The following is a 56,481-nucleotide window of genomic DNA, read 5'->3' as shown; positions in this document are numbered from 1 at the left end:
CATCCCGCTTCCGCTCGCGGCGTAGGGTGTGTCCATCACGCCACCACCGGGGCCAACCTGGTAGACGGCTGGCTCGGGGAACGTGCCGCCGAGGACGAGTTCGAGGTGCTGGTACGGCCCGCTTCGTAGGAGGTCGCCGGCGACCGTGGCCGTCGTCTCGACGGAGGGCGAGCGGTCGGTCGCGTGCTCGTAGCGCGAGCGTTCGGCGCGTAACTGGCGGACGAACGACTGGGCCTCGCCGACACTTCCGGCGAAGGTGAGCGCGGTGTGGTCGCCGACCGGGACGACCTTTCGTGCGGTACGATTCGTGACGAAGCGGCCGCCCAGGCTGGCGCGCCTGTCGGCGGCGAGGACGACGCCGTCCGCGCCGGCGAGTCCAACCGTCGTCGTGCCGGTTTCGATGTATTCGCTGGAGTCTATCTGATGCATTGGTGCTCGTCCGAATCGACGGGCCACGGCGGGTTGTATGTTAGCTAAAATATATTTTAGCGCAGTGGGCGTACGAACTCGTTTCGTGGTCGTTTCGCGACGGGGTCCTGATAGGGAGGAACGACTGCGATGTGGCTAGCCAGCGCGACCGCCAGCAGAGACCGTATGTCACGTCATATAAGTAGTTGCTCGCGGAACGACCTCACATGACTCTGTTCGGGACCGCAGGAATCCGCGGGCCGGTCGAGGAGATCACGCCCGCGCTCGCGCTCTCGGTGGGCCAGGCCGCCGGCGAACCCGGCGAGACGTTCGTCGTGGGCCGCGACGGCCGCGAAACCGGACCGGCGCTGGCTGCCGCGATGGAGGCCGGCCTCGAGAGCGCCGGCGCGGACGTTGCCCGCATCGGACAGGTACCAACGCCAGCGCTCGCGTTCGCCTCGCAGGGCCGCAAGGGCGTCATGCTCACTGCGAGCCACAACCCGCCGACGGACAACGGCATCAAGCTCTTCGTCGATGGCGTCGAGTTCGACCGCGAGGCCGAGGAGGCCGTCGAGGACTACGTGAGCAGCGGGTCGTCGCTCCCCGCATGGGACCAGTGGGGCAGCGCCACCGACCTCGACGTGCTCGATCCCTACCGTGACGCCGTCGCGGACTACGTCCGCACGCAGTTCCCCGACCTCGGCGCAGGACAGACGCCGTTTGCCGGCCTCTCCGTCGCCGTCGACTGCGGCAACGGCGTCGGCGCGGTCGCGACCCCGCAGGTACTCGAGTCCCTCGGTGCTGACGTGGTCGCGGTGAACGCGAACGTCGACGGCCACTTCTCGGCACGAGAGAGCAAACCGACCCCGGAGACGCTGTCGGCCTTCACCGAGTTCCTCGCGGCCGGCGAGTTCGACCTCGGACTGGCCCACGACGGCGACGCGGACCGACTGGTTGCGCTCGATCCCGACGGCGAGGTAATCCACGAGGATACGGTGCTCGCCGTCGTCGCGGCCCACTACACGGCTGCGAGCGACGCAGCGGACCCCGTGGTCGTCACGACGCCGAACGCCTCGGCGCGGATCGACGAGCAGGTTCGGGACGCCGGCGGTCGGGTCGAACGCGTCCGACTCGGTGCACTCCACGAGGGAATCGCCCGCGAACGCGCCGCTGGCGAGGAGGACACCGCTGTCGTCTTCGCCGCGGAGCCCTGGAAACACATCCACACCGCCTTCGGCGGCTGGATCGACGGCGTCGCGAGCGCCGCCATCGTCAGCGCGCTCGTCGCCGACGCCGGCGATACTGACGCCCTCCGGGAGCCGGTCACCGAGCGGCCGTACCGGAAGGTCAGCGTCGACTGCCCGGACCAGCACAAGACGGCCGTGATGGGTGCACTTGAGTCCAACCTGCCGGCAGCCTTTCCCGATACGACAGTCGACACGGATTACGGCGTGCGACTCGAGTTCGAAGACGCCTCGTGGACGCTGGTCCGTCCGAGTGGGACGGAGCCCTACGTTCGGATCTACGCGGAGAGCGACGAGGTCGACGAGTTGATCGCGAGCGCTCGCGATGTCGTCGAGTCGGCGGTTGCGGACGTGGAGTAATAGTTTGTTTCACGGAGTGTCGACTCCACCCCTAGGGTCAAGCCCGGGGAATTCGCCTGGAGAGCCTGTAAAACCGATAAAGGCGGATGAGAGCTATGTTCACAACTCACATCGACGAGTTGGGCCACTATGCTGCTCAGGTATGCCCAATCCAAACACTAGGTCCGTAGCCGACCGACTTACTCGTCGGTCGGGAGCGGGCCGAGGAATGCAAAGCCGTGTTCCGCACCGGTCGCGAAGATACCTTCGAGATCAGCGTCGGTTACTTCGCGGGGTTCGGGCAGGTCACGACTGGTGGCTGGGTCCCCGACGGCGCGGAAAAAGTCCTCGGCTCCCGCAGGTGACATGACGATGAGCACGCGCAGTACTTCGTCTCCTTCGACACGCATACCGTGCGGTTCACTCGCGGGAACGTACCCGGTCATTCCCGGTTTGAGGTACTGCGTCTCGCCATCGACGTAGAGCATCATTTCACCGTCGAGGACGTGGAATATTTCGGCCGGTTCGTGGGTGTGTAACCCGTTCTCGAAGCCCGGCGGTGCGAGCATATCCTTGACAGAAAACTCCCCGTCCGTGTCGTCGCTGTCGGCCGTAATGGTAATCGTCGCGCCGAGCACGTGTACGTGCTCCCTGGTGGCTGCCGTTTTAATTACGTCACTTGACATTTCAATCTCCAGAGAACGGTACGCCACAGGCCGTCTTAAGGCTGCCTCAGGACCGTTTACGTTGTCGATACGTTATTTGTGACACATTCGTACCACGAGTCAGATCTGGAAGTATACCACTTCTGGGACCACGTCGTTCTCCCGTGCTGAGAGGAACGTGCGTAAACGGGAGTTGTCGCTGGTCGGTGCTTTCTTGCGCGCACCCGAGTAGAGTCATCTATGAACGACGACGCTGCCGACCTGATCGACGCCGCACGGAAGATCCAATCGCAGGCTCACGTCCCCTACTCCGAGTACCGCGTCGGGGCCGCACTCGAGACGGCCGACGGCGAGGTCTTCGTCGGCTGCAACCTGGAGAACGCGAACTTCAGCAACAGCCTCCACGCCGAGGAGGTCGCCATCGCCGAGGCAGTCAAGAACGGCCACCGGGAGTTTACGCGGCTCGCCGTGAGTTCGGACCGCCGCGACGGCGTCACCCCCTGCGGGATGTGCCGGCAGACGCTGGCGGAGTTTTGTGACGACGACCTCGTCGTGTTCTGTGACGAGGGTGCGGGAGAGGACGAGAAGGAGGACGCAGACGGCAGCACGACCGTTTACACCCTCGGTGAACTCCTGCCGAACACGATTTCTGAGGAGACACTCGAGTAGCGCGCTGTACCGGGCGCTTCTCGCCGTTGTTGTCCCAGCATCGATTGAAAAGTGCGACGAGAGGTGTACCTCTTGTGAGTTAGTATCATACCATCCGAACATATATGCCGATCGTTACATATCTGACAGCGTGTGGAGCACCCTGGAGACGAGTCGATCAGATTGGCGCTCGACGATGCCGTTCCCGAGCGGACCATCGATGACATACGGTCCGCTGGCCCCTCCTGGAACGACCAAAATCGAACGGTTCGCGTCGATTTTACCGACGGCGAACCCGTCTTTCTGAAGGTGGCGACCGACGGTGACGGCTCGCGGATCGATCGGGAGTGTGCTGTCATCGACTACGTGGCCACACACTGCGATGTCCCCGTCCCACAGGTGGTTGCGAGCGAGACTGGCGGAGCGGTTCCCTACCTTATCACCGCCCCAATTCGGGGCGAGAACCTCGCGTCCCAGTGGTCGAACTGGAGCAGTGCGGAGCGCACGAGTGTAGTCCGGCGAGTCGGAAGCGCGCTGGCGGCGATCCACACCTGCTCGTTCCGACGACACGGGCACGTGGTGGGCAGCGACGGAGCCAAACTCGATCTCGAGACCGATTCCTGGACAGAGATCCTCGTCGATAGGATCGAACTGATGCGGGAACTGGCGTCGACTGACCGCTTCGCTCACCATTTCGACGACGTCATCGCCGCCGTCGAAGCGAATCGGGACCGATTGAACGACGCGCCGGCAACCCTGGTGCACGGTGACCCAGCACGGCCGAACTGCTTCCAGAGCGAGTCCTCGGCGGGCTTCGTCGACTGGGAACTCTCTCACGTCGGCGACCCGGCCCGTGAACTCCACCGAGCACGAGACCAACTGCTGCCGGACGACGACGGTGCACACCGATTGGCGACCGTACTCGAGAACGGGTACGAACGGCGCGCCGGCTCGCTTCCGTCAGGGTTGGAAGAACGAACACCTGTGTACGACGCGGTCCGGCTTCTCGGCACGTCAGGATTCTTCGATAAGTGGGTCGAATTCGCCGATGTCTCCCCGGCGGACGCCGAAACGCGGCTCGAAGCGAAACTGAACCGGCAACTCGACGAGATTCGGTAGTGAGTAGTTGGTAGCCGGTAGCCGGTAGCCGGTAGTCGGCTTCCCGTACGCCAGCCTGGCGAAGTCCGTAGCGAGAAGTCGCTCGCGTGAGCACGCCCGGTCGGTTACAGCGCCGTGAAGCCGCCGTCGACGGGATACGCGTTCCCGGTAACGAACGAGGCCTCGTCCGAGCAGAGCCAGACGACAGCGTTGGCGATCTCCTCGGGCGACCCCATCCGGTTGAGCGGTTGCATACCGACGAACTGCTCGATTTCCTCGGGGTTCTCCGCCGCGGACTGTTCGACCATCGGCGTCTCGATCACGCCGGGACAGACCGCGTTGACCCGAACGTCGGCAGCCGCGTACTCCGTGGCGGCTACTCGAGTAAGTCCGATGACGCCGTGTTTGCTCGCGGCGTAGGCGGACGATCCGGCAGCAGAGAGGCCGGCGATGGAGGACGTGTTGACGATTGCGCCGTCGTCGCCGTCGCCCTCGCGGTTCGCCGTCATCACCTGCAGTTCGTACTTCAAACAGAGCCAGACGCCAGTCAGGTTGATATCCATGACCTGCTTCCAGTTGGCTTCGGTCTGCTCGGCGAGCGGGTCGTTCTCGCCCTCGATGCCCGCGTTGTTGTGCGCGATGTCGAGTCCGCCGTAGGTGTCGACTGCTGTCTGCACCATCGCCTCGACGGCGTCCGGGTCCGTAACGTCAGTTTCGACGAACGTCGCAGACCCGCCCGCTGACTCGATTAATTCGACCGTCTCCTCGCCGCCCTCCGTGACTACGTCTGCGACGACGACGTTCGCGCCCTCGGCTGCGAACCGCTCTGCTGTTTTCCTGCCAATTCCCGACGCGCCGCCCGTGACGATCGCCGTCTTCCCGTCCAAGTTGTACGTCATGTGTATCAACCGGCGACTCAACTCGAGTCGACGTAAGTGTCAGGGCACTTTTCACTCACCGGAGTGCACCCCAGCGTCAGCGGCGGCTCTCGAGTACCTCGCGCAGAATCGTCCGGTGGCACCGCTTCTTCTCGGTGTTCTCGTAGCAGACGAGCGCCAGACTCTCGCCGGCAGCGAGTCGATCGGCGAGGGACTCGATTGCACGCTCTGCGTCGTCGGCTGTCTGGAGGTGTTCCCGGTAGGCGTCCGCGAAGCCGACCTGGTCCCACGCCGCGTTGTGGGCTTCCTCGTCACAGATGCCACGCATTTTCAGATCTTCTTCGGAGGTCCGCACGTCGTCGAGCAGTTCAGCAGGCGGGCCGAGTTCGGGGACGTTCTCGTCGACTGCAGCGTGGAACCACGAAGTGGGGGAGCGGACGACACCGACGAGAGTCGTTTCGGGCGGGATGTCAGCCAAGTCGTGCTGGAGTGCGGCAACGTAGGTGTCGGTGAGGATGCTTTCCGATCGGGTATCGTCGGTGGCACCATCGCGGCCGTCGCGCCGATCACGAGCCATACCCGCCGGTAGGGCCGCCCTGCATTTATATACGGTGTCGGTGCGAATCGCCGCTACTCGATGACCGGCGATAGTGAAGATCCGAACGCGGACGTACAGTATCACCTCGAAGTGAGCGCCGACGACGTGGCAAACACCGTCCTCCTGCCCGGCAATCCGGAGCGACTCGAGAAGATTGTCGATCACTGGGACGACCACGAGATTCGCGCCCACCATCGCGAGTACCGAACCGCGACGGGGAGCTACGAGGGGACACCGATCTCGGTCACCTCGACGGGAATCGGCAGTCCGTCTGCCGCGATCGCCGTCGAAGAACTGGCTCGCGTCGGCTCTGAGACGTTCATCCGGGTCGGCTCCTGTGGTGCGCTGCAGGAAGACATGGACGTTGGCGACCTCGTGATCAGCACCGGCGGGGTTCGCCAGGAGGGGACGAGCGATGAGTACGTACGGGAGGATTACCCTGCGACGGCGGACTACGAGGTCGTCGCCGCGCTCGTCGCCGCCGCAGAGCGACTGGACTACGACTACCACACCGGAATCACGATGAGCGCGGACTCGTTCTACGCGGGCCAGGGTCGCCCCGGCTACGACGAGTTCGAGGCCGCCGGCGCGGACGAGCTGGTCGATCAACTCGTCGAGGCCAACGTGAAGAACATCGAGATGGAGGCGAGCGCAATCTTCACGCTCGCGAACATCTACGGGCTGCGCGCCGGCGCGGTCTGCTCGGTGTACGCGAACCGCCAGACCGGCGAGTTCAGAACGGAGGGCGAGTCCCGAGCGGCCGAGACGGCGACGCTCGCAACCCACCTGCTCGCGAAGATGGACGAGAAAAAGCGCGAGGCGGGTGCCGAGCGGTGGCATCCGGGGCTCTCGCTCACGGAGTAGACGCAAATCGAGGGAGCGAAAAAACAACTACCGACTGCTGAGTACGGCCACCCACTCAATCTGCGGCTCGCTGCTCGTTCTCGTGCAGACGGCGCATCCGTGCTTTGAGATCCACACCGCGCTTGTTGAACCACCAGAGGCGCGCCCGGTAGAAGCCGTAGCCGAGCACCATCCAGCCGGCGAGCACGGCGACCATCGCCGGAAGCTGGGTCGAAACCAGGATCCAGAGGAACCCGGCGGAGATGACTGCGCCCGCGGCGACGAACCGGAGTATCCACAGCGGCAGCTTGTACAGTGAGTACTCGTAGCGCTGCGGGAACGCCGACGGCAGGTTCCAGAGCGCGACGCCCGCGACGGCGAGGCCGAACAGAATCGTCAGCGAGAGCGCGACCGAGAGCGTAACCGTCCCGGGCGAAACCGGCGCGATGAGCAGCGGCGGAATCCCGAGGACGAGCACCGCGACGTGTGGCGACTCGAACCGGTCGTGAATCCGTGCGAGCGCGCCTGGGATGATGTTGTCACGCCCGGCGCGCATCAGCAGCCGCGAGTAGGCCGTGTAGGTCATGTTGATCGACGTGAGCGCACCCATCGCCGCCGCGACGAAGACCAGTCCCGTCAGCGGTGCCGGGAAGTTGTCGAGCGAAACCTGTGCCACCGCAGCATCCATCTGGCCCAGCGCCTGCCAGTTCGTCGTTCCGACGAGGACGACCACGAGACCAATCAGCAGCGTGAGCGAAATCGCAGCCGAGAGTCCGAGCACCCGTGGAATGTTCTTGGCGGGATCTTTCATCTCCTCGCCCAACTCGAGTACCAGTCGGAAGCCACGAAGCGGGAAGTACAGCGAGACGATGGCGACGATGACCGCGCCAGCGCCTTCGGGGAAGGCGGGCGTGTAGTTCGCCGTGTCGATGACGAACGCGCCGGGGATGATGAACGCGAGCATGCCGACCACGATGAGCGAGACCATCGTGAACTGGATGATCGCGACCATCTTGATCCCGAGGACGTTGAGGATGATGAAGGGGATGAGCAGGCCGTAGACGAGCGCAAGTTCGGGGACCTCGGGGACGGCACCAACTGTCCCGGAGACGAACTCGGCGTACTCGGCAAAGCCAAAGCCGATGAACAGCATACCCGCCCAGACGCCGGGAATCGTGATCCAGGGGAGCAAGAAGCCCCAGAAAGGGCCGACGAGCCGCGATGCGTAGACGTAGCTGCCGCCGGCAGCGGGAATGGCACTCCCCAACTGAAGCGACATGAGTATCCCGAACAGGAGCGGGATCAGTGCGAGCAAGAGCGCGAAGATGACGCCGGGGCCGACGTCACCCGCGAGCGGGCCCGGGAGGACGAACGCACTCACACCGATTACGTTGCCGATGATGAGGACTGTTGCACCGAGAACGCCGACCTCGGTGTTGATAAGACGATGTTCTGTCATTAGTTCACAACCACGATGGGTGTTCGGACCATGCGGGGTGTCTGATAACAATGTTTCGGAGTTGTCTGATTCGACTTACAAAGTTGCCTGAATGGGTGTTTTAGTTAACGACGGGAGAGTCTCTGGAGCGCTCCCAGTTACAACAGTCAAAGAAAGTCTATCGGCCGGTGTTGCAGTGTCCGGCGACGAAAGGCGGTGTGTCGCCCTAGTCGCGAAGGCGGACCAGTTCGTCTTCGAAGACCTTCCGATTCGGGATGATATACTCCTCCGAGTCGTCCTCGATCTTCGTCACGAAGAGGTCGACCTCCTGGACGATGCCGGACTGTTCGCCGATTCGAATCTGGTCACCGATTCCGTAGGGCTGGTTGAGCAGCAGGTAAATCCCCGCCGCACTCGAGATGAGGAAGTCTTTGAAGACGACCGCGCCGACGATGACGATGCCGACGGCGTACACCGCGAGCAGGATCAACAGCGGCGCGACGTAGACGCCGATCTGTCCCAGCGCGATGAGGAAGGCCACGTAGAGGACGGAGTACTTGACGACCTTCGGGATGATCGAGACCTCTGGCAGTTTGACGCCGCGGAGATATTCGCTGACGGCCAGTTCGGCCTTGTCGGCGATGATAAATCCGAAAATGAGCACGAGGACTGCGATGAACACCTGCGGGATGAACTCGACGACCCGGATCCAGAACGCCTCCGTGTCGAGCAACTGGGCGATGTGAATCGCCGTCAGGACGGCGATGCCGTAGATGAACCACGAACTCAGCCGGGCGACGATTTCGACGGACGAGGTCCCGATTGACTGGGCGGTCCGCTCGAACGGCGTCCCCTCGACCGCGTCCGGCACGCCCGAGGCTGAGAGTAGCTCCTTATTGAGTCGCCCGACCAGATAGCCGACGACAATCCCGAGCGCGAGCACCGCCGCAGCTATGACGGCCGGCTCGTCGATGAGGGTCTGCCAGTTCATCTCAGTACGCCTCCGGATCGACCTCCATGATGAGCTCGCCACCCTTGAAAGCCCGCACGAGCCCATCACTCTCCGACAACACGATCGTGATCGCGTTCGTATCGCGTGTGATCGCACCGCCGGCCATATGTCGCGCCCCCAGCCCTTTCGGAATGTCCACCCCCTCTGCGGACGGCTCGAGGTAGCGGTAGGCCGACACGATCTTGCCCGCATCCGAGATGACGAACGCGCCGTCGAGCCGCGAGAACTCCTTCAGCATCACGTTCACGATCGGATCGCCAACGTGAACGTGGGACTTCTCGAACGGGTTGTACGACAGCGGCCGGGACTTGTTCATCACCTTGCCTGCATCGCCGACGACGAACAGTGCGCCCACTGGCTTGCCCTTCTGCCCTTTCTTCCCGAGTTCGATCGCCAGTTCGAGCACCGACTTGATCACTGACGGCTCCGCGCGCGATTTCGTGAAGAGATCGTAAATTCCCGTTCGTTCGTCCGCGATCGCTCGCACGCGCGACACCGTGTCCATCTCGTCGCTGAACACGCTCGTCGCACAGACGAGTTCGTCACCGTCCTCGAGTACACCCTGTTCGAGCGCCCCCTCGAGACCGAAGTCGATCCGCTCCGAGACGTCCTCGAACTCGAGTGGCAACTCGACGAAGGTGTCGGCGCCGATGTCGTTGTCCGTTCCGACGACGACTGTGTCGAGATCCTCGAGTTCTCGACAGCGCTCGTAGACGGAGCTACTCGGTGAAAAGAGAACGACTGCATCGGCGTTCGAGAAGAGTTGCCCGAACACATCGTCTAACCCGGCCATTGCTCATACAAGCCGTTTGCGCGCGAATAAGCGTTATGGAGCGTCAGACGTGTGTCTGCCACGACATGCTGTGGGTTGAAGGAGGGCAGGTGCTGAATAGGTGGGGAGACAGGGACGGGGTAGTGAGCGATAGCGGTACGCTCCGGATGGGATACAGGTGGAGTGGGACTCAAATACCGGGAGGCACTCGAGTACCGAGGAGCACCGCACTCGAGTGGCGAGGCGAGAGCGAGAATGGACTCGGATAGTGAGGTGGACTCGAGTAGAATGGGTCATCTTACGAGTGCGGGTCCGAACTCTCTCGCGCTGCTCGAGCGCTGCGACTTGCAGGGTTCGAACTGGCCATCCGATTGCTGTTGCTCGCGGGTTGTTCGTGACAGGAATGCCGGGACCGGATTCGAACAACGCGAAGACGTGCTCGCGGTGCTGCGCGCGTCTTCTCTCGTTCGAACCCGCTAACCGCAGTCTCCGCTCACGATATTGTTCGCGGAGAATGCGCGGGACCGGATTCGAACCGCGAGGACATCGCTTCGCTCGTCCTCTGGGCCGCGAATCCGACCTGCTCCTTCACTCACTCCGTTCGTTCAGTGCGCGGGACCGGATTCGAACCGGAGCAAGACGGTCACTCTCGCCCTACTCGAGTACTGCGACTTGCAGGGTTCGAACCGCCCCGATGCAGAACCTGCGGCTCGCGGCTTGCTCGCCGCAGAACCATGCGCGGGACCGGATTCGAACCGGCGGACTCCTACGAGACAGCGTCCTAAGCGCTGCGCCGTTGGCCTAGCTTGGCTACCCGCGCGCACCCATCGCTTTTCACGAGTCCAGTAAGTAGTTGTCGGTCCGCAGTACGGCTCCCGGTCCCGGTTACTGATGTTTGACCGGCTCCTCGGGCGACCAGTCCGGCGGGACGATAAAGGTCACGTGCTCCGAATCGCGAAGTTGGTGTAGCTCTGCCGCCTGTTCGGCCAGCGACCGGTCTCGGTACGGCATCTCGAGACCGCAGCCAGTACAGACGAGCTTGCAGGTTGGTTCCTTCATGACGTGACGCAGGCCTCCAGCCGTGCCGAGACCGGAACCCGACGTTGCTCAGTGCTTGGCGATTCCCGGGCTTTAGTAGTTATCTCCTAGTGAAATCCAAGGAGAACGGCTGATTCGCCGAGATATTCGTAGCTGAACGTTGGCCCAAGTAGCGCACTATTGGGACCGGCAACGATATGAAACGGATTGCATCCACGACCAACTGGTACCGCTTACACAGCGTCCAGACGCCAGCTACTGGTCACTCACACACGACAGTCAGTCGGTCGAATCACTCGTCGATACACAGCAGAATCAGCAATCGACAGCAGCCCTCTCATCCACACCGCACGTCCGCAGGTTTATCCCTGATCACGCGATACACCGGTGTATGCACAGCGCCCGCGACCGACTCGAGTACGAACCGTGGCTGGCCGAACTCGAACAGGTCGCAGATCGACTCGAACTGACGCAGGAGGCCCGTTCCTGCGCTGTAGAGCTCTTTCTCATGGACGTGCCGGACGCGGATCGATCGAAACGGGCGGTCCTCGCCGCCAGTATCTACGCCGGTGCGCTCGTCGCTGGCGAGGGGTGTACGCAGGGGACCGTTGCCGACGCCGCGGACGTCTCCAGACTCTCGATTCAGACGCGCTGGAAGGACCGACTCGAGGCGGCCGGACTCGAGCCGCCACGCTGGTAGGGTGCGCAGTATCTCGGATCCAGTGACTGTTGTGCGTCGTAAGTGTATGATACGCGGCGGAAAGACAGTATTAGTAGCCGACTGTAGTTGCCATTGGCAACAGTTTGGGCGGTTTTGGATGATTTTCGAACAGAAGCCGCTCTCGGGTTGGAGCAGAGCCGGGAGTCACGAACGAGCAGTCAGTGTCAGGCGTTACGATGCGCCGTCGGTGGTGTCAGTTCTCCCATCGTCGTCCTCGAGTACGGCCCCGTGCTCGTCGATCTCGCCGCGAACGATACGGGTGCTCGAGATGATGTCGCCGTCGTCGGCGCGCAGGTGTGGGACGACGACGACCTCGAGCGGATCGTAGCCGCGTTCGCGACGAATGTCGTTGATGCGCTCGCCGCCGGCTTTGGTCTCGGGGGAGACGACCAGGTAGTCGAACGGCTCCTCGGTCGCGATTCCGGTCGGTTCTTCGAGCGTTCGGATCTCGAAACTGCGGTCGTACTCGGCAGCAATAGACTCGAGTTCGGCCGCGAGGTCGTCTCGTCGCTCGTCGAACGGGCGGACCCGTCGTTCTACGTGTCGTGTTTGCGGGGCGAGTTCGTCGCTGGTCAAGCCGACCGTGACGTCTCCGAGTTCGAACGCCCGTTCGAACAGCCGACGGTGGCCGTCGTGAACGGGGTCGAACGTCCCACCAAGCGCGACGTCCATACCCCACCTGACTGGCGCGGTCCGTATAAAACGGTCGAAACGGGGGACACGGAAGTGGGCCGGTCGGCGACGGCAATATTCGACACTTGTCGATATCCGCCTTCGCATTGTTTTTAGTGGTCGCCCGCACTGTGGCTGATATGGGACTCGACGAGGATGCCTTAGACTATCACTTGACAGATCCGCCGGGTAAAATCGAAATTTCGACGACGAAACCGACGAACACGCAGCGGGATCTCTCGCTCGCGTACTCGCCCGGCGTGGCTGCCCCCTGTATGGAAATTGCGGAGGACGAAACCGACGCCTACACCTACACTGCGAAGGGGAACCTCGTCGGCGTCGTCTCGAACGGGTCCGCCGTCCTCGGACTCGGCGACATCGGCGCACAGGCCTCGAAGCCGGTCATGGAGGGGAAGGGCGTGCTGTTCAAGCGCTTTGCCGACATCGACGTGTTCGACATCGAACTCGACGAGGAGGATCCACACAAGTTCGTCGAGGCGGTCAAGATGATGGAGCCGACCTTCGGCGGCATCAATCTCGAGGACATCACGGCACCGGCCTGTTTTACGATCGAGGAGCGCCTGCGCGAGGAGATCGACATTCCGGTGTTCCACGACGACCAGCACGGGACCGCGATCATCTCCGGTGCGGCGCTGCTCAACGCGGCTGACATCGCGGACAAGGAGCTCGAAGACCTCGAGATCGTCTTCTCGGGTGCAGGTGCGAGCGCGATCGCGACGGCGCGTTTCTACGTCTCGCTCGGCTGCCGAGCCGAGAACATCACGATGTGTGACTCCTCGGGGATCATCACCGAGGCTCGCGCAGAAGACGACGGTGTCAACGAGTACAAACGGCAGTTCGCTCGCGACGTGCCCGAGGGCGACCTCGCGGACGCGATGGAGGGTTCGGATGTCTTCGTCGGCCTCTCGATCGGCGGCCTCGTCTCCCGGGAGATGGTCCAGTCGATGGCCAGCGATCCGATCATTTTCGCGATGGCTAACCCGGATCCGGAAATCGGCTACGAGGAGGCCAAGGCGGCCCGCGACGACGACGTGATCATGGCGACCGGCCGCTCCGACTACCCGAATCAGGTCAACAACGTCCTCGGCTTCCCGTTCATCTTCCGCGGCGCGCTCGACGTGCGCGCGACGGAGATCAACGAGGAGATGAAAGTCGCCTGCGCCGAAGCGCTCGCAGACCTCGCGCGCCAGGATGTCCCCGACGCTGTCGTCAAGGCCTACGGCGACGATCCGATCCAGTACGGCCCGGATTACATTATTCCGAAGCCGGTCGACCCGCGCGTCCTCTTCCAGGTCGCACCCGCGGTCGCCAGAGCCGCCATCGAGTCGGGTGCGGCTCGAACGGACCTCGACCTCGACGAGTACGAGGAGGAACTCGAGGCCCGCCTCGGCAAGTCCCGCGAGATGATGCGCGTCGTCCTCAACAAGGCAAAGAGCGATCCGAAGACGGTCGCGCTCGCGGAGGGCGAGAACGAGAAGATGATTCGGGCGGCCTACCAGATCCAGGAACAAGGCATCGCGGTTCCGATCCTCATCGGCGACGAGTCCGAGATTCGACAGACCGCCGCGAGCCTCGGCCTGGACTTCGAGCCGCAGGTCGCAGATCCCGCCGTCGGCGACTACGACGACTACGCCGACCGATTGCACGAACTGCGCTGCCGGAAGGGAATTACGCGAACCGAGGCCGGCGAACTCATCGAGGGTGATTCGAACTACTTCGGGAGCGTCATGGTCGAACAGGGCGACGCCGACGCGCTCTTGACCGGACTCTCCCACCACTACCCGTCCGCACTCCGGCCGCCGCTGCAGGTGATCGGCACCGCTGACGACGTCGACTACGCCGCCGGCGTCTACATGCTCACGTTCAAGAACCGCGTCGTCTTCGTCGCCGACGCGACGGTGAATCAGGCCCCCGACGAGGAGGTGCTGGCCGAGGTGACGAAACAGACCGGCATGCTCGCCCGTCGGTTCAACGTCGAGCCCCGCGCCGCCTTGCTCTCGTACTCGAACTTCGGCAGCGTCGACAACGAGGGCACTCGCAAACCGCGAAACGCGGCGCGGATGCTGCAAGACGACCCCGAGGTCGATTTCCCCGTCGACGGCGAGATGCAGGCCGATACCGCGGTCGTCGACGACATTCTGGAGGGAACCTACGGCTTCTCGGAGCTCGACCAGCCCGCGAACGTGCTCGTCTTCCCGAACCTCGAGTCGGGTAACATCGGCTACAAGCTGCTCCAGCGCCTCGGCGGCGCGGACGCCATCGGCCCGATGCTCGTCGGAATGGACCGCCCGGTCCACGTCCTCCAGCGGGGCGACGAGGTCAAGGACATCGTGAATCTCGCGAGCGTCGCGGTCGTGGACGCCCAGGAGGAGTAACAACGGGACCCCTTTTTCTGCGTCGTTCACCGCGTGCAGCGAATCGTCGGTCTTTAGCACCCGTCCGCCGTGCTTTCACAGAAGTACCACATGCGACCTACGAATCGACCGACGGAAGCAGCTGCCGACCGAAGCCGTGACGCCGCTGCTGTCGGGCGACGGCAACTTCTCGGCGCAGTCGGCGCGACGGCCCTCGGCGGAGTCGCGGGCTGTGTAAGCCTGCCGACCGCACTTGGCGACCGACTCGACGGCACCGAGGACGTCTCGCACTTCCAGAACGGCCTCCGTCGACTCGGCTACTATCCTGAAGAAACCGTCCCCAACTCGGTTAGCGTCAACTGGTCGTTCCCGATCAACTACGTCACCCACACCGCCGCCAAGTCGAGCCCCGTGCCGACACCCGACGGCGAGACGATCGTCATCGCCGGCGACAGCGGCTGGGTCCACGCCTACACGCCGAGCGGCGAACTGCAGTGGTCCACGCTCACTGGCGCAACGGAGCTCGGTTTTCACGGCTCGCCGGCCATCGTCGGTGACACCGCCTACATCGGCGGCTACGACGGCGACCTCTACGCCTTCGACACCGACAGCGGCGACATCGTCTGGCGAACCCGTGCCGACGATTTACACGGCGCGCTCGCCATCGGCTCGAGCCCAGCCTTCCACGACGGCACCCTCTACGTCGTCTCCGAGTACGGCTCGCCCTCCACCGGCACCATCTGGGCCATCGACCCCGACACCGGCGAGCCGCTCTGGTACGACGACCGTATGTGGGGCCAACCCCACCCCTCGCCGACGATCGACCTCGAAACCGGCCGGATGGTCGGCGGCTCGAACGACGGCGTCGTCTACGGCTGGGAGTTTCCGGCACTCGAGTACACCTGGGAGTTCCAGGCCGACGCCGACGGCCAGGAGCGCGAGGGTGGTGCGTTCCGCGAGGGGGCAGAGATCAAGGGAACGGTCGCGGCCCACGACGGCTACGGCTACGTCGGAACGTGGGACAACCACTTCTACTGTCTGGATCTCGAGGACGGATCGGAGGTGTGGTCGTTCGAGACGGGTGCCTCGATTATGTCGAATCCGGCGGTGGATGTCGAGGAGGATATCGTCTACATGGGGAGCGACGACAACTACGTCTACGCGCTCGACGCCGAGTCGGGCGAGGAGATCTGGTCAGCAGATGTCAACGGTCGCGTGATCGGTGCGCTAACGGTGACAGCGGAGACGGTGCTCGCCGGCTCCTACGATACGCATCTGTACGCACTGGACAAGGAGACGGGCGACCGGCGCTGGCGCGTCGAGAACCGCGGTCGCGTCACCAGTGCGCCAGTTCCCGTCGACGGCCGGATCTACTACGCCGAACGGGCTGCGTTTTCGAACTATTACGACGACGATGCCGAGACGGTGATGGAGGAACCGGGGCACGCGTACTGTCTCGTTTCGGACGAGTGAGTGCGTCTCAAGCCGATATGAACCGACGGGACGCAGCCAGACCCGGCCGACACGAAAGCGTGCATTCAAGTATTTGCCGGGACTGTCCTCGCGTATGCAAGATCAGGGACGCTCTACGCGAAAGCGCACCGGCGGTCGACTGAAGAACGTTCGCAATCGCCGAAAGGACGAACTCGGTCGACAGCCGACCGAGACGCAGGTCGGCGAACCACGCTTCCGTACCGTCGACGTTCGCGGAAACGACACAAAGACGCGCGCACTTGCAACGAACGTCGCGAGCGTCAACGCCGGCGACGAGACGCTCTCGGCCGATATCGAAGACGTCGTCGAGAACGACGCCAACCCGAACTACGTCCGCCGAAACATCATCACGAAGGGCGCCGTCATCGCGACCTCCGAAGGTGAGGCTCGCGTCACGTCCCGTCCCGGTCAGACCGGACAGGTCAACGCCGTGCTGCTCGACAACTAACGTCGCTACTCGAGTCCGGGTCCGAATTTCGGTTTTCGGTGTCCGGTTTCGGCTTTCTCACAGCTACTCCGCTTTTCGACACAGAGCGACTGTACTCGCCGCGCCCAGAGACCAGATAACGACACCGTGACCGCTTCAGGCGTGACAGCCTACTTTTATATCGAGCGAGAACGAATACCAGCCTACACCATGATCACCCCGTTTGCCGGTGTCCTTTCGGCCCTCCTCGTGCTCGCAGGCGTGCTTTGTCTGTACGAGTACACGCTTTACGACGCCACCGACCGGGCTGCTGCCCCGGTACGGTCGCGTCTGTATCTGGCCAGCGTGCTGCTGATCACGCTGCTCGGTATCGGCGGAGTAGTTGCACTCGCCACCGCTACTGTCCCCCCGATGACCGTCCTCGGTATCATCGGCATCACCGCCGCGCTGCCGGCGTTCGCACAGTACCTGTTTCACCAGGAACTCGAGTTGGATTCCGGCCCACTGGCCAGTCGCGTTGCTGATCGGTGGTTCTGAACTGACCGCTGTCCGGAGAGTGAGACCAGGTTCCACACCGCATTTCAATTGAATTGCGACGTGGTCGAACGCTGCCGGGATGGGTTAGCGGACTGTGACAAATCGAATACGATCACAGCACGGACCCACAATCACAATCACGACCACAACCACAATCACACCACGATCACGGCCGCGGTGCTGCCTTCTGCAACGCCGTCTCCGCAATATTCCCACCGTAGTCCGCACTCCGCGACAGCGAGTCCACGATCAACCCGAGCGACTGCGCTTGGACCGGCTCGAGATCCCGCAACATATCGTCGATCGTCCGCGTATGCTCGTCGATATCGAGCACCGCCTCGCGAGCCGCATGGCCCAACTCGTTCGCCTCCGCAGACTCCTCCGCAACCAGCGCATCCATCGACTTCTCGAGGACGTCCGAGGCATCCTCCTGCAGCGCTACCAGCCCCTCCGCGACCGGCTCCGGAATCTCGTCGAGTTTGAGCGCGAGATTGCTGATTTTCGCCGCGTGATCAGCAACCCGTTCGAGCTGGCGTGCACTCGAGTGATAATCGAAGCAGTCCTCGCGGGGGACACCGAGTTCTTCGGCGGCGCGAGGTGAGCGAAGCGTGGCGCGGAAGATGCGTGAGACGACGAGCCAGAGGCGGTCGACGTCGTCGTCGCGCTGGATGACGTCGTGGGCGATGTCGTCGTCGTTCTCGATGAGGGCCGTGACGGCGTCTGACAGCATGGAGTTCGCGATGAGTCGCATGCGCGAGACGGCGTTGACGATCGAGAGTTCGGAGGAGTCGAGTAAGTCCTGGATGACGACGCTGTCGGTGGTTTCTTCCAGCACTTCGACGCCGACGAGACTCTGGGTGGCGTTGCGAATCGCGCGGCGCTGGTGGGTCGTGATTCGGTTGGCCTCGAGGCGGATGATATCGAAGCCGCTGACGTACATCGTCATGACGGCCCGAGTCAGGCGTTCGCCTTCGAGATCCGAGACGTCGAGTGTCCCTTCCTGGCGATTCGTTTCGCTCTGGGGGGTGAGCAACAGTGCGTCGTCCTCTGGGTAGAACTCGACGGTCGTCCCGGCGCTCACATCGTTGTCGGTCGCCCACGTTTTGGGTAACGAAACCGTATACGTTGACCCGCCGGTTACCTGGACCTTGCGCGTCTCCATGGGCACAGTTTCGTGAGCCTATGCATAAATCCACGTGGATCTATAGGAAGCCGGATTGCGCTGTTCTCCTGCAGAGAGGCGGTTCTAAGACGGGAAGAAATATTGTGCCGAACGATCCCACACTGGTATCGATTGGCCCATATAGGGATATATAGATAACATAGTAGGGTATTTAGATGTCATCTCCGCACTAGTCAAACGATGGGAAATGAGCCGATAACAGGTCACTCCGACGGGGGGTCGCGGTCTCGATCTGGATCCGTATCGACAACCCGTCGGCGCGTTTTACTCGGCGTTTCCGGCTCGACGCTCGCTGGCCTTGCAGGCTGTCTCACACGTGGGGAAGACAGCGGGCTCGAGGGGGAAATTCGAATCGACGGCTCGAACACGCTCAGACCGAACAGTGCGCTCGTCGCCGAGCAGTTCATGTGGGAGAACAACCAGGTGCAGGCGTCGGTCAGCGCCTCGGGAACCGGTGCCGGTTTCCAGCAGTTCGCCCGGCGCGAAATCTCGCTGCAGAACGCGAGTCGGCCGATCACGGACGAGGAAGCCGAACACTGTCGCGAGAACGGCGTCGAGTGGCTCGAACTCGAGGTCGTCCTCGATGGCATCGCACTCCTGAAACACCCCGACAACACCTGGTGTCAGTGTCTCACCGTCGACGAACTCGGCGACCTCTGGGAGCGCGGTTCGGACATCGAGACCTGGGCTGATCTCGAGCCCGAGCGGTCCGACGAGGACTGGCCTGACGAGGAAATTTCGTTCTACGGTCGTGACTCCGCGTCGGGGACGTTCGACTACTTTACCGAACACATCACTGGCGCTGTCGGAAACATCCGCAACGACTACAGCGGTACTCCAGACACCAACAACATTATTCGCGGCGTCAGAGGCAACGAGAATACGATCGGATTCGGTGGGGTTGGGTACTACTACGAGAACGAGGACGACGTCGACCTCATCGCCGTCAATGACGAAGACGGCGAGGACCCTGGCGAGGAGTGGGACGATTGTATCGTTCCGACTCGAGAGTCCATCGAAGCCGAGGCCTACCAGCCGCTCTCTCGGCCGATGTACATCTACGTTCGGCGTGACGAACTCGCTCGCCCGGAATACCGTGAGTTCGTCCGGTTTTATCTCGAGAACACACAGGAGACTGCGCGCGAGGTCAAGTTCTACGCGATTCCCGACGAGACCATCGCGGAGCAACGCGAGAAACTGGAGGCCGCAATCGAGGACTACACATGAGTACGGAACCCATAGATCTCAGCCGAAACGGAAACGACGTGGGGACGATCGGGGATCGGCTCGCTCGCTACATCTTCTTTGGATGTGCCACCGTCACCATCGCGACGACACTCGCGATCGTGCTCGTCCTGGTCAACGGCGCGACTGATTTCTTCTCGACCGTCTCGCTCACCGAGTTCTTCACGGGCACCGACTGGTCGCCACGGGCGGCTGACAACCCGAGCTTCGGCGTGCTCCCACTCGTCTGGGGGACGCTGATGATCACCGTCGGGTCGGCGCTGATCGCGATCCCGATCGGCACGCTGACCGCGATCTACCTCTCCGAATACGCAAGCTCGCGTGTCCGCCGCGTCGTGAAGCCGACACTCGAGATCCTCGCGGGGATTCCGACCATCGTCTACGGGTTCTTCGCGCTCTCGTTTATCACCCCGATCCTCCAGCAAATCTACCCTGGTACGGGGACGTTCAACGCTGCTGCGGGGGCGATTGTCGTCGGCGTTATGATCATCCCGATGGTCTCGTCGATCTCGGAGGACGCGATGTCGTCCGTTCCCGACTCACTTCGAAACGCCGCCTACGGACTGGGCGCGACGAAGCTCGAAGTCTCGACGCAGGTCGTGTTGCCGGCATCGTTGTCGGGCATTCTCGCCGCGTACGTGCTCGCGATTTCGCGGGCCATCGGCGAGACGATGGCTGTCACACTCGCAGCGGGCGCACTCGCACAGGTGACGATGAACCCGTTCGCCGAGATTCAGACGATGACGGCGTACATGGTCGAAATTGGAACTGGTGACGCCTCGGTCGGCTCCATCGGCTACCAGAGCCTGTTCGCGATCGGCCTGACGCTATTCGCGATGACGTTCCTGATGAACGTGCTCAGTATGTGGATTCGGTCGCGCTACCGGGAGGAGTACCAATGAGTACCAGTACGGATACGAGCACCACGACGACCACGAGGAGTGGCGATCCCGACGGCTTCGACCCCGACGGTGACGACCTCGACTTCGACTTCGACGGCTCGTCGATCAAACGCAAACACCAGCTCGGGACGATCTTCCTCGGGCTGTGTTTCGCCGCGACGATGGTCGGCATCGTCGCGCTCATCGCCCTCCTCGCAGATGTCCTCCTCGAGGCCCGTGGCTGGCTCACCTGGGAGTTCCTGACGTATCCGCCGTCCCAGATCGCCGAGAACTACGTTCCAAACAACTACGGCGAGCTGGCGACCGGCCCTGGTGGCATGTACCCGATGATCATCGGCTCGATCTACCTGATCATCATGACGGCGATCTTCACCCTCTTCCTGGGGGTCGGCGCGGCGATCTATCTCGAGGAGTACGCGCCTGACTCGGGCCTGACGCGGTTCATCGAGGCGAACATCTCGAACCTCGCCGGCGTCCCCTCGATCGTCTACGGACTGCTCGGGCTCGCCGTGTTCGTCCGTGCGATGCAGACCGGCGCGAGCCTCATCGCCGGTGCGCTGACGCTGACGCTGCTCATCCTCCCGATCGTCATCGTCCAGTCCCAGGAATCGCTGCGTGCCGTCCCGGACTCGATGCGCCAGGCCTCCTACGGGACCGGTGCAACGAAATGGCAGACCATCCGCAACGTCGTCCTACCGGAAGCTGTGCCAGGAATCATGACCGGGATCATCCTCTCGCTCTCCCGGGCAATCGGTGAAACCGCACCGATTCTAATGGTCGGTGCTGCGACGACGATGTTCACCCCGCCGGATCTGACGGATCCAACGGGCTCGTTCGGTGCAATGCCCATGCAGATCTACGAGTGGGCGAAGATGCCCGAAGCCGAGTTCCAGCACGTCGCCGCAGCCGGAATCGTCGTCCTGCTGACGATCCTGCTGCTCATGAACGCCGTTGCGATCTTCATCCGGAACAAGTACGACAAGCGTTCGTAGCTGCTCCGGTCCGAACACCGTCAGGAGTTTGGTAGTCGGTTTCAGTAGTTTTTACTCGAGTACCCCACTCGCCCAGTTCCTGCTGTCCCGGCCACTGTGTCCGACTATAGCACTATATAGATGACATAGTATGGTATTTAGGGATTCGCCCGCTGGAATGGTGTAATGAGCGACCAGACGGACGGTCGACTAGCTGGACTTCGATCGGCGCTGTCGTCGATCCGCCCGAACGCAAACGCGAACGCGAACGATGGCGCTCTCACAGGCACGCGTGGGAGTTCGAACACGAAGCCGCCCGAAATCGCAGCGGCCAGCAGTGACTCGGAATCGGTGAGCCGACAGGAGTCGGGATCTGATTCCAGTGTCAGTGCGGCCGCATCGACGCAGACGGATTCAGAGACGACCGCAGCCGATGAGTCGGGGGCCGGTCTCTCCATGCCGGCCAGCGACAAACCGCTTGGCTCGCCCCGCGTCGACAACGCCGTCATCGAAGCCCGCGATCTTGACGTCTTCTACGGCGACACGCAGGCTCTCCACGGGATCAACATGGACATTCCCGAAAAGGAGGTCACGGCCCTCATCGGTCCCTCCGGCTGTGGGAAGTCGACGTTCCTGCGCTCGATCAACCGCATGAACGACCTCATCGACGTCGCTCGCGTCGAGGGCGACCTCCACTTCCACGGGAAGAACGTCTATGAAGACGATGTCGACCCCGTCGCTCTCCGGCGAAAGATCGGCATGGTTTTCCAGAAGCCGAACCCGTTCCCGAAGAGCATCTTCGACAACGTCGCCTACGGCCTCCGCGTGCAGGGTAAGGACGACGATATCGAGGAGAAAGTACTGACCGCACTCGAGCGCGCGGCGTTGTTGGACGAGGTCGAAGACCAGTTAGACGAGAGCGGACTGGATCTCTCCGGTGGGCAACAACAGCGCCTCTGTATCGCCCGTGCGATTGCGACGGATCCGGAAGTGATCCTGATGGACGAACCGGCCTCTGCGCTCGACCCGGTTGCGACCTCGAAGATCGAGGATCTGGTCGAGGAACTCGCCCAGGAGTACACGGTCGCGATCGTCACGCACAACATGCAGCAGGCGGCCCGCATCTCGGATAAGACGGCGGTCTTCCTCACGGGGGGCCACCTCGTCGAGTTCGACAACACGAACAAGATCTTCGAGAACCCCGAGAGCGACCGGGTCGAGGATTACATTACGGGCAAGTTCGGATAGGCGGTAGGCGGTTCTCTGGCGCTGTAGTGCGGTCCGTGGTCTGTGGTCTACGGTCTACGGTCTGTTTTGTCGGTCCATCCCGCCCTATCTCGCGTTCACCGCACACGACGGCCGATCGCACGCTCTCACAGGTCGGCTACAGCGCCAGTACCACGAAGAGTGCGACGTAGCCGACGGCGACGAGCAACGCCAGACGGATACCGCGATGGTTTAGCAGAAATCGGAGTGGCGTGTCGTCGACGACGCGTTCGCGGAGCGTGCGTGGCTCACGCCGGATTCCAACCTGTGAGAGCGCAAAGACGCTGGGTCGGACGGGCGCGTCGGTTCGGCGGGCCGCGAGTTCGTGCACTGAAATGGTGTGGTTTGCAGTGAGAGCCTCGTTGCCGACTGCTGGATCGCGTTCGAGTAACAGTCCGGTACAGGGTTTGCAGAGAGTGACATGCGACGGGGCAGGACGGCCGTCGTCGCTGGCAGGCACGTCCGTCCAGGCGACGAGTTCGGTTGGATCGCTGCGTTCGGCCCCACAGCGTGTACAGCACTGGTCCGCTGGCGTCCGTAATCGGGCGACGGGTTTTGGTGCGGTTCGCTCAGGAAAGAGCGGCGCGTCGTCGCGAACGTCGTCAAAGGCGCTGTTGTGCTGGTGGATGACGCCGTGGCAGGGCCGACAGAGTGTGAGGAGGTTCTCGAGTTCGTCGGGGCCGCCGGCGGAACGCGGAACGATGTGGTGGGCCTGCAGGGTTCGGTCGTCGGCTCCGCAGCGGGTGCAGGCGTAGTTGTCTCGGCGTAGCGTTTGCTGGCGGAGTTCCTCCCAGCCGTCGCCGTAGCCGCGGTTGTCGTAGTCGTGTCCGGCGTCGTTGTCGCTGCTGTCGCTGTCGCTCTTGTCGTTCGCGTGGTCGCTGTCGCTGCGGTCACTGTAGCCGTTGTCGCTATCGCTGTCGTCGCTGCGGTCGTCAGCGCTACCGATGTCGTCGCTACGGCTGCCATTGCTGTGGTCACTGGATCCCCTGCGACCGGACTCGTCTCGATCCGCGCCGGACACGCTCCCATCAGCCATCGCTTTCAAGACCTACGTGGCGGAGTTGCAAAGACGCATCGGCAGTGAGCGGCCGTGCTGGCACACTGTCTGTCTCGACCCACGATACCCGTTGCACCTGCACCGCAAATCTTTAGGGACAGGTTCGGCGTCGCCACCTGCAGGTGTTACAGATGTCCATCAAAGGCGTTGTCTACCACGACTCCCACGACGTATCAATTGAAGACATAGACGAACCCGAAATCGAGCACCCGAACGACGCAATCCTCGACGTGACGACGACGGCAATCTGTGGCTCGGATCTGCACATGTACGAAGGCCGCGCGGGTGCAGACCAGGGGATGGTCTTCGGCCACGAGATTATGGGCCGAATCGCCGAGACCGGCGAGGGCGTCGACACGCTCGAGGAGGGCGACCGCGTCGTCCTCCCGTTCAACGTCGCCTGCGGATTCTGTGAAAACTGCGAGGAAGGCCACTACGGCTACTGCGAAACCGTTGCGGAAACGCCGGGCGGTGCCTACGGCTACGTCAAGATGGGGCCGTACCAGGGCGGCCAGGCCGAGAAGGTCCGCGTCCCCTACGCCGACTTCAACGCGCTCACACTGCCCGACGAGGGCAACGAGGAGGACTTCATCATGCTCGCGGACGTGTTCCCGACCGGCTGGCACGGCACCGAACTCGCCGACCTGCAATCCGGCGAGTCCGTCGCCATCTACGGCGCGGGACCGGTCGGCCTCATGGCAGCCTACAGCGCGAAACTCAAGGGGGCCTCGGAGATCTACGTCGTCGACCGCGTGGAGAGTCGACTCGAGTTGGCCGAAGAATACTGCGAGGCGACGACGATCAACTTCGAAGAGGTGAACGCGGCGGAGGCGATCGTCGACGCCCACGGCGGCCCGGTCGATAAGGGCGTCGACGCGGTTGGCTACCAGGCGATCGACGGAGCGCGCGACGGTGACCACCCCTATGATCACGAGCGAGAGAACCCCTCGCTGGTGGTCAACCAGCTGATTCGGGCCGTCGAGGCGAGCGGCAAGATCGGTATCGTCGGGCTCTACATCTCCGAGGAGCCTGATCCGCCGGAACAGATCGACGAGCAGGGGTCGCTCGACATCAATCTGGGCCTCGCGTTCGAGAAGGGACTTCGATTTGGAACGGGACAGTGTCCGGTCAAGCGCTACAACCGGAAGCTCCGGGAGATGATCGTTTCAGGGCGGGCAGAGCCGGGCTTCCTCGTCTCGCATACGGTTTCGCTCGACGACGCACCCGAGATGTACGAGCGGTTCGACGAGCGCGAGGAGGGGGTGACGAAGGTGTTGCTCACTCCCTGAATGTGTCGCCCGCTCCTGGCTGGGCCGATGGGGGTAGTCGTCGATCGCCTCCGACAATCGAAATCGGTGCACGACGTGCAGATCGCTACCAATATTTATCAATGACCGGCGTGCTGTCTGCAGTATGGCCAGACAATCGTACCAGGAGAAACTCGCGGAACTCCGCGAGGACATCCTCTACATGAGTGAGGTCGTGATGGAACGACTTCGCATGGGCCTCGATGCCTTAGAACAGAAAGACGAGGACCTCGCGAACGAAGTGATCACCGGCGACAACGAGGTCAATCAGATGTACCTCGACCTCGAACAGCAGTGTATCGAACTGCTCGCGCTCCAACAACCCGTCGCGAGCGACCTGCGCTTTATCGCCGCCTCGTTCAAGATCATTACCGACCTAGAGCGGATCGGCGACCTCGCGGTCAACCTCGGCGAGTACACGCTCGAGGCCGAACACGATCTCTTCCCCGACGTCGACGTCCAGGAGATGGGCGAGATGACTCTCGAGATGATCGAAGAGGCCATGGTCGCCTACGACACCGAAGACACCGACGGCTGCCGCCAGCTCGCCGAGCGCGACGACGACCTCGATCACTTCGCCGAGCGGGCGAGCGAGATCGTCGTCCGCGACCTCATCGAACGGGAACTCGAGTCCCCCAACGAAGTCGAGCAGTTGCTCCAGGATGTTTCGCGGCTGTTGCTCACGATTCGTGACCTAGAACGAGTGGGCGACCACGCGGTCAACATCGCCGCGCGGACGCTGTACATGGTTGAAAACGACGACGAACTGATTTACTAATTTCAGCGGGTCGCGTCTTGCGTCGCCCGAGACCGCTCCAATCGCGTCCTGCTTACTGGAGTTCTTCGAGCACAACACGGCCAGTCGTATCGACAGTCACCGTTCGGCCAGCGTAGGCGAACGTCACACTGCCGCCGGCCCGGTCGAGTTCGGGAGCGTCACTCGAGTCGTCAAAGAGCGCGTCCAGTGCCGTCGGGTCAACGGCGTTGTAGAGCGGCTCGAGTTCGTCCGCAACGGCGAGTACGTCGAGGTCGTCCTGTGCGGCGATGGCAGAGATGACCGCGACGCTCGGTGGCTGCTCAGTGTCGGCCTGGAAGGTGAACTGGTTGTCGTCAGCGGTCGGCCGATCGGCCGTGTCAGCTGTCTCGGAGGCGGAGTCGGTCGTTGCTGGTGACGTCGACGTAGACGAGTGAGCACGCTGTTTCATATCTGAAGAACGGCAGGGAACCGGGAAAGCCCGTTCATTGGGTGGCCAACCCTTTAAGTGGGTTCGTCAGCGATCGTGTGCCAGAGCAGGTTCGCCTGCCCCCGCCGGAGCCGAGCCGAGAGCGCCTGATCCGAGATTCCGAGTTCGTCCGCAACGTCCGACAGCGTCGCCGCACGAGGCACGTCGAAGTAGCCCCGGTCGAGTGCTACGTGAAGCGCCTCGCGCTGGTGCTCGGTGAGCCCGTACTGTTTCGTCTCAGCCTCGTGCTCGTGGTACATCCGCCGCACCTGAAAGCCGACTCCCTTTTCGAGACACCGCTCTCGGTACTCGAGTAGGGTCTCTCGAGATGGTACACGAGCGCTCACGACCGTCTCGTTGTTGACGACGATGTCGATGAGTGCGATGTTGTACTCGGCTGCCAGTGGATAGGTCAGTTTCGTCGCTGCCGCCTCGGTGAGCGTGACGCTGTACAGGCTTCGATCGCTGAACGATTCGAGCGTCGTGTAGGTGTCAATCGTCTCGTCGGACTCGAGTGCGTCCTCGAACGCGGCGAAGTCGTCGCCGAACGCCCAGAAGAGGAGTTTCGCGGTGCCGGCCTGTGAGCCGTAGAGTTCCTCGATCTGGAGTTTTTGTACGGCCTGGGCTGCCGATTCGAGGATGGGCGTTCGGAGTTCGTACTCGACGATGAGGGACACGGCTACGTGTCCGTGCGCGATGGCGATGACTGTTCGGACGAGACAGTAGTGGTGAGTGTCGCCATGGTGTGACTGTCTGGCGACACAGTTGCGTGCTGTCTGGCCGTGGCTCTGTGGAACACTTGCTCCCTCGACCCTCCTACCTAACCCTGGTCCCGGTCCCGGCACCGACCCCGACCCCAATCCGCCTCACGGTTCGGGCTCGGGCTCAGACCGTCCGCCTGCTCCGCACTCGTCTGCCTGGCTCTCATCTGCACCGTCACGACGCGCCGGCACACCCGTCAGCAACTGTCCAGCATCGTCGATGTTCCGCGTCTCGAGTAATACTTCCGCGGCCGTCCGGATACTGACATCCGGCTCGAGTGCCACCCCGTGACAGCGCGCGTAGCACTCGAGCCAGCGATGCATCGCGTACTCGAGTGACTCGAGTTCGGCTGGCGAGAGCGGTGCGGGGCGGCCGCCGGTGCGGGTGTCGATGTAGACCGCGATGGCCTGGCCGACGCCGTCGCGGAGGTACTGGGGTGCAAACGTCGGTCCGAGCGGTGCGTTTCCGCGGTGGAGTGCAGCGTGCTCGCGCTCGGCGTGGCGGGCGAGCGCGGCGATCTGGGGGCCGAATTCACTCATAGTGCGACCCTCCGCCTGACCGCGAACGATGCCGGACTCGCTGTCTGCTCACGCTCATCCCTCGCGGAACTCGACGCCCTTACCGCCGCGGGGGTGTTCCCACTCGGTGTCGGCGACGACGGCGCAGGTGCCACACTCGATGCAGGGCTGGGTGTCGAGGCTAACGACGGTTGCTGCGGTGCCGTTGCGTTTGACTTCCTCGGAGCGATAGCAGCCGCCGCCGAAGTCCTCGGCACTGACCGGACAGGCGTAGACTGCCGCGCCACTGGCCTCGTAGGACGTGTCTCGAACCTCGATGTGCGGATTTCCGACGTCCGTATCGTAGGTGAGGTCGCCGATCCGCTCGTCGAGCGTCGGCGGTTCAACCGAACTCTCCCAGTGGAGCGTTCGCCCGTGCTCCTCGCCGATGATCGACGGGAGGGTGACGTAGCCCGTTCGCGTGTCGGGCAGCATCGAGACGAGGAACGGCGAGTTGTACGCCCGCTGCAGCACGCGATCCGCGATTGGGTTACCGATCGCGAGCGAGCCGACGCGGGAGTCGAGCACCCGTTCGACGGCGTCTGTCACCCGGTCGCGCTCGCCGACGGTGCGCGCGAGGTCGTACCGGCGCGGCCGGAGCTTGTCCATCGTGCCCGAGTTCTCGAGCATCTGGGTGTAGCGCCGGCCCGCAGCGGCCGGGTCGGCGTTGCCGCGCGTGACCGCGAAGGCGTCGGCCGCGAGCGCGCCCGCCGTGACGGCGTGGTTCATCCCCTTGATGATCGGCCCCTGGGCCTGCATCTGGCCTGCGGCGTCGCCGACCAGAACGAGCCGGTCCTGGTAGGGTTCGCGGTGGGCGACCTTCTTCGAGTCGGGGACGAGCTTCGCCGAATACTCGCGCTCGTCGTACTCGTCGCCGAGCCACCGCGCGAGCAGCGGGTGGGTGAGCAAGGCGTCGAGCAGTTCGTGCGGTTCGGCCTGCTCCTCGACGAGGCTGTCGAGGTGGAAGACGGTCCCGATAGATAGCGAGTCCTCGTTCGTATAGAGGAAGCCGCCGCCGCGGACGTCTTCGAAGAGGTCGCCCGAGAACAGGTGCGCGACACCTTCGTCTTCGTCGATATCGAACCGGTCGTCGATCACGTCTGGCTCCATCTCGACGACAGCCTTGACGCCCTGGAACCACTCGTTCGGGTCTTCCCAGTCCATCAGGCCCGCCTCGCGGGCGAGTTCGGAGTTGACGCCGTCGGCGGCGATGACGATGTCAGCCTCGATCGGATCGAGTTCGTCGCAGGTGACGCCGACGATACGGCCGCGCTCGCGCAGGAGGCCGTTCACCCGAACGTTTGTCAGAACCCCGCCGCCAGTCTCACTGGTCTTCTCGTGGACGCGCTCTGCGAGCCAGGAGTCCATCGGCCGGCGGAGGACGGCGTCACACCAGTCGGTGTCGTCCTGGTGGAGAGCAGTCAGATCGTAGCTCTTGACCTTGTTCCCGGCCACGTTGTGGATGTAGTAGTCCGTGACGGGCCGTTCGGAGGCCTCCTCCCGGAAGCCCTCGAACAGGTCGTCGACCGTGTAGGGAGCGGACTCCTCGGCGTAGATCAGGCCGCCGGAGACGTTCTTCGAGCCCGCATCCATTCCTCGTTCGAGGACGAGCGTTTCGATACCGTGGTCTGCGAGTCGTGACGCTGCCGCAGCACCACCGGGACCGCAGCCGACGACGACGGCCTCGTAATGTTCTCGGTCTGTCTCGCTTGCGTCAGTCATCAGTGTCACCTCCAGTTGCAGCGTCAGCACTGGCATCTGGCTCGCTGTCATCCGAGCTGCCACCGCTGCTGTCCGCAGCCGTATCACCGCTCCCGTCCGCGACCGCTTCGGGTGCCAGCTCACCCGACTCGGCCGCGTCGGTGAGTTCTGGCAGGACCTCAAAGAGGTCGCCCTCAACGAAGTAGTCGCTAAAGTCCCGGATGCGCGCGTCGGAGTCCGTGTTGATCGAGACGATAGTGTCCGATTCGTCCATTCCGACCTTGTGCTGGACGGCACCCGACACGCCGGCCGCGATGTAGAGGTCGGGTGCAACAACTTGCCCCGTCTCGCCGATCTGGCGCTCCTCCTTCGCGTACTGCTCGACGTGACCGTCGAACTGGTAGGAGGAGGTGACGATTCCCCGCGTAATGCCGAGTTCGGCGTCCTCAAACGCGTCGACCAGATCGAGGCCGAGTTCCATCCCTTCGGTGGGGTCGTCTGCAATGCCGCGACCGAGGCAGACGACCACGTCGTGGCCCGTCAGATCGACGCCGGCCTCGAGTTGGTCGTACTCCGTGATCTCGACGCGGAACCAGTCCTCGTCCAGTTCCATGTCGTGTTCGACCACGAGCCCGTCGCGGTCGTAATCGGGCTCGATGGGGTCGAAGCTGCCGGGGATGATCGATGCGCCCTGTGGGTGGAACTCCCGCCCCGGATTGTCGAGACACAGGATCGTCGAGTACTCGAAGCCCGAGAAGTCGGGTCGCTTCATGTGCAAGACCTTCTCGAAGGTCTTCTTCACGCCGGGTTCGCCGGTCTTGACGGGGTTCGAGACCTCGTTTTCTTCGATGAAGAGGTCCGAACAGTCCGAAGCGAGTCCGGAGTCGAGTTCGGCCTGCACCTTCGCCGAGAGATCCCGGCCGTTGTTCGTCGCCGGGAACAGAATGTAGCGCGGCTTGTCGTACTCGCGCCAGTCCGTGCTCTCAACAGTTCCCTCGCCACGGGCCATGTGGGCCGAGATTTCGGTGTAGGGCTTGTGCAGGAACCGTTCGAGTCGATCATCGTCGTGGTAGACCGCGACATCAGCGCCGTAGGCAATGCACTCCTCGGCGAGTTCCTCGCAGTCGTTGCCCATCAGGAACGCGACGACACGCTCTTCGTCTCCGTAATCCTCGGCGAACTGATCCATCAACTCGCGGGCCTTGCCGAGCATCTCCCGCGAGACCTCGAGGAGGTCGCCCTGCTGGGTCTCACAGAAGACCCACACGTCCTCGTAGTGGCCGTCGGCGAGCGCCCGGACGTGTTTCTTGTCGCGGGTCTGTGGTTCGTCGGCTTCGCCCGCGGTGTCCTCGTCGTCAGCGGCCGGTTCGTCCTCGTCTTCGACCTCGTCGATTTCTTCACCCTCCGCCTCGTCGCCAACCGTTTCCTTCGTCTCCTCGTACTCACCTTCGGTTTCCGTCCCCTCCTCGACGCCGTCGCTGCTTTCAGCACTGCCAGCAACATCCGCACCGACGGCTTCGAGCCGCCGGTGTACCGCTTCCCGGGCCGTCTTCCGGTCTCGCCCCGCCTGTTCGGCCTCGAGAATCGCCTGCAGTTCGTCGGTCTCGTCGATCGTGTCCAGTTCCTCGCGCAGTTCGTCGACAGAGTAGTCGTCCGGATCGAGTGCCACGATCAGTCACCTCCCTCCGCTGTGTTCGCACCGCTTGCGTACGGCGCCAGTTCGCCGAGTACCTCGTTCATACCGTCCGAGTCAGCGGGATCGACCATCGTCGCCTCCCGCTCTGAGGGTGCCTTCGGGATCGGGTCGACCGAGGAGACGATCGTCGGCGAGCCGTCGAGGCCGATGTAGTCCGGGTCCAGATTCAGGTCCTCGTGATCCCACGTCGTCAGGTGTCGATCGTGGGCGGCCGCACGGTTCTGGGTCTCCTCGCGAAGCCGTTTGTGGGTCAGTCGGTGAGAGGCCTTCCGGTAGGTCGGCTCGAACTCGGGATCCGTGACGACCATGCAGGGCAGCGGTGCCTCAACCGTCTCGATTTCGTCCACGTCGCCTTCGACCAGTCGCTTCGCGCGGAGCAGACGCTCGTCCGGATCGATATCGAGCGCGATGACGTGCGTGACGATCGGCCAGTCGAGCGCCCACGCCGTCTGCGGCCCAGTCTGGCCCGTTTCGCCGTCCGCCGTTTTGAATCCCGCAAAGAGCAGGTCGACATTGCCGATCTCCTCCTGGTAGGTCTCGATACCCGCACTGAGCGTAATCGCCGTCGCCCACGTGTCCGAGGCGGCGAGTTCCCGGTCCGAAAGGAGATAGCTGTCGTCGGTGTACACCGCTTCCATCGCCTCCTCGAGTACTGCCGCATAGCCCGGCGGGCCCATGCTCATCCCCGAGACGTGGCCGCCGTGGCGGACCCGCGTCTGCAGGGCCGCCTCGAGTGCGAACGCGTCGTTCGGGTTCATCACCGTCGGTGTCTTCCCGCGCTCCAGATGACCCTCCTCGTTGAAGGAGACGGCGCCATCTGAGAAGTCCGGGACGCCCTTGGTCAGGACGATGGACCGCATACGCGCCTCCGTCTCTGTTGTATGATTGTCATTCGCATGCTCATCTCGCGTATCCACAGTGCTGCTATTAAGACTGGGGGTGAGAATCCGTCTGCGAGACAGTCCGTCGACCGCGGGCTGGAGAATCCAGGCTGGCTGGACGGACCTTACTCGAGTTCGCGTTCGCCAGTGTCCATCGTGATCTCGCCGTCGGCGCGAATCGTGCCGTCGATTTCGGCACCGGGGCCGAGTTCGAGGTTGGCACAGGAGACATCGCCGAGCACCCGCGCGTCGTTGGTGAGTACCACGTCGCCGTCGCGGGTCGTCAGGTCGCCGTGGATGCGTGTTTCTTCGCCGACGGTGACGTCGCCGCGGGCGCGCAGGCTGCCGAACACGTTGCAGTTGCTGCCAACGTCGATCGTTTCGGCGCGGACGTTGCCGTGGAGTCGACAGTCGTCACCGAGCGTTGCGGGCGTCGAGACGCGCCAGGCGTCGTCGCCGACGGTCGCGTTGCGCGGGATGACGAGCGGGTCGGTCTCGGGGTCGTCCTCGTCGTCGTCTCCGTCGACGAGTTCCGAGATGAGTCGCTGGGCGGTATCCTCTTCGCCGATCAAAAGCAGGTGTTTGAGGTAGACGAACATGAGGACGATCGTCGGCATCGGATTTCGGATGACGATCCAGCCGTTGGCTTCGAAGCCCTCCTCGATGTCGACGTCGTCGCCGATGTCCAGGTCGCCTGCAACCTTCAGTTCGCCGGCGATGTGGACCCGCTCGCCGATGTAGGCGTCCTGTCCGACGAGGACGTTCTCCGCAACGTCACACCACATGTCGAGTCGGCAGTCGCCTTCGGCTTCGATCTCGCCTTCGACGGTGACGTTTTCGCCGGCGAGCACGTTGCGTCCGCGCACGCCGAACTCGATCGTCGAGCGACTCCCGATAAGCACGTCTCCGTCGGTCTCGAGGGCGACTTCCTTGGCTTCGGTCCCGTCAGGGACGACGAGTTCGTCGAGCGGATCCCTATGTCCGGCCACACTCACATCCAATATGGGTGGCCGGTAATAAACCTCGCGCGTCGTCTGCCGCCCGTCTGACTCCTGTCTGTGTGCCATCACTCCGAGGCGGACTGGCAGTACGAACCGGAGGCCGTCGGTCCGGTTCCTTTTACACCCCCCACGGCATAGGGCAGATCATGACAACGCTCGCGTTCGACGACGACGGCGTCGAGGTCGTCTACGAAGGCACCGAATTTCGCCTCGAACGAGAACTCATCGAGGAAGCGACGGAGAAATCCTACTACGACGTCACAGACCACGAGGTCCTCAAAATCGTCGCCGACCAGCCGAACCTGCAGGGCGAACCGCGTCGCGTCGGCGATATTCTCGACTAACCGCCCTCGCCTCGATCGTTTCGTTCGTCTCGGTCGTATCGCTCCGCTGCTGACTCGAAGCTCAACTCCTCGAGTTCCTGGCTGCGTCGACCTTCGAGTTCGGCCAGCGCCTCGGGGTCCGGCGCGGCGTCGTCGGTGATCCGCGCCCAGGAGTTGTGGACTTTCGCGTGACACCACCGACAGAGGTAGATCGTAATCTCGTGGGAGAGCGTCTCGCCGTCGCGGGCGTAGGACAGGTGGTGTTCCTCGAGTAGTGGTCGCTCGTCGTCGTGAGCGAGGCGCTTTTCGGCGAGGCCACAGCGGACGCACTCGCGCTCTTTGTTTCGCGCACGAAAGTGCGGACAGTCCGCCCAGGTATCGTCCGTCTCAGGGTCGACGATCGGGCACTCGTAGTCCTCCTGTGCGCGCTCGCGGGCGAACTCGGGATCGTGCTCGTAGTGATTAAAAGCGTACCGACACGTCCCCTCACCGGTAAGGTAGTCACAGACACCCACGAACTCGTAGGGGTCGTCGACACCGACGGGAGTGCCGTTTGGTGTTCGCTCCATTCTCACTGCATTAGAGGGTTGCAATCGGTTTGAAGCCACCGGAGGCCACGTGGGGACGTGTCGAACGGTGAGTGCGAACACATATCATATCTACAGACAGTAGCTTCGTCAGACATAAGAATTGTTAGAAGAAGGGGTGCACAATGAGTAGATTACGGCGACTCGTCCCGTCATTTATCAGGCGACGATACGCGCTCAAGTTTGGCATTGTACTGCTCGTCATCGGACTCTCAGTCGGTGCCATCGGCATCGTCGAGACGTCGATGATCACCGACACCGTCGAGCAGACGGTCCTCAACGAACAACAGGACCAGGCCGTCCAGGAGGCCACCGAAATCGAGAACTGGAACGACCGAAACGACCAACTCTTGCTCTCGACCGCACAGGCACCCATCTTCTCGGCCGTTCAAGACGAGGGACAGGGCGGTGATGGCGAGGATCTTGCGGCGATAGACGGCTATCTCGAGGATGTCTACAGCGAACTCCCCGAAAACACCCGAGTAAATGCACTGTACGTCGACACCAGCACCGACTCTGGTGACATTCTCGCGGGTACCGGTGGTGCGGAGTCCCTCGAGGAACTCGCGTTCCCAGAAACGGACGAACTCGAGTCGGCCTCGGCCTACGCGGTCCAGCGGACTGATCCGTACCTGATCGAGGACGATGTTTCGCTCGTGTTCGATGAGCGGCCCGTTCGCTCGTACTATGTCGGCATTCCCGGGACTGATCGGGCGGTCGTGCTGACGTTCGATCTGGCCGACCGCTCGTCGAACTCGCCGACCGTCTGGCAGTCTGAAACCGTCGTCACAATCGTCGACGACGAGGGACAGATCATCGCGGACGACGCCTACCTCGGCTACGGCAGCGATCCGGACAACGTCTCGTTCGGCGAGACATACGGCAACGCGGAACTCCTCGACACGGCCGAGGAGAACTCACTCGGTGCCCTCCGCTTCGATGAGGCACCGACCGACGCACTCCAGCAGGAGCCGTACGACTTCTCACCGGGCGGCTACGTCGTCGGCTACTACACGACCGGTGAGGACTGGACCGTTCTCGTCCACACCACTGAGGACCAGGCCCTCGGCGTCGTCGACTCGATCGGCCAGTTCGGCGCGCTGATCACGCTCGCCAGCGTGCTCATCATCGCCGTCCTCGGGGCTATCATCGGGCGCAACACCGCCGCCTCGATCGATCGCCTGACAGAGAAGGCACGGCAGATGGAAGCCGGTGATCTCGACGTCGAACTCGAGAGCAACCGGATCGACAACATCGGCCAGCTCTACGACGGGTTCGACTCCATGCGCGTTGAACTCAAGAACACGATTCAGGAGGCCGAAGACGCGCGTGACGAGGCCGAAGCCGAGCGCGAGCGGGTCAACCGCATCAACACCCATCTCGAGCAGAAAGCAGACGAGTACAGCACGGTGATGCAGGCCGCAGCCGACGGCGACCTCACTACTCGCATGGACCCCGAAAGCGAGAACGAGGCGATGGCCGACATCGCCACCGAGTTCAACGAGATGCTCGGGGAACTCGAGACGACCGTCGACCAACTCTCGCAGTTCGCGACCGACGTGGCTACGGCGTCCGAGCAAGTGACCGCCTCCAGCGAGGAGGTCCAGACTGCGAGCGCGGAGGTCAGCACTTCGGTGCAGGAGATCTCCGACGGTGCGGACCGCCAGCATCAGTCGCTGCAGTCGATCGACAGCGAACTCAACACGCTCTCGACGACGACCGAGGAAATCGCGGCCTCCTCGAGTCAGGTCGCGACGCTCGCCGAGCGGACGGCCACCACGAGCCGCGACGGCAGCGACACCGCACAGGAAGCGATCGACGCCTGTGAGGATCTCGAAGACGAACACCAGGCGGTCGTCGAGGAGTTCGAGGAACTCGAGACGCAGGTCGACCAGATTGCAGAACTCACGGAGACGATTACCGAGATTGCGGCGCAGACGAATATGCTCGCGCTGAACGCCTCCATCGAGGCCTCGCGCTCGGCAAGCGACGGCGATACGGGCGGCTTCAGCACGGTTGCCGAGGAGGTCAAGGAACTCTCCCAGGACGTCAAGGAGGCCGCAGAGCAGATCGACGAGCGACTCGAGGCGGTCGAGTCCCAGACGGCGCGCTCTGCGACGGAAGTCGACCAGACGACCGACGAAATCGAGCGCGTGAACGACCTCGTGACGACTGTCGTCGACGACCTCGAAGAGATCGCCACGTACGCCCAGGAGACGAACGACGGCGTGCAGGAGATTTCGGCGGCGACGGAGCAGCAGGCGGCCTCGACCCAGGAGGTCGTTGCGATGGTCGACAAAGTCGCCTCGATTTCCGAGGAGACGACCGCGGAGGCCGAGACGGTCGCCGCGGCCGCCGAGGAGCAGACGAGCGCGCTGACGGAAGTGACCGGCTCGGCCCAGCAACTGAGCCAGCAGGCGACGACGCTTTCGGCTGCACTCGACCGATTCGAGACCGACGCGGCTGCAGACACCGAAGATGCGGCGTTGCTCGATGCGACGGTAGCTGGTGAGGGTGAAAGCGCCATTACGTCTGAATCCGCTGGCATGACGGACGGCAGCGACGATACCGACGATACCGAAGATGGCGAAGGCAGCGGCGACGAAGAAACCACTGCCAACAGCGACGAAGACACTGACGCCGAAGCCGACGTCTTCGAATTCACCGGCGATCAAGCGGAATAACGGTCTCCGTCACCTCATAGCTCCACCAACGGCCACGGATAGGACGGACCACAGCCAGCGGCCGCTGGAGATGACGGCCAACAGTCAGCAGCCGCCGTTTTAACAGTCTTTTTGCTCGTCGCACGCCGACGCCCAGTCGTGCGCCTCGTTCACGCCGCCGACGGCTCAGTTGCATCCCCAGACGACCGGACGACGCTCGCCACCCAGATCGACCTCGCAGACTCCCTGCTCGCACAGACCCGCGGGCTCATGTTCCGGCGCTCGCTCCCCGAGAACTTCGCGCTCGCCTTCCGCTTCGATGACGCGAGCATCCGCGATGTCCACATGCTGTTCGTCTTCGTCCCGCTCGATGTCATCTGGGTCGCCGACGGCGTCGTCCAGCGCGTCGAGCAACTCAAACCGTGGCGTGGCTTCGCCCGTGAACATGCAGACACGATACTCGAGTTACCCGCCGGCGCTGCGGCTGGCGTCGAGCCGGGTGACGAGATTGCGTTGATCGAGAGCTAACGTCGTGCAAACTGGTTGAGGCGACAGCGCAGAAAGTACCGTCGCCGACGTGCTTAAGACGGTGTGTCACAGTAGACCGAGGTACAATGGCACGAGATTCTGATACGGTCTCATCGCCGGAGGATAGAGGAAGTCGGAGCGATCCGGCTGGACGCGAAATTATACGGCACACGTAGTCTTGCCTCGGTCCTTCGCGATAGTACTGAGACTGAGATTGCTCCTGAAACTGACGCTGCCACTGCTTCTGTTTCATCTGCATCGACAGTAACTGATACTGGGTCCGACGCTGCCAGCGCTGCCAACGACGCCAGCGCTAGCACCGGCGACGACGCCGACAGCGACGGACCAACAGAGACGAACACGACCGCAGCTACGGCCTCGGACACAACCACAGCCACAGCCAGGCCAACACCCACAGACACCACCACACCAATGCACTCACAAACCCCAACCCCCGACCAGACGATCGATCCAGACCGCACCGTTCAACTCCTCGATACCACCCTCCGCGACGGCGAACAGGCCCCCGGCGTCTCGCTCTCGCCCGACGAAAAGGTCGAACTCGCCCGTTCCCTCGAGCACGCCGGCGTCAGCGTCATCGAAGCCGGTAGCGCCTGCACCGGTGCCGGCGAACGCCGCGCCATCTCCCGCGTCACCGACCTCGACCTCGACGCGCTCGTCACCAGCTTCTGTCGCGGCATCCGCGCCGACGTCGACAAGGCACTCGAGTGCGGCGTCGACGGCGTTCACATCGTCGTGCCCTCGAGTGACCGCCACGTCGAGGGGAAGGTCGGCACCTCACGCGAGGATAACCTCGCGACGACGGCCGAACTGGTCGAGTACGCAACCGAGCACGACCTCTGGGTCGAGGTGATCGGTGAGGACGGTTCCCGCGCGGATCTCGACTACCTCGCGGAGCTCGCCGAAACCTCGTTCGAGGCGGGTGCGGATCGGTTCTGTTTCGCCGACACGGTCGGCCACACCGGCCCGGAACACACGACGGCGGCCGTCTCCCGGCTCGCCGAACTCGGGCCGGTCAGCGCGCACACGCACGACGACCTCGGCCTCGGCGTGGCGAACGCGCTCGCCGCCGTCTCGGCCGGCGCGGACCTCGTCCACTGTACGGTCAACGGCCTCGGCGAGCGCGCCGGCAACGTCGCACTCGAGGAGGTCGCCATCGCGCTGTCGCACGTGTACGACGTGGAGACCGCCGACCTCGAGTCGCTGTACGGCCTCGCACAGCGCGTCTCGCGGGCGACCGGTGTCGACCTCCCGCCGAACAAGGCCGTCATCGGCGAGAACGCGTTCACCCATGAGAGCGGCATCCACACGGACGGGACCCTCAAAGACGACAAGATGTACGAGCCCTACGCGCCCGAAACCGTCGGCCGCGAGCGCCGCCTCGCCCTCGGCAAGCACACTGGCCGGGCCGGCGTCGCAGCCACACTCGAGGAGCACGACGTTGAGGCCGGCGACGACGAAGTGGCAGAAATCGCAACGCGGGTTACCGAACTCGGCGACCGCGGCCGACGCGTTACCGACGCCGACCTGCTCGCCATCGCCGAGGACGTGACTGGCGACGACCGCGAGCGCGTCGTCGACCTGCTCGACCTGACAGCGACGAGCGGTGGGGCCGTCCCAACGGCCAGCATCCGTCTCGATGTCGACGGCGAGGAACGGGTCGCGAGCGGCACTGGCTCAGGTCCCGTCGACGCGGCCGTCTCCGCGATCCGGGAGGCGCTTGGCTCCTCAGCCGACGCCGAACTCGAGTCCTACCACGTCGACGCGGTGACGGGCGGAACGGATGCAGTTGTCACTGTCGAGGTAACGATGGTGCGAAACGATCGCTCGGTGACGGTTGCCCGCAGCGAGGCGGACATCACGCGAGCGAGCGTCGAGGCGATGGTCGATGCGCTCGATCGGTTGCTTGCAGTCGATCAGCGGCCGCTCGCGCCGGCAGACGACTGAGCGAGACGGAGTCGTCAGTGTTGGCCAATCTCGGTCTCAATGGAACGGTTGCCGGCTCAGCACACCCCACGGATCGAACAGGTAGACAACGGCCAAGAAGAGCGCGAGTGCAACTACGAACAGTCGAGCGAGTTCGCTCGCCGATGCCGAAAAGCCGGGTTCGACGAGGATTGTCGTCGCCATCAAACCAGCAACACCGAGCCAGAGGAGGCCGACGAAAAGGCGGCCACGAGAGTTCATACGAATCCCTACGAGTGAATCATTATGAACGCCACGAGTCCGAGCGACTGGGAGAGAAGAAGGGAACGGAGACGGTCACCCAGTGCCTCAGAGTTCGAGGCCATCCAATGTCCGCTCGTCGGTGACCTCCATCCGGTTGTTGATCTGCCCAACGTCTTCGTAGGCGACCGGTCCGGGAACTTGCTCGGCGTTGGGTCCTGGCTCGTTGCCGAGGTAGATGACGTTCGGATTGGTCCCAAACTCCTCTAACAGCTTGAACGAGGAGTCGTTGTCGCCGTACTCGCCGCGAAGCAGTCGGATCGCGTCCTCCTCGGTCATGCCATCGTCATCATCCTCGTCGGCACCCTCCTCTTCACCCTCGACGATTGCGATGGCCTCCTGAAGCTCTTCGTCGTCGGGATCGTGTTCCTGTGCCCTCGCGAGCGGTACGTTCTGGATGTACTGCTGGGGATCGCTCTCGGGATCGTTCATGTCCCCAAACTGGATCGCACCCGGCGGGCAGGCGTCCTCGCAGGCGGTCGTCCCCACCATATCCTCGCCCATCTGCCCGTCCTGCCGGGCCGGGTCGAAGATGCACTTCTCCATGACGCCGCGTGGGCCGCGCCCGCTCACCCAGCGACCCCGCTCGTCGAACATCATGTCCTCCTCGAGTTCCTCCGATGGCGCTTCGGTGTCGGGGGTTTCCCACTGGAAGTAGTTCACGCCGTAGGGGCAGGCGACCTGACAGTACCGACAGCCGATACAGATGTCGTAATCCGTGAGAACGAGGCCGCCGTTCTCGCGGGTGTGACGCGCCGTCGTCGGACAGACCTTCTCGCAGGGAGCGTCGGTGCAGTGCTGGCACGGCCGAATCAGGTAGTTGAAATCACGCGTGTCGTCGAACTCCTCTTCGTCCGGCGATTCGACGGTCCCATCCTCGTAAGCGAGGATGTACATCCAGTTCGCGCCCTCGTCCCAGTTGTGCTCGTCGTTGCAGGCGACGACACAGGAGAGACAGCCGTCGCACGTCTCGAGGTCGAGAACCATTCCCCACTGAATCCCGTCTCCGTCCCCGTCTGCACCGTTTTCGTCGCCGTTGTCGTCCTGTGCCGCACCGATGGCTGGCTCGCGCTCGTCACCGTTGGTCGCACCCCAGGCTGTAAGCCCGAACGCACCCGCGCCGACGCCCATCTTCTTGATCACATCGCGACGGGATTCGTCATCCGTGCCAAACCGTGACAGCGCATCGTCGAGGGTGCCGTTCTCTCGGGCTTCTTCGATTCGTTCGGCCATCGGCCGGTCGTCCTCGCCGAACTCCTCGACCACGTCCTCGTGGTAGCGGTCGTAGAACTCCTCCTCGGAGAGTTCGCCTTTCGTGAGCCGCATCGCGTCTCGAGCCATCTCCATCCCGAGATCTGCGTCGTACTCGGTGTCCTCGAGCATATCCCGGAAGTCGGTCTGGACGTCCTCCCCGAGCGGATGGAACAGTTCACCGGTGTCGGTCACCTCCTCCGGTGATGGCGTCTCCTCGCCGGCCCCAGTCCGATCGGCAGTAGACTCGATGTCACGTGGCTGCTCGTCGTCTCGCTCATCAGCGTCAGTCATTGCCGTCGCTCACCTCCCGTCGTCGGTCGAATACAGCCGTTCCCATTGGTACTCACTGACACAACCATCGACCAGACGAACGCGAATAAGGCGTTACCCTGCAGGTGACGGCGACAGCACAGTCGAGGGACGGCTGATCGCCGTTCTCACAAGGACCGAGGATGGCCAGATGTGAAATCGGTACTCGAGTACCCTGCCTTGGAGCACAAACGTGAGTGGGAGTGATGGCGCTGTGTGCTCGAGGTGTGGAAGAAAATCCCGGCGAGCATGCCGAAGCGTGACTCGTGCCGCCACGCGTCTCGCGGTTTCACCGCTCGATCATCGTGGCGCTTTACGCCACGCATCGCTCATCGATTTGTTGCTCCAAAAACGCCGAGAGGGAGATTTGAACAACGCCCAGACGTGCTCACTTCGTTGCGCGCGTCTGTCCTCGTTCAAATTCCCGTGAGCGTTTCCGCTCACGGATTCTGAGTACACGCTACGCGGTGCTCAGTGGTGTTAGTTCGCGGAAAACGCCGAGAGGGAGATTTGAACTCCCGAGTCCGTGAGGACAGCAGATTTCGAATCTGCCGCCTTGGCCGGGCTAGGCTATCTCGGCTCACCTGTTTGTACTCGGGTATCGTTTTTACCGGTTTCGATCTGTTTCGCAGGGTGGGAGCGGTTCACGGGCACGTTGCAGAGCGTCAGCGATCGAACTACCACGAACACAGACGGACACACACCGACATAGCCACCGCCCACACACGACGGAACTCACCGGGAGCGAAACTCATTTGACACGAGCGACCGACGGCGTTTCCATGGACGTCACCCAGGCCAGTAGCGAGTGTTCGGCCGTCCTCCAGACCATTGACGATGCCGTCATCTGCGACCGCGCGTTCCCCGAAGACATCCTCGTTGGCGTCGTCGGCCGCGGCCACGTCCTCGTCGAGGACGTCCCCGGCACCGGCAAGACGCTCACCGCCCGCAGCGTCGCCACCGCACTCGGCCTCTCGTTCTCACGCATCCAGTTCACCCCCGACCTGCTCCCCGCCGACGTCACCGGCACCCACATCTTCAACGAACGCGAGCGCGCCTTCGAGTTCAACAAGGGCCCCATCTTCGCAAACGTCGTCCTCGCCGACGAAATCAACCGCGCACCGCCGAAGACCCAGGCCGCCCTCCTCGAGGCCATGGAAGAAGGCCAGGTCACCGTCGACGGCGAAACCCGCCAGCTTCCCGACCCCTTCGTCGTTATCGCCACCCAGAACCCCGTCGAACAGGAGGGGACCTTCCCGCTCCCCGAAGCACAGGTCGACCGCTTCCTCGTTAAAACGTCGATGGGCTACCCCGACGAAGCCGGCGAGGTCGAACTCCTCCGCCGCCGCGCCGACCGAGAGACGACCAGCCCGTCCGTCGAGGCCGTCCTCGAACCCCAGCAGGTCGGACAACTCCGGGAGGTTCCCGAGACAGTTCGGGTAGACGAAGACCTACTCGAGTACGTCGCCGCGCTCGCCCGCGAAACCCGTGCGGATGGCCGCGTCGAAACGGGTGTGTCGCCGCGCGGGACCCAGCGGCTGTTCGAGGCGGCGCGGGCGTATGCGACGATCGTCGGTCGGTCGTACGTGACGCCGGACGACATCAAGCGCGTCGCCCAGCCGGTGCTGGCCCACAGGCTGGTGTTGACGCCGGACGCGACGGTTAACGGCGTCGCGAAATCGCAGGTTGTCAGTGGGGTGCTGGAGTCGGTGCCGGTGCCGACTGTCGAGGAGTAGACAGTAGATGATCGGCGCTGCGTTCCAGCGATTCGCACTCGTACTCGCGCTCGTCGGCGGCCTCGGCGAACTGGCACTCGAGTTTGGTGGTGTGTTCTTGCTGCTAGCGCTCCCTGTCGGTCTCATTGGGTTCGCGCTCGAACTGTATCAGTTCCATCGTCTCGAGTAGCGAGCACCGAGCAGTGGGTAGCAGATAGCAAGTAGTGGATGGCGAGTAGCGGTTCGTGAGTAACGCGAGGTCATACTCGAGTACCGTACGCCGTCGAACGTATGCTTACCCAGTGTTCTTCATTCCCGCTGCAATCCCCTTCACCGTTAGCCGGAGCGTCCGTTCTTCGATGTCAGTCCGGTGAGTGCGGTCGAGCAGGTACGTCTGCAGCAGGTTCAGTGGGTCGACGTAGGGGTTTCGACGCTCCAGGTTCTCACCGAGCCAGTCGCGAGTGTGAAGCTGGTCGCGCTGGCCGATCTCGGTGATCAGGTCGGCTGCGCGCTCGTACTCACCGGTCAGCCGCGGGAAGAACTGCTCGCGCAGGTCTTCGTCCGCGAGGTCCGCATACTGCTCGGCGATCTCGAGTTCGGTCCGCGAGAGCGAGAGCGCGGCGTTGTCGAGCGTGGTTCGAAAGAACGGCCACTCCTCGTACATGGTCTGGAGCGTCTCCACGTCACCACCGTCGTCGAGGTACGCATCGATACCCGTCGCAATGGCGTACCAGCCCGGCAGGATACACCTGGACTGGGTCCAGGAGAACACCCACGGAATCGCCCGCAGGTCCTCGACGGTGCGCTCGCCGGAGCGCGAGGCGGGCCGCGAGCCGAGGTCGAGGTCCTCGATGACGGTGATCGGGGTCGCCTGTTCGAAGTACCGGACGAAGCCGTCGCTCTCCAAGAGATCGCGGTACTCGCGGCGGGCCACGTCGGCCATCGTCTCCATGGCCTCGATCCACTCTTCGCGAATCTCGTCTTCGGGCTGGTCCTTCGCGTACAGGCGCGCCCGAAGCTGGGCGTTGAGCATCTGTTCGATGTTACGCTCGGCGATGCGCGGGTTAGCGTACTTCTCGGCGATCGCCTCGCCCTGTTCGGTGAACTTGACCTGGCCCGTGACGGTGCTGTTTGGCAGCGCAAGTAGGGCTTCGTTCATCGGGCCGCCACCCCGCGAGATGGAGCCACCGCGGCCGTGGAACAGCCGCATCGTCACGTCGTGGTCGTCGCAGATCTCGCCGAGTCGGCGCTGGTTCTTGTACAGCGACCAGTTCGCCGCCAGGAAGCCGTTCTCCTTGTTCGAGTCGGAGTAGCCGAGCATGATCTCCTGGGTGCGCCCGCGCGCTTCGAGCGCCTGCACGTAGGCCTCGTTCTCGAACAGCGAGCCCATGATCCGACGCGCCCCCGAGAGCGCGTACTCGGTCTCGAGCAGCGGCACGACGTCGATGCCACAGTGCTCCGGTAATGAGACGACACCGGCCTGGTCGGCCAGGAACAGCACCTCGAGGACGTGACTCGGCTCCTCGGTCATCGAGATGCAGTAGGTGTCGATCGCTTCGACGCCGTACTCGCGTTGCCAGTCCGCGAGACTGTCGAACAGCCGCAGAACGCGTGCGGAGTCTTCCGACAGTCCGTCGTTCACGGCATCGGCCAGGTCGATCACCGGCTCGTCTTGCAAGATCGCGTCGGTCAACAGCTCCGTCCGTTCCTCTTCAGAGAGGGCGTGGTAGTCGATCCCCTCGGACTCGAGTGCCTCTGCGATCGCGTCGGTGTGTTTCTGCTGGTGGTCTCGCAGGTCGAGACTCGCGAGCGAGAAGTCGAACGTGGCGACCTGCCGCCGAATCGGGTCGACGTGGGCATCGACGACGCTCGCCGCGTCGTTGTCCCGCAGGCTCGTAGCGATAGTCGTGAGGTCGGCTCGCAGTTCCTCGGCGTCGTCGTAGCCGCCCGGTCGAACGTCACCTACGCGATCAAGTCGTTCGCGCATCAGCTTGAGCTTCTGGCGGTAGGGCTCGTCCGGGTAGCGTTCCGCCGCGGTCCTGGCGGCTCCCGGCAATCGCTCGCGATCCGACTCGAGTGCGGCCTGAAATTCGGAGCCGGGATCGATTCGGCTGCCGTCCTGACTCAATACGCCCGAGAGGCGTTTGAGTTGTTCGCGATAGCGCTCGAGGACGACCGACCGCTGGCGTTCGAGCGTCGTCGCGGTCACATCCGGCGTTACGTAGGGGTTCCCGTCCCGGTCGCTGCCGGCCCACGAGCGGAACTCGAACAGCTTGGGGATGTCGAGGTCGCTCGCTACCTCCTCGTCGATCGCGTCGGCGAACTCGTCGTAAATCTCGCCGACCACGTCGAACAGCGTGTTCTGCAGGTACCACTGGACGTTTCGAGCCTCGTCCTCCGGTTCGGGCTGGCGGTTGCGAACCTGGGGTGTCTGCCAGAGACTCGTCACCTCCGAATCGATGTCCGCCCAAATCTGTCCAGATTCCTTGTCAGTCAACAGCCGCTCGTCGAGCGTCTCGAGTGCCATCGAAATCGCGCGTAGCTTCGACTTGACCGTCTTGCGTCGTGCCTCGGTTGGGTGGGCGGTAAACGTTGGCTCGATCAGCACGTCCTCGAGTACCTGCTGTACCGTCTCGATGTCCTCCTCGCCGAGTTCTGCCGCCGCCGTTTCGAGGCTGTCCTCGAGCGTCCCTTCCTGGGACTCGGTACGGATCGAGCGCACCCGCTCGCGCTCTTCGGCCAGATTGATCAGTTCGAAGTAGGAGGTGAACCCCCGCGCGACGATGCGCTGCTGGTGTGGCGACAGTCCCTCGAGTTCGGCGATGAGTGAGTCACGGGACTCCAGTTCGCCGGCCCGGTAATCGATCGCCGCTCGTCGACACGACTCGACCGTCTCGAAGGCCTGTCGCGAGGTCTGGTCCTCGAGAACGTCGCCGAGTAGCGCACCGAGTTCTCGGACGTCCTGTCGGACATCCCTGTTGTGGAGTTGCATAACAAAGACGTGTAGTCGGATAGTAAAAAAGCCTTGCAGGCCGTTAGACGGCCGTCAAACATCGTTTTCCGTGATAGTTACCGATGGTTCGGGTGAACTGTTGGCACACGGCGGGTAGTTTATTTGTGCCGACAGGATAGGCCAGGGTAAACAGCCGATAGGATGCAATAATTTACTACAGTGTGAAATACTATGGTGGATAGAGGTAGCTTGATAGAGTATATAAATCGGACCTACCAGCGTTCAATTTCGAGTTTGTGTGTCCAGGGTTTGCCGAGGGTGCGTGACCGAGGACGCGCCTCGGGTTCGCAACGACCCGAGTCAGTCGTCGGCCGGTGACGGTTCCGTCGGCGCGGCAGAAACCGGTTCGTCTAGCATCTCTCGGAGGTCGCCTTTGGGCTCGCCGATCGGCTGGAGACCGAACTCAGCGTTGAGCAACTCGACGATGTCGGGAGTGAGGAACTCGGGAACTGTCGGGCCGAGACGGATGTCTTCGACGCCGAGACTGAGCAGACCGAGCAAGACGGCGATAGCTTTCTGCTCGAACCACGAAAGAACGACGTTCAGCGGGAGTTCGTTAACCGCACAGTCGAAGGCGTCAGCTAGCTCTAACGCGATCTTCACCGTTGAGATCGAGTTGTTACACTGGCCGAGGTCGACGTACCGCGGGATATCGGTGCCGGGAACGGTCCCCATCTCGAGGTCGTTGAACCGGAACTTGCCACAGGAAGTCGTCATGACGACACAGTCCTCAGGGATCTCTTTGACCAGTTCGCGGTAGTAGTCCCGACCCGGCGTCGGACCGTCACAGCCCGCGACGACGAAGAAGTGCCGCAGTTTGCCCGATTCGACGGCGTCGACGATCTCGTCGAGTTGGCCCAGTACGGGTTCGTGGTGGAAACCAGTCGTCACCGTACCGTCTTGCTCCCAGTCGGCTGCCGGCAGCGATTTCGCCGTTTCGATGACCGGCTCGAAGTCGTAGTCGTCGATCGATTCGACACCCTCCAATCCAGCGAGCCCGGTCGTGAAAAACCGATCGCGGTACTCCTCACGGGGCGGCTGGACACAATTCGTCGTCCCGATGATCGCACCGGGGAAGTCCGCAAAGAGGATGCGCTGGTCGTGCCACGCACCACCGATGTTCCCCTGCAGACTATCGTAGGTTTCGAGTTCGGGGTAGCCGTGGGCGGGCAGCATTTCGGAGTGCGTGTAGACGTTGATCTCCTCGTCGACATCCTCGAGTTGCTCGAGAAGTTGTTTCAGACCGTACAGGTCGTGGCCCGTGATCAGGATGGATTTTCCTTCGACGTTGTTCTGTGGAACCTCGGTCGGTTCCGGAACGCCGAGTTCCTGCGTGTGGGCCTCGTCGAGTAGTTCCATCACGTCGACAGCGGCGTCGCCGGCTCGCATCGCGAGATCGACGTGATCGTCCATGCTGAAGTTGACGTTCGTCAGCGTCGAGTACAGCGCCTCATGGACGAATCCATCGACACCACGGTCGTAGTAGCCCATGTCACGAGCATGGGTCGCATACGCCGAAATGCCCTTCAGGCCGTAAACGACGAGTTCCTGCATTCCGTTGAGGTCAGGTTCCTTCCCACAAACACCAACAGTCGTACAGCCACCGTCGGGAGTTTGTTCACACTGATTACAGTCCATATCCGACGAATGTGAAGCCACGAGGATAACCCCTCGAAGGCTTCCCAACGTCCGGTAATCTACGGGAAGGCGTTCACCCAAGAATTTATTTAAACGCAGTATACTGTCGAATAGTACGGACTATACGTGTTGCCTGTAACAGACTGTCAGATAGCTCTTGTCGGGCTAGAGATGAGCTAGTATACGGTGAAAGCCACAAGAAGACGAAGGGGTAGGATGCTCCGACAGGGATTCGAACCCTGGTCATTGCCGTGAGAGGGCAATATGATTGGCCGGACTACACCATCGGAGCCCGTCGCGGTTCGTCGCGAACGTACTTTCACGTAGTGCGCTACGATGTTTAAGCATTCCGTTTCGACAGCGGAGTGCGCGTGAGTCACACGACAGTACGCGGCAAGCACTGCTTGATAGTCGAAGATTGCCACGTCACTGCTGCTCGTCGAACGGTGATTTCGTCGCCTCCGGTTCGAATCCTTCGAGACTGATAATGTTCTCCCGACCGACGCGGAGCTTACTGATTGTTCCTTCGTCTTCCATCTCCGAGAGCAGCATGCTCACCTTGGATTTCGACCAGCCGGTTTCGTCGACGATGTTGACCTGTTTCATTCGGCCGCCGTTTTCGCGGATGAGTTCGACGACCCGGTCTTCGTCCGTCAACAGATCGCCCTCGGAGAGTGGCTCCGGCGTCGGTCCGGAACTGCCAGTGTCGGTGTGTTCACCGGTTTCTGTTGGCGTGTTGTTGTTCGCCCCGGGAGAGACGCTGTCGGCATCGGATTGCAGCCCGCTATCTGCATCTGTCTCGTTCTCGGTGCCTCCTCCGAAGCCAGGGATAGCGAACGTACGGTTCGATTCCTGGTTCGTGTCAGTGTCAGTGTCAGCACCCATACCGACACCAGCACTGGTACCAGCCCGACGCTGCGCACGGTACCAGCGACCGGCGAGAGCGAGTCCGGCTACGGCCACAAGGACGAGTGCGAGTGCGGCCAATCCTGTCCCGGTCGACTGCTCGCCAAAGAGAGACGGGACGCCGGTATCAAAAATCCCGCCTGAGTCGCCGTCTTCGTACTCGAAGACGACGCGTGGATGTCCTGCGAGGAACTCGCGTTCACCCTCCCACTGGACGATATCGGCCTCAGACAGCGATGTTCCGACGTACTCGGGTTCCGGTTCGGCGTGGTCGAAGACGAGGCCGTCGCCAGGCTGGATGTCAATCGACTGATCGCTCGAGAGATACACACTCTGGAAGACGTCACCGATGACGAGCGTTCCGTTCTCCGAGACCGCAAACTCGTGCCACGTAAAGGACATTTCGACGACGCCCATCGGGTTGATCTGTCCCTCGACTGTCGCACGACGGTCAAAGTCGCTCGCCTCCATCTCGCGATCGGTAATCTCAGAGCCGCTGTCCGTGAGCGAGTGTGCCTGCTCGACGAACCGCTGGTAGAATTCCGTCTCCTCGGCTTCGAACTCCTCGGCGAACGCCTCGAAGTTCTCCGGTGTGTTCGGATCCGTCTCGTTCCCGGTCGCATCGAGTCGCTGTTCGTATCGGAACGTCCAGGTCGCACTTCCGTTCTCGTGGACCGTAATCTCGAACGTCCGCGAGTCGAACTCACGCGAGTCGGGAACGTACTCCTGCTGCGTCGGTGACACTGCCTGTTGAGTCGTCTGCTGAATCGGCTGCTGTGTGTCGGCATTCGAGGCCGAGTACGCTGTCAGCGATTGTGGGGACAGCGACTGTGATGCCGTCTCACCGGGCTGAATATCGGCCGTCGTTCCGGTATCGCCACTGACACCCGCCGACGCGCCCAAAGCGACGGTCGCGCCGATCCCGAGTGCAACGAGGAAAACTCCGATGGCGACAAGTCCGACGGAAACCGGCCGATGCATTCGTTGCTCACTACGTGCCGGAGCTAAAAATGCTTGTGAATACGAGAACCGATGGTCAAGAGACCTGTTCGATTTTGTGCAGGTTTGAGACCCTCCAACTCACCGCACTCGGGACTGAGCATGAGTCGCGATTCTAGCCGACGACAGCGAGTGTCGATACGCACAAACCCCTCGCCTTCGTAGGGGTCGCTATGATCCACAATCTCGCACAGGGCGTGCAGGCGTTCACCAGCAACGTCTTTCTCGTCGAAGGTGACCGAACCGTACTAGTCGACACCGGGGCGAACTTCGACGTTGTCGACGCGATTCAGTCGCGAGTCGATGGCTTGGATGCCGTCGTCCTCACACACACCCACCGCGACCACGTCGGCAACGTCGGCGCCGTGGTCGACGCCTTCGATGTCGATGTCTGGGGCTACGACGAGACGATCGATGGCGTCGACCACGCCATCGAGGACGGCGAGACCCTCACGATCGGCGACTACGAGTACACCGCCCTCCACACCCCCGGCCACAAGGACGACCACCTCTGTTTCTACGCCGCCGACGCCGGCATCCTCTTCGCAGGCGATCTGGTCTTCCAGAACGGCAGCTTCGGGCGGACGGACCTGCCCGAGGGCGACCGCCAGACGTTGATCGAGAGCATCGACCGGGTACTCGAGTCCATCGATACTGACCTCGCTGAGATGCACACGGGACATGGCCCGAGTGTGACGAGTGAGCCGTACGATCACGTCGAGCTATCGGGACGAATGGCGCGGCAAGCGTAGGTTTGAACGACGGACACGGACGACGGACGAGGGGCCCATAGCGTCGGACTGCTCAGTCATTGCTCGAAGAGATCACGTGGGCCGCCGCGGGCTCGAACCCGACCGAACACGTCTCACCACTGGGCGGCTCCGCGAGTCGGAGAACGATCGGAACACCGTTCCAGTGGCCGTGAACGCGAACGCGTTCGCCGAGGAACTCGGTGGTTTCGATGTCGACGGTGAGCTGATTCTGCGCCGTCTCGCGACTGAGCGCACCTGGCCGCACACAGATAGCGATGTGCGTCGCATCCGTCGGAACGCCAGCGATTGTGAACGTCGTCTGTGCCCGTTTCTGTCTCTGTGTCTGTGACCCCGTCCCTGTCCCTGTCCCTGTCCCTATCCCTGACCCTGACCCACTCTCGCCAACTACGACAGTCGCATGCTCGCCGTCGTGATCGACCACCCGGCCGTCGAAGACGTTGTTGTCGCCGACAAACTCGGCGACAAAGCGTGACGCCGGCTCGCGGTAGACGTCCTTCGGCCGGCCGATCTGTTCGATTTCTCCGTCGTGCATCACTGCGAGGCGATCCGAAATCGCGAGCGCCTCCGCCTGATCGTGCGTGACGTAGACCGTCGTAATCTCGAGTTCGGACTGAATCCGAGAGAGCTGGCGGCGAAGCGACTCGCGCAGTCTGGCGTCGAGTGCGCTCATCGGCTCGTCGAGCAAGAGCAGCTCCGGTGCCGGCGCGAGTGCGCGAGCCAGCGCAACCCGCTGTTGCTGGCCGCCGGAGAGCTGCGCCGGATCGCGCTCACCCATCCCCTCGAGGTCGACTAACTCGAGTAGCTCGCTCACGCGTTCATCCACAGTCAGCCCTGCGGGTGGCGCTCGAAATGTGAGGCCGTAGCCGACGTTCTCGGCGACCGAGAGGTGTGGGAAAAGGGCGTAGCTCTGGAAGACGACGCCGACATCCCGGTCTTCTGGTGGGACACCGGTCATTGGGTCGTCGTCGAAGGTGACGGTGCCGGTCGTTGGCTCCTCGAAGCCGGCGATGGTCCGTAGCGTGGTCGTCTTGCCACAGCCGGAGGGACCGACGAGCGTGAAGAATTCGCCGTCGCGGACGGTGAGGTCGACGTTCTGCAGGGCGATCGCTTCAGATTCACTTTCGTCAGTCGTGGTGCTCGTTTCTGTGCCACCGTAGCGCTTCGAGACGCCTGAAAGTCGGAGTTCGGTCACAGTTCGTACCTCCCGCCGACGCGGTCGATGACGACGAAACTGGCTGCCGTGACACACAGGAGGAGCGTCCCCATTGCGATCGCAGGACCGGAACGACGGCCGAGGTAGCGTTCGACGGCGACGGGCATCGTGTAACTCTCGCTCCCGCTGGCCAAAATCACCGTCGAAGAGAACTCGCCGATCGAGATGGCGAAGGCGAATGCCGCGCCGGCGACGATGCCGCTCGCGACCAGCGGGAGTTCCACGTCGAGCAGCGCACGGAATCGCGACGCGCCGAGTGCACGCGCGGATTCGACCATCGCCGGATCGAGGTTCGAGAGCAGCGGCGAGACGTTCCGGGTGACGAACGGGTAGGCCGCGACCGCGTGCGCGACGACGATGGCGACCGCACCGGTCACCTGGAACTGCCAGCCGCCGGGCAGCGAGATGCCGAAGACGAGCCCCTGGAGCAGTCCGATGCCGAAGACGACCCCGCTGACCGCGAGCGGAAGCATTGCGAGGGTGTCGATGATCGTTCCGCTCCGGCCTGCCCGAACCGTCAACACCGAGATGACGACACCCATCGGCACCGCGACCGCGAGGGTCGCAACGCCGAACAGCAGCGAGTTCCGGATCGCCGGCCACGGCTGGGTCTGAAAGCTCTCGCCCTCGAGTTGGCGCTCCAGCAGGAAGGCGTAGTTTCGCAGCGTAAAGCCGCCCCCATCGGTCACGCTCCCGACGACGAGGCTCGCGAGCGGGCCGACGAAGAGGACGAGCGCGCCGAGTCCGTAGCCGAGGATGGCGAGCCGGCGCGGAGAGAGAACCGTCTGGAGATCGGGAAATAGCGCCTCCTTCGGCGGCGGCGAGGCCGCCTGCGAGAGCCCCGTCTGGGCGGACTCGTACCGGAGATAGGCGTAGGTCAACCCGAGCGAGAGGATCGTCTCGAGGACGGCCAGCGTCGCAGCCTCGGTGTAGTCCAGGCGCTGGATGCGGTCGTAGATCCAGACCTCGACGGTCGCAAGCTGCAGGCCACCGAGCGCGAGCACGATTGGGAACGTCATGAACGTGAAGATGAACGTCAACAGCGCCCCGGTGAGTACGGCCGGCGCGAGCTGTGGGACGACGACATCCCGGAAGGCGCGGCGTTCACTCGCACCGAGGCTGCGAGCGGTTTCGACGGCCCGGACGTCGACGGACTCCCAGGCGGCGACGGTGATCCGGGCGACCAGCGGCGCATTATAAAAGGCGTGGGCCAGGATAACGATCGCGAGCGGATTCGACTCGACGAACGCGAACGGGCCGAGACCGACTCCACCAAGGATCGTGTTCAGCGTTCCGGATTGGCCGAACATCGCGTAGAAGCCGACCGCGACCATGATCCCCGGCAGCACGAACGGCAGAATCGTCAGCGAGCGCAGCGTCCGCCGACCGTAGAACTCGTAGTTCGCGAGGATATACGCCGCCGGCAGCCCGATCGCAACGCTCGCAATCGTCGACAGCGCGGCCTGGTACGCCGTAAAGCCGAACAGTCCCTGCCGAACGCCAGGGGTCTCGACGCCGACCCAGGGGATCGGCAGCTCGAACTGGACGAACGGCAGTGGGAGTCGGTACTCGAGTCCGACTGAAATCGAGATGGCTGCGAGCCAGCCGGCGAGTGCGTGGAGGTGCTCGCCGATCGCGAGCGGGTCTGCGAAGATGTCTGCCAGGACGCCGAAGTAGAAGGAGTCTGTGAGGACATCGACGAACGGCGCGAGTGTTGGGATGCCGTCCTCGACGATGGCGTTGACGAGGACGACGCCGGTCGGGAGATAGAGCATGACCGCGAGGACGGCGGCGGTGGCGAGGGCGAGCAGCGCGAGCGCGTGGCTGTCGAGCCAGTGTCGAAGTCCTGTGAGCGATCTGGAGTCGGGGAAAGGTAGCGTGCGCTCGTGGTTGTGGTTGTGCTCGCTCTCGCAGTCGCACTCGTTCTGACACTCGCCGTCGCTGTTGCTAGTCTGGTCTCGTTCGCTGGCAGCCTGTGATGGCGGCTGTGACCGCGACTCGTCCCCCGACCGAGACACGGGCCTACTGGCTCGCGATTTCGCGCGCCCACTCGTCGACCCAGTCGTCGACGTTTCCGCGGAGGTCGTCGTAACCGAGCGTCACGGCCTCCGGCGGCACGTAGGCGTACTGGTCGAACTCCTCGTCAAGGTCGACGTGCTCGTCTTCGACGGCCGGGAACTGGACGTTCCGTTCTGCGATTTCGGCCTGTGCGTCGTTCGAGAGCGCGAAGTCGAGAAAGGCGTACGCGAGGTCGAGCTGCTCCGCATCCTCGAAGATCGCCATCCCTTCGGGGTTCGCGTAGCCCTGGTCGTTCAGGAAGCCGACCTGGTGACGGCTAAGGTCGTGACCCGACATAGAGGCGAACACTTGGTCCGTCGAGTAAGAAACGACCATTGGGCGCTCCTCGTTCATGTACGCGCCGTTGTAGGAGTCGTTCCAGCTATCGAGCACGCGCACGCCGTTGTCCTGCAGCTCTCGCCAGTAGTCGAGGTACCCGTCCTCGCCGAAGGCGTCGATAGTCCAGAGCAAGAACGCCTGTCCCGGGTCCGAGGTCTGTGCGTTCTGGGCGAGTAGCGCGTCCTCGTAGTCCGATTCGAGGAGGTCCTCGAACGTCTGTGGCTCGTCGACCTCGTTCTCGTCGTAGACGAGGCTGATGTAGCCCGTGTCGTAGGCAAGCACGCGGTCGTGCGGGTCGCCCATATCGAGGCCGTCGCGGATGCGCCCTGAGCGCTCGATCCGGTCCGTGTTGAGTTCGCGGAACAGGCCGCCCTCCGCGAGATTGTCGTCGACGCTCACCAGGTCGTCGATGTTCAGCCCGAGGTAGACGTCAGCGTCGATTGCCTCGCCCTGCTCGGCACTGTTGATATAGTAGTTGATCCCCTGATCCGGCAGCAGCGTCCACTCGAGTTCGGCGTCTGGAAACTCGCTCTCGAAGGCCTCCTTGAGCCACGGACCTGCCGCGGTCTCCTCGTCGATCATCGACTCGTAGGTGACGACCTCGAGCGTCCCCTCCAGATCGGGGTTCTCGGGCGCTGGGTCGGGTGTCTCGTCACCGTTTGCGTCGCCGTTCTCGTTCTCGTCCTCGTCCTCGTCGCCGGTATCCTCGCGAGAGAGACAGCCTGCAAAGCCAGCGATCGCTCCCCCACCGAGTGTGCCGACGAACGTTCGTCGTCTCATCACCCAGTGGTTACACTCCGTGGTTGTAAGTTGATCGTTCCGCGAGCAGCGTGTCGCTCCCTCACACAGTCAGGCGGCCGAACGCGGTCCCTCACTCGGCTCGCTTCGGGCCACCCTGACGGGCCGCAGCCAGCAACGCGTTGTAAGCCGTGCTGTACGCGTCGGCGATCGCCGCGGGGTCGTCACGGTCCGAACTCTCGAGTGGCGGCAACGACACCCGATCGAGCGGGTCGAGGTACTCGAGTACGTCCGGCACGCGTTTTTCGAGCGCGCCGTCTTTCGGGCTGGAACTGGCGATTTCGCAGGCCCGGCAGTAGCGGTCGCCGGGGTAGATTCGGACGCGGCCGGGCTCGACGGCGGCGACCGCTGTGACGGCTGCGGGGTCGAGCGACTGGAGCGGCTGGGCGATGTCGCTGTAGGATTCGACGACGGCGATGTCCGTCGCCTCGATTTCCGCGGCGAGGTCAGCAAACGCTGGAACGTAGCGCTCTTCGGCGACCGTATTGAACTCCTCGACGGTCTCGACGGGAATCGCGTCCTCGAGCGGGAGCGCCTCGGAGACGGCTGCGGGCACCTCGGCGGTCGCGTTTCGGACGTACGTCGCGTCCTCGCCCTGTCCGATACGATCGACGACGAACTCGCGGTCGTGGCGGCCGAGGAGACCGGCCCCCGCGTCCGGTGTCGGTCGCCAGAGTCGATGGACGGGGTTGAGGGTTTCGGGGTTTCGACCTCTGTTCTCGGCCGTGGCCAGCCGAGCGGCGTCCTTGCCGTAGAGCCGTCCGTCTGCGAGCGCGCGCTGGCAGTCGTCGTGATCGAACCAGAAGTCGTTGCCCGCGCGGGGTTTGTAGCCGCGAGCGCCGGTGCGTTCGAGCAGGCCGACCGAGAACGTGGTCTTGCCGGCGTCGACTCGGTCGGTGCCAACGACGAGCAGAATCATCTACTCGTCCGTCTTCAGCCCGTAGTAGCCGGGTTCGTCGTCGGTTCGCGGTTCGGCGACCACGAGTTCGGCCGCGTTGGTCATGATCCACGGAATCGCCCAGTCGAGCAGAATCGCTTCGGTCTCCTGATCGATTTCGGCGTCGGCTTCGAGCCCCTGGAGCATGCGGGCGATTTCGTAGACGGTGTACATCTGATCGTCCTCGAGCAGCTCCGCGGGCGTGTAGAAGTCACACGGTGGCAGGCTGTCGAACTCGGATTTGGGTACGGGCATTCGTTCGCTCACACGTACACCGGTCAGACGCCTAAAGCGTTCGTTCTCGTGCCTGCTGTGGGTGTCGACCGTCGACATCAATCCGTGAGCGCACGAGCGAGCAACTCGATCGGGTGCGACGGCCGTTCTGTGTCCTCGAAGTCACCGATCTGCGTCCGACAGGAGGTCCCTGGTGCGGCGACGACCGTTCCCGCACTGTCGGCGAGTTGGTCCTGTAGCAGCGAGCCAATTGCCCGCGAGAGGTCGTAGTGTTCGGCCTCGTAGCCGAAACTGCCGGCCATGCCACAGCAGCCGGAGTTGACCGGATCCACGGCGTAGCCGGCCCGCCGGAGGACGCCAACGGCGTGGTGGTCCGCACCGCGCGCCTTCTGGTGGCAGTGACCGTGATACGTCAGCCGCTCGGCCGTCGCACTCGAGTCGAACGTGATCCTGTCGTCGAGCCGCTGCGTGTCGATGAACTCGCAGACGCCGTAGGCGTTCGCCGCGAGGCGGTCGACTCGCTCGCTGTACTCGTCGCCGAGCAGCGAGCGGTACTCGTCGACCACCATCGACGCGTCGGACGGTTCGAGAAAGAGCACCGACCAGCCCTGTTCGAGGAACGACTCGAGGTCCCCGAGCAGCGTCTCGGCCCGTCCGTTGGCATTGTCGAGCAGCCCCTGCGAGTAGGCGGCCCTGCCCGTTGAACCGAGAGCCGGAACACGGACGTGCACGTCCGCGGCCTCCAGCACCTCGACGGCCGCTCTTCCGGGCTCGGGGTTCGAGTAGTTCGTATACGTATCCGGGTAGAGGACGACCCCTGCTGTGGCGTCCCCGGGATCGACTTGCGGCCCGCGGGCTGCAAACCAGTCGACCAGCGACTCGCGCCGGAACGAGGGAAGCGTTCGCTCGGGGGCGATTCCGAGGGTCTTCTCGAGTACCCGTCGTGCGCCGGGCACTGCCGTGGCGCGGTTCGCGAGCGGCGCGGTGG

Annotated in this window: 52 protein-coding genes and 3 tRNA genes (2 of these 55 cut by a window edge); 22 read left to right on the top strand and 33 right to left on the bottom strand. The window is 63.2% G+C overall.

The window, feature by feature from the left end; all coding sequences use genetic code 11:
• A protein-coding gene (locus BBD46_RS01405) for a proteasome subunit alpha (RefSeq protein WP_071399966.1) crosses the window boundary here: on the bottom strand, positions 1 to 429 show its 5' portion. 315 nt of this gene lie to the left of the window's left edge; the window shows 429 of its 744 coding nt (coding positions 1–429); its start codon is at positions 427 to 429; its stop codon lies beyond the left edge, outside the window.
• Positions 430 to 635: 206 nt separating this feature from the next.
• On the opposite strand from BBD46_RS01405, the gene BBD46_RS01400 reads away from it, so the two are divergent.
• Positions 636 to 2,012: a phosphomannomutase gene (locus tag BBD46_RS01400; RefSeq protein WP_071399965.1), complete on the top strand. Its 1,377-nt coding sequence runs from the start codon at positions 636 to 638 to the stop codon at positions 2,010 to 2,012.
• Positions 2,013 to 2,191: 179 nt separating this feature from the next.
• Here the strand turns inward: BBD46_RS01400 and BBD46_RS01395 are convergent, their stop codons facing one another.
• Positions 2,192 to 2,677 carry a cupin domain-containing protein gene (locus tag BBD46_RS01395; protein WP_071399964.1) on the bottom strand — a complete coding sequence of 162 codons (486 nt, stop codon included), beginning with the start codon at positions 2,675 to 2,677 and terminating at the stop codon, positions 2,192 to 2,194.
• A 219-nt stretch (positions 2,678 to 2,896) separates the two neighbouring features.
• On the opposite strand from BBD46_RS01395, the gene cdd reads away from it, so the two are divergent.
• Together cdd and BBD46_RS01385 are read left to right on the top strand one after the other, a co-directional pair.
• Positions 2,897 to 3,325, top strand: a complete 429-nt coding sequence (gene cdd / locus BBD46_RS01390) for a cytidine deaminase (protein WP_071399963.1) — start codon at positions 2,897 to 2,899, stop codon at positions 3,323 to 3,325.
• A gap of 132 nt (positions 3,326 to 3,457) precedes the next feature.
• Entirely contained in the window at positions 3,458 to 4,423 is a 966-nt protein-coding gene (locus tag BBD46_RS01385; protein ID WP_071399962.1) for a phosphotransferase family protein, read from the top strand.
• Positions 4,424 to 4,527: 104 nt separating this feature from the next.
• Here BBD46_RS01385 and BBD46_RS01380 read toward each other — a convergent pair whose 3' ends face one another.
• Complete coding sequence (locus BBD46_RS01380) at positions 4,528 to 5,301, bottom strand: glucose 1-dehydrogenase (RefSeq protein WP_071399961.1); 774 nt, start codon at positions 5,299 to 5,301, stop codon at positions 4,528 to 4,530.
• A gap of 76 nt (positions 5,302 to 5,377) precedes the next feature.
• Positions 5,378 to 5,857 (bottom strand): DUF488 domain-containing protein, encoded by a 480-nt coding sequence (locus BBD46_RS01375; protein WP_071399960.1) that lies wholly within the window; start codon positions 5,855 to 5,857, stop codon positions 5,378 to 5,380.
• A 60-nt stretch (positions 5,858 to 5,917) separates the two neighbouring features.
• Here BBD46_RS01375 and BBD46_RS01370 point away from each other — a divergent pair, with 60 nt between their 5' ends.
• The gene (locus BBD46_RS01370) at positions 5,918 to 6,742 is read left to right on the top strand and encodes a nucleoside phosphorylase (protein WP_071399959.1); all 825 of its coding nucleotides are present in this window, start codon (positions 5,918 to 5,920) and stop codon (positions 6,740 to 6,742) included.
• Positions 6,743 to 6,797: 55 nt separating this feature from the next.
• Here BBD46_RS01370 and BBD46_RS01365 read toward each other — a convergent pair whose 3' ends face one another.
• The 5 genes from BBD46_RS01365 to BBD46_RS22475 form a co-directional block, all read right to left on the bottom strand.
• A complete protein-coding gene (locus BBD46_RS01365; RefSeq protein ID WP_071399958.1) occupies positions 6,798 to 8,180 on the bottom strand; it encodes an APC family permease in 1,383 nt (460 codons plus the stop codon).
• 205 nt (positions 8,181 to 8,385) lie between these two features.
• On the bottom strand, positions 8,386 to 9,150 hold the full coding sequence (locus tag BBD46_RS01360) for a mechanosensitive ion channel domain-containing protein (RefSeq protein ID WP_071399957.1): 765 nt from the start codon (positions 9,148 to 9,150) through the stop codon (positions 8,386 to 8,388).
• Position 9,151: 1 nt separating this feature from the next.
• Positions 9,152 to 9,964, bottom strand: a complete 813-nt coding sequence (gene dacZ, locus BBD46_RS01355) for a diadenylate cyclase DacZ (protein WP_071399956.1) — start codon at positions 9,962 to 9,964, stop codon at positions 9,152 to 9,154.
• A 714-nt stretch (positions 9,965 to 10,678) separates the two neighbouring features.
• Positions 10,679 to 10,763, bottom strand: a tRNA-Leu gene (locus BBD46_RS01350).
• A 65-nt stretch (positions 10,764 to 10,828) separates the two neighbouring features.
• Positions 10,829 to 11,002 (bottom strand): hypothetical protein, encoded by a 174-nt coding sequence (locus BBD46_RS22475; RefSeq protein WP_004214082.1) that lies wholly within the window; start codon positions 11,000 to 11,002, stop codon positions 10,829 to 10,831.
• 370 nt (positions 11,003 to 11,372) lie between these two features.
• On the opposite strand from BBD46_RS22475, the gene BBD46_RS01345 reads away from it, so the two are divergent.
• Positions 11,373 to 11,681 (top strand): cyclin, encoded by a 309-nt coding sequence (locus BBD46_RS01345; protein WP_071399955.1) that lies wholly within the window; start codon positions 11,373 to 11,375, stop codon positions 11,679 to 11,681.
• 192 nt (positions 11,682 to 11,873) lie between these two features.
• Here the strand turns inward: BBD46_RS01345 and BBD46_RS01340 are convergent, their stop codons facing one another.
• On the bottom strand, positions 11,874 to 12,374 hold the full coding sequence (locus tag BBD46_RS01340) for a phosphopantetheine adenylyltransferase (RefSeq protein ID WP_071399954.1): 501 nt from the start codon (positions 12,372 to 12,374) through the stop codon (positions 11,874 to 11,876).
• A 140-nt stretch (positions 12,375 to 12,514) separates the two neighbouring features.
• On the opposite strand from BBD46_RS01340, the gene BBD46_RS01335 reads away from it, so the two are divergent.
• The 4 genes from BBD46_RS01335 to BBD46_RS01320 all read left to right on the top strand — a co-directional run bounded on the left by BBD46_RS01335 (position 12,515) and on the right by BBD46_RS01320 (position 17,207).
• The gene (locus tag BBD46_RS01335) at positions 12,515 to 14,770 is read left to right on the top strand and encodes an NADP-dependent malic enzyme (RefSeq protein WP_071399953.1); all 2,256 of its coding nucleotides are present in this window, start codon (positions 12,515 to 12,517) and stop codon (positions 14,768 to 14,770) included.
• Between the two features lie 90 nt (positions 14,771 to 14,860).
• Positions 14,861 to 16,222 carry a PQQ-binding-like beta-propeller repeat protein gene (locus tag BBD46_RS01330; RefSeq protein ID WP_071399952.1) on the top strand — a complete coding sequence of 454 codons (1,362 nt, stop codon included), beginning with the start codon at positions 14,861 to 14,863 and terminating at the stop codon, positions 16,220 to 16,222.
• Positions 16,223 to 16,316: 94 nt separating this feature from the next.
• Entirely contained in the window at positions 16,317 to 16,691 is a 375-nt protein-coding gene (locus BBD46_RS01325) for a 30S ribosomal protein S8e (protein WP_006651747.1), read from the top strand.
• 189 nt (positions 16,692 to 16,880) lie between these two features.
• Entirely contained in the window at positions 16,881 to 17,207 is a 327-nt protein-coding gene (locus BBD46_RS01320) for a sodium:proton antiporter (RefSeq protein ID WP_071399951.1), read from the top strand.
• A gap of 166 nt (positions 17,208 to 17,373) precedes the next feature.
• Here BBD46_RS01320 and BBD46_RS01315 read toward each other — a convergent pair whose 3' ends face one another.
• Positions 17,374 to 18,369: a phosphate uptake regulator PhoU gene (locus tag BBD46_RS01315; protein WP_071399950.1), complete on the bottom strand. Its 996-nt coding sequence runs from the start codon at positions 18,367 to 18,369 to the stop codon at positions 17,374 to 17,376.
• 201 nt (positions 18,370 to 18,570) lie between these two features.
• On the opposite strand from BBD46_RS01315, the gene BBD46_RS01310 reads away from it, so the two are divergent.
• The 4 genes from BBD46_RS01310 (at position 18,571) to pstB (ending at position 22,756) form a co-directional block, all read left to right on the top strand.
• Entirely contained in the window at positions 18,571 to 19,617 is a 1,047-nt protein-coding gene (locus tag BBD46_RS01310; protein ID WP_071399949.1) for a PstS family phosphate ABC transporter substrate-binding protein, read from the top strand.
• Positions 19,614 to 20,537, top strand: coding sequence for a phosphate ABC transporter permease subunit PstC (gene pstC, locus BBD46_RS01305; RefSeq protein ID WP_071399948.1), 924 nt, complete (start codon positions 19,614 to 19,616; stop codon positions 20,535 to 20,537). The genes BBD46_RS01310 and pstC overlap by 4 nt, the downstream gene beginning before the upstream one ends.
• A complete protein-coding gene (gene pstA, locus BBD46_RS01300) occupies positions 20,534 to 21,529 on the top strand; it encodes a phosphate ABC transporter permease PstA (RefSeq protein WP_071399947.1) in 996 nt (331 codons plus the stop codon). The genes pstC and pstA overlap by 4 nt, the downstream gene beginning before the upstream one ends.
• 165 nt (positions 21,530 to 21,694) lie before the next feature.
• Positions 21,695 to 22,756, top strand: coding sequence for a phosphate ABC transporter ATP-binding protein PstB (gene pstB, locus BBD46_RS01295; RefSeq protein ID WP_071399946.1), 1,062 nt, complete (start codon positions 21,695 to 21,697; stop codon positions 22,754 to 22,756).
• Between the two features lie 136 nt (positions 22,757 to 22,892).
• Here pstB and BBD46_RS01290 read toward each other — a convergent pair whose 3' ends face one another.
• The gene (locus tag BBD46_RS01290; RefSeq protein WP_071399945.1) at positions 22,893 to 23,810 is read right to left on the bottom strand and encodes an HNH endonuclease; all 918 of its coding nucleotides are present in this window, start codon (positions 23,808 to 23,810) and stop codon (positions 22,893 to 22,895) included.
• Positions 23,811 to 23,962: 152 nt separating this feature from the next.
• Between BBD46_RS01290 and BBD46_RS01285 the strand changes: the two genes are divergently transcribed.
• Positions 23,963 to 25,120, top strand: coding sequence for a glutathione-independent formaldehyde dehydrogenase (locus BBD46_RS01285; RefSeq protein WP_084777632.1), 1,158 nt, complete (start codon positions 23,963 to 23,965; stop codon positions 25,118 to 25,120).
• A gap of 124 nt (positions 25,121 to 25,244) precedes the next feature.
• Positions 25,245 to 25,916 carry a phosphate signaling complex protein PhoU gene (gene phoU / locus BBD46_RS01280; protein WP_071399944.1) on the top strand — a complete coding sequence of 224 codons (672 nt, stop codon included), beginning with the start codon at positions 25,245 to 25,247 and terminating at the stop codon, positions 25,914 to 25,916.
• A 52-nt stretch (positions 25,917 to 25,968) separates the two neighbouring features.
• Here the strand turns inward: phoU and BBD46_RS01275 are convergent, their stop codons facing one another.
• The 7 genes from BBD46_RS01275 to BBD46_RS01245 form a co-directional block, all read right to left on the bottom strand.
• Complete coding sequence (locus BBD46_RS01275; RefSeq protein ID WP_071399943.1) at positions 25,969 to 26,343, bottom strand: HalOD1 output domain-containing protein; 375 nt, start codon at positions 26,341 to 26,343, stop codon at positions 25,969 to 25,971.
• Positions 26,344 to 26,396: 53 nt separating this feature from the next.
• On the bottom strand, positions 26,397 to 27,038 hold the full coding sequence (locus BBD46_RS01270) for a helix-turn-helix domain-containing protein (protein WP_171908131.1): 642 nt from the start codon (positions 27,036 to 27,038) through the stop codon (positions 26,397 to 26,399).
• A gap of 189 nt (positions 27,039 to 27,227) precedes the next feature.
• Positions 27,228 to 27,662 carry a hypothetical protein gene (locus tag BBD46_RS01265; protein ID WP_071399942.1) on the bottom strand — a complete coding sequence of 145 codons (435 nt, stop codon included), beginning with the start codon at positions 27,660 to 27,662 and terminating at the stop codon, positions 27,228 to 27,230.
• Positions 27,663 to 27,716: 54 nt separating this feature from the next.
• Positions 27,717 to 29,402: an FAD-dependent monooxygenase gene (locus BBD46_RS01260; protein ID WP_071400001.1), complete on the bottom strand. Its 1,686-nt coding sequence runs from the start codon at positions 29,400 to 29,402 to the stop codon at positions 27,717 to 27,719.
• Positions 29,395 to 31,050, bottom strand: coding sequence for an electron transfer flavoprotein subunit alpha/FixB family protein (locus BBD46_RS01255; protein WP_071399941.1), 1,656 nt, complete (start codon positions 31,048 to 31,050; stop codon positions 29,395 to 29,397). Before BBD46_RS01255 ends, BBD46_RS01260 begins: the two co-directional genes overlap by 8 nt.
• A gap of 2 nt (positions 31,051 to 31,052) precedes the next feature.
• On the bottom strand, positions 31,053 to 31,937 hold the full coding sequence (locus BBD46_RS01250; protein WP_071399940.1) for an electron transfer flavoprotein subunit beta/FixA family protein: 885 nt from the start codon (positions 31,935 to 31,937) through the stop codon (positions 31,053 to 31,055).
• Between the two features lie 146 nt (positions 31,938 to 32,083).
• Complete coding sequence (locus BBD46_RS01245; protein ID WP_071399939.1) at positions 32,084 to 32,947, bottom strand: polymer-forming cytoskeletal protein; 864 nt, start codon at positions 32,945 to 32,947, stop codon at positions 32,084 to 32,086.
• Positions 32,948 to 33,105: 158 nt separating this feature from the next.
• Here BBD46_RS01245 and BBD46_RS01240 point away from each other — a divergent pair, with 158 nt between their 5' ends.
• Positions 33,106 to 33,303, top strand: a complete 198-nt coding sequence (locus BBD46_RS01240; RefSeq protein WP_071399938.1) for a DUF5800 family protein — start codon at positions 33,106 to 33,108, stop codon at positions 33,301 to 33,303.
• Here BBD46_RS01240 and BBD46_RS01235 read toward each other — a convergent pair.
• Complete coding sequence (locus BBD46_RS01235) at positions 33,300 to 33,851, bottom strand: DUF7097 family protein (protein ID WP_071399937.1); 552 nt, start codon at positions 33,849 to 33,851, stop codon at positions 33,300 to 33,302. The genes BBD46_RS01240 and BBD46_RS01235 overlap by 4 nt on opposite strands.
• Positions 33,852 to 33,994: 143 nt before the next feature.
• Between BBD46_RS01235 and BBD46_RS01230 the strand changes: the two genes are divergently transcribed.
• The 3 genes from BBD46_RS01230 (at position 33,995) to BBD46_RS01220 (ending at position 39,028) form a co-directional block, all read left to right on the top strand.
• A complete protein-coding gene (locus BBD46_RS01230; protein ID WP_071399936.1) occupies positions 33,995 to 36,553 on the top strand; it encodes a methyl-accepting chemotaxis protein in 2,559 nt (852 codons plus the stop codon).
• Positions 36,554 to 36,691: 138 nt separating this feature from the next.
• Positions 36,692 to 37,060 (top strand): DUF192 domain-containing protein, encoded by a 369-nt coding sequence (locus BBD46_RS01225; protein ID WP_071399935.1) that lies wholly within the window; start codon positions 36,692 to 36,694, stop codon positions 37,058 to 37,060.
• A gap of 432 nt (positions 37,061 to 37,492) precedes the next feature.
• Positions 37,493 to 39,028 (top strand): (R)-citramalate synthase, encoded by a 1,536-nt coding sequence (locus BBD46_RS01220; RefSeq protein ID WP_071399934.1) that lies wholly within the window; start codon positions 37,493 to 37,495, stop codon positions 39,026 to 39,028.
• Positions 39,029 to 39,064: 36 nt separating this feature from the next.
• Here BBD46_RS01220 and BBD46_RS01215 read toward each other — a convergent pair whose 3' ends face one another.
• From BBD46_RS01215 to BBD46_RS01205, 3 genes are all read right to left on the bottom strand, one after another.
• Positions 39,065 to 39,268, bottom strand: coding sequence for a hypothetical protein (locus BBD46_RS01215; RefSeq protein ID WP_071399933.1), 204 nt, complete (start codon positions 39,266 to 39,268; stop codon positions 39,065 to 39,067).
• A gap of 87 nt (positions 39,269 to 39,355) precedes the next feature.
• Complete coding sequence (locus BBD46_RS01210; RefSeq protein ID WP_071399932.1) at positions 39,356 to 40,852, bottom strand: 4Fe-4S ferredoxin N-terminal domain-containing protein; 1,497 nt, start codon at positions 40,850 to 40,852, stop codon at positions 39,356 to 39,358.
• Between the two features lie 513 nt (positions 40,853 to 41,365).
• A tRNA-Ser gene (locus tag BBD46_RS01205) sits at positions 41,366 to 41,450 on the bottom strand.
• Positions 41,451 to 41,652: 202 nt separating this feature from the next.
• Here BBD46_RS01205 and BBD46_RS01200 point away from each other — a divergent pair.
• The gene (locus BBD46_RS01200) at positions 41,653 to 42,606 is read left to right on the top strand and encodes an AAA family ATPase (RefSeq protein WP_071399931.1); all 954 of its coding nucleotides are present in this window, start codon (positions 41,653 to 41,655) and stop codon (positions 42,604 to 42,606) included.
• Positions 42,607 to 42,613: 7 nt separating this feature from the next.
• Positions 42,614 to 42,775, top strand: coding sequence for a hypothetical protein (locus BBD46_RS22470; RefSeq protein WP_171908130.1), 162 nt, complete (start codon positions 42,614 to 42,616; stop codon positions 42,773 to 42,775).
• Positions 42,776 to 42,880: 105 nt separating this feature from the next.
• Here BBD46_RS22470 and ppc read toward each other — a convergent pair whose 3' ends face one another.
• The 4 genes from ppc to BBD46_RS01180 all read right to left on the bottom strand — a co-directional run bounded on the left by ppc (position 42,881) and on the right by BBD46_RS01180 (position 49,123).
• Positions 42,881 to 45,577, bottom strand: coding sequence for a phosphoenolpyruvate carboxylase (ppc, locus tag BBD46_RS01195; RefSeq protein WP_071399930.1), 2,697 nt, complete (start codon positions 45,575 to 45,577; stop codon positions 42,881 to 42,883).
• Between the two features lie 321 nt (positions 45,578 to 45,898).
• Complete coding sequence (gene hcp / locus BBD46_RS01190) at positions 45,899 to 47,236, bottom strand: hydroxylamine reductase (RefSeq protein ID WP_071399929.1); 1,338 nt, start codon at positions 47,234 to 47,236, stop codon at positions 45,899 to 45,901.
• A 217-nt stretch (positions 47,237 to 47,453) separates the two neighbouring features.
• A tRNA-Glu gene (locus BBD46_RS01185) sits at positions 47,454 to 47,528 on the bottom strand.
• Between the two features lie 134 nt (positions 47,529 to 47,662).
• Positions 47,663 to 49,123: a helix-turn-helix transcriptional regulator gene (locus BBD46_RS01180; RefSeq protein WP_071399928.1), complete on the bottom strand. Its 1,461-nt coding sequence runs from the start codon at positions 49,121 to 49,123 to the stop codon at positions 47,663 to 47,665.
• 191 nt (positions 49,124 to 49,314) lie between these two features.
• On the opposite strand from BBD46_RS01180, the gene BBD46_RS01175 reads away from it, so the two are divergent.
• Complete coding sequence (locus BBD46_RS01175) at positions 49,315 to 49,893, top strand: MBL fold metallo-hydrolase (RefSeq protein WP_071399927.1); 579 nt, start codon at positions 49,315 to 49,317, stop codon at positions 49,891 to 49,893.
• 52 nt (positions 49,894 to 49,945) lie between these two features.
• Here BBD46_RS01175 and BBD46_RS01170 read toward each other — a convergent pair whose 3' ends face one another.
• The 6 genes from BBD46_RS01170 to BBD46_RS01145 all read right to left on the bottom strand — a co-directional run.
• Positions 49,946 to 51,106 (bottom strand): ABC transporter ATP-binding protein, encoded by a 1,161-nt coding sequence (locus tag BBD46_RS01170; protein ID WP_071399926.1) that lies wholly within the window; start codon positions 51,104 to 51,106, stop codon positions 49,946 to 49,948.
• Positions 51,103 to 53,145 (bottom strand): ABC transporter permease, encoded by a 2,043-nt coding sequence (locus tag BBD46_RS01165; protein WP_071399925.1) that lies wholly within the window; start codon positions 53,143 to 53,145, stop codon positions 51,103 to 51,105. The genes BBD46_RS01170 and BBD46_RS01165 overlap by 4 nt, the downstream gene beginning before the upstream one ends.
• 4 nt (positions 53,146 to 53,149) lie before the next feature.
• Complete coding sequence (locus BBD46_RS01160) at positions 53,150 to 54,304, bottom strand: thiamine ABC transporter substrate-binding protein (RefSeq protein ID WP_071399924.1); 1,155 nt, start codon at positions 54,302 to 54,304, stop codon at positions 53,150 to 53,152.
• Between the two features lie 91 nt (positions 54,305 to 54,395).
• Positions 54,396 to 55,241: an ATPase gene (locus BBD46_RS01155; protein WP_071399923.1), complete on the bottom strand. Its 846-nt coding sequence runs from the start codon at positions 55,239 to 55,241 to the stop codon at positions 54,396 to 54,398.
• Positions 55,242 to 55,514, bottom strand: a complete 273-nt coding sequence (locus BBD46_RS01150; protein WP_071400000.1) for a DUF5827 family protein — start codon at positions 55,512 to 55,514, stop codon at positions 55,242 to 55,244.
• A 77-nt stretch (positions 55,515 to 55,591) separates the two neighbouring features.
• Positions 55,592 to 56,481, bottom strand: the 3' end of a protein-coding gene (locus BBD46_RS01145) for an FAD-binding and (Fe-S)-binding domain-containing protein (protein ID WP_071399922.1). 2,155 nt of this gene lie beyond the right edge of the window; 890 of the gene's 3,045 nt are visible here — the last part of the coding sequence; its start codon lies off the right edge, out of view; its stop codon occupies positions 55,592 to 55,594.

It is taken from the genome of Natrialba sp. SSL1, assembly GCF_001861355.1.
GTDB lineage: Archaea > Halobacteriota > Halobacteria > Halobacteriales > Natrialbaceae > Natrialba.
This window is presented reverse-complemented; position numbering and strand designations above follow the sequence as displayed.

Bases quoted from the DNA above. Each gene is read 5' to 3' on its own strand.
- BBD46_RS01400 (WP_071399965.1), top strand. From the start codon at position 636: ATGACTCTGTTCGGGACCGCAGGAATCCGCGGGCCGGTCGAGGAGATC.
- BBD46_RS01395 (WP_071399964.1), bottom strand. From the start codon at position 2,677: ATGTCAAGTGACGTAATTAAAACGGCAGCCACCAGGGAGCACGTACAC.
- cdd (WP_071399963.1), top strand. From the start codon at position 2,897: ATGAACGACGACGCTGCCGACCTGATCGACGCCGCACGGAAGATCCAA.
- BBD46_RS01380 (WP_071399961.1), bottom strand. From the start codon at position 5,301: ATGACGTACAACTTGGACGGGAAGACGGCGATCGTCACGGGCGGCGCG.
- BBD46_RS01375 (WP_071399960.1), bottom strand. From the start codon at position 5,857: ATGGCTCGTGATCGGCGCGACGGCCGCGATGGTGCCACCGACGATACC.
- BBD46_RS01370 (WP_071399959.1), top strand. From the start codon at position 5,918: ATGACCGGCGATAGTGAAGATCCGAACGCGGACGTACAGTATCACCTC.
- BBD46_RS01365 (WP_071399958.1), bottom strand. From the start codon at position 8,180: ATGACAGAACATCGTCTTATCAACACCGAGGTCGGCGTTCTCGGTGCA.
- BBD46_RS01360 (WP_071399957.1), bottom strand. From the start codon at position 9,150: ATGAACTGGCAGACCCTCATCGACGAGCCGGCCGTCATAGCTGCGGCG.
- dacZ (WP_071399956.1), bottom strand. From the start codon at position 9,964: ATGGCCGGGTTAGACGATGTGTTCGGGCAACTCTTCTCGAACGCCGAT.
- BBD46_RS22475 (WP_004214082.1), bottom strand. From the start codon at position 11,002: ATGAAGGAACCAACCTGCAAGCTCGTCTGTACTGGCTGCGGTCTCGAG.
- BBD46_RS01345 (WP_071399955.1), top strand. From the start codon at position 11,373: ATGCACAGCGCCCGCGACCGACTCGAGTACGAACCGTGGCTGGCCGAA.
- BBD46_RS01340 (WP_071399954.1), bottom strand. From the start codon at position 12,374: ATGGACGTCGCGCTTGGTGGGACGTTCGACCCCGTTCACGACGGCCAC.
- BBD46_RS01335 (WP_071399953.1), top strand. From the start codon at position 12,515: ATGGGACTCGACGAGGATGCCTTAGACTATCACTTGACAGATCCGCCG.
- BBD46_RS01330 (WP_071399952.1), top strand. From the start codon at position 14,861: ATGCGACCTACGAATCGACCGACGGAAGCAGCTGCCGACCGAAGCCGT.
- BBD46_RS01325 (WP_006651747.1), top strand. From the start codon at position 16,317: ATGCAAGATCAGGGACGCTCTACGCGAAAGCGCACCGGCGGTCGACTG.
- BBD46_RS01320 (WP_071399951.1), top strand. From the start codon at position 16,881: ATGATCACCCCGTTTGCCGGTGTCCTTTCGGCCCTCCTCGTGCTCGCA.
- BBD46_RS01315 (WP_071399950.1), bottom strand. From the start codon at position 18,369: ATGGAGACGCGCAAGGTCCAGGTAACCGGCGGGTCAACGTATACGGTT.
- BBD46_RS01310 (WP_071399949.1), top strand. From the start codon at position 18,571: ATGGGAAATGAGCCGATAACAGGTCACTCCGACGGGGGGTCGCGGTCT.
- pstC (WP_071399948.1), top strand. From the start codon at position 19,614: ATGAGTACGGAACCCATAGATCTCAGCCGAAACGGAAACGACGTGGGG.
- pstA (WP_071399947.1), top strand. From the start codon at position 20,534: ATGAGTACCAGTACGGATACGAGCACCACGACGACCACGAGGAGTGGC.
- pstB (WP_071399946.1), top strand. From the start codon at position 21,695: ATGAGCGACCAGACGGACGGTCGACTAGCTGGACTTCGATCGGCGCTG.
- BBD46_RS01290 (WP_071399945.1), bottom strand. From the start codon at position 23,810: ATGGCTGATGGGAGCGTGTCCGGCGCGGATCGAGACGAGTCCGGTCGC.
- BBD46_RS01285 (WP_084777632.1), top strand. From the start codon at position 23,963: ATGTCCATCAAAGGCGTTGTCTACCACGACTCCCACGACGTATCAATT.
- phoU (WP_071399944.1), top strand. From the start codon at position 25,245: ATGGCCAGACAATCGTACCAGGAGAAACTCGCGGAACTCCGCGAGGAC.
- BBD46_RS01275 (WP_071399943.1), bottom strand. From the start codon at position 26,343: ATGAAACAGCGTGCTCACTCGTCTACGTCGACGTCACCAGCAACGACC.
- BBD46_RS01265 (WP_071399942.1), bottom strand. From the start codon at position 27,662: ATGAGTGAATTCGGCCCCCAGATCGCCGCGCTCGCCCGCCACGCCGAG.
- BBD46_RS01260 (WP_071400001.1), bottom strand. From the start codon at position 29,402: ATGACTGACGCAAGCGAGACAGACCGAGAACATTACGAGGCCGTCGTC.
- BBD46_RS01250 (WP_071399940.1), bottom strand. From the start codon at position 31,937: ATGCGGTCCATCGTCCTGACCAAGGGCGTCCCGGACTTCTCAGATGGC.
- BBD46_RS01240 (WP_071399938.1), top strand. From the start codon at position 33,106: ATGACAACGCTCGCGTTCGACGACGACGGCGTCGAGGTCGTCTACGAA.
- BBD46_RS01235 (WP_071399937.1), bottom strand. From the start codon at position 33,851: ATGGAGCGAACACCAAACGGCACTCCCGTCGGTGTCGACGACCCCTAC.
- BBD46_RS01230 (WP_071399936.1), top strand. From the start codon at position 33,995: ATGAGTAGATTACGGCGACTCGTCCCGTCATTTATCAGGCGACGATAC.
- BBD46_RS01220 (WP_071399934.1), top strand. From the start codon at position 37,493: ATGCACTCACAAACCCCAACCCCCGACCAGACGATCGATCCAGACCGC.
- BBD46_RS01215 (WP_071399933.1), bottom strand. From the start codon at position 39,268: ATGAACTCTCGTGGCCGCCTTTTCGTCGGCCTCCTCTGGCTCGGTGTT.
- BBD46_RS01210 (WP_071399932.1), bottom strand. From the start codon at position 40,852: ATGACTGACGCTGATGAGCGAGACGACGAGCAGCCACGTGACATCGAG.
- BBD46_RS01200 (WP_071399931.1), top strand. From the start codon at position 41,653: ATGGACGTCACCCAGGCCAGTAGCGAGTGTTCGGCCGTCCTCCAGACC.
- BBD46_RS22470 (WP_171908130.1), top strand. From the start codon at position 42,614: ATGATCGGCGCTGCGTTCCAGCGATTCGCACTCGTACTCGCGCTCGTC.
- ppc (WP_071399930.1), bottom strand. From the start codon at position 45,577: ATGCAACTCCACAACAGGGATGTCCGACAGGACGTCCGAGAACTCGGT.
- hcp (WP_071399929.1), bottom strand. From the start codon at position 47,236: ATGGACTGTAATCAGTGTGAACAAACTCCCGACGGTGGCTGTACGACT.
- BBD46_RS01180 (WP_071399928.1), bottom strand. From the start codon at position 49,123: ATGCATCGGCCGGTTTCCGTCGGACTTGTCGCCATCGGAGTTTTCCTC.
- BBD46_RS01175 (WP_071399927.1), top strand. From the start codon at position 49,315: ATGATCCACAATCTCGCACAGGGCGTGCAGGCGTTCACCAGCAACGTC.
- BBD46_RS01160 (WP_071399924.1), bottom strand. From the start codon at position 54,304: ATGAGACGACGAACGTTCGTCGGCACACTCGGTGGGGGAGCGATCGCT.
- BBD46_RS01155 (WP_071399923.1), bottom strand. From the start codon at position 55,241: ATGATTCTGCTCGTCGTTGGCACCGACCGAGTCGACGCCGGCAAGACC.
- BBD46_RS01150 (WP_071400000.1), bottom strand. From the start codon at position 55,514: ATGCCCGTACCCAAATCCGAGTTCGACAGCCTGCCACCGTGTGACTTC.